The following is a 45,283-nucleotide window of genomic DNA, read 5'->3' on the forward strand; positions in this document are numbered from 1 at the left end:
TCGTTCCGGCCGAGTCGGCCGAGAGCGGTGGCCGGTACCGCGGTGGTGGAGAGGCTGTCGTGGACCGCCTCGTTGCGCCGCAGGTACCGCTGGGCGATGCGCGCCAGGCCCCGTTCCGCGTTCCCCGCGGGGAGCGCGATCAGCGAGGCCACGCCGGGAACGAGGGTGGGCTCGGCGACCGCCGTCGGATCGAACCGGCTCGTGCGGGCCGGCTCGTGCGGGGCCGTGGACGGCTGGATCAACGTCAGTGCGGCACCCGGGACGGGTCCGGGCCCGGCCTCTGCGGGAGCGACCGGAGCAGCGCCCGAATGCAGGGCGGTGGTCATCGGACCGCTCCCGCCGGTGCGCGGGCCGGCCGGACCCCGCCGATCACGGCGGGCAGTGCCAGCAGGCCGTGCACCAGCAGGTTGTCGCGACGGAGGAGACCGGCCGGATCGGCTCCGGCGAGGAGCGGATCGCGGACGCGCTCGGCGAACTGGGCCAGGAGTTCGCCCGCCGCTTGCCGGGCCAGTGCCGCACCGACGCAGTAGTGCGGTCCGTGGCCGAGGCCGAGGTGGCGGGCGGCGTCGGGGCGCCAGGGGTCGAAGGTGTCGGGCTCGGCGAAGACCCGCGGATCCCGGTTCGCCGCCGCGAGGTTGAGCAGGACGACCGTCCCGGGCGCGACGGGGGTGCGTCGGCCGCCACGGCCGATCGCGGTGGGCCCGGCGGCGTAGCGCACCACCACGTGGGCCGACGGGCACCAGCGCAGCGCCTCCTCGACCACCGGCCCGGCGAACTCGCGGTCCCGGCGCAGGCCCCGCAACACGTGCTGCCCGACGAGCACGGCATGCAGGCAGTTGGCCAGGAAGTGGCCGACCGACTCGTAGGCGGCTTCGGCGACCAGGACGGCGGTGGCGACCAGGGTGGCCCGGTCCGGGGACACCTCGCGCAGGGCACGCAGGGCGTGCGTCAGCGCGGTGCCGGGCAGGTGGTCCAGGGCCCCGTCCACCAGGAGGTGGAAGGCCGTCACCCGCTCCCGGAGCGCGGCCGGGAGCGGACCGGGTTCGGTGCGCAGCAGGACGGTGGCGTCCGCCACCCGGTCGAGCAGGGCCATCACCGCCTCGGCTCCGTCCTCGACCCGCGGTGCCGCGGCCAGCGGCAGGCCGAGCATCGCCCGGGCGAGCTCCCGCGCGATCGGCCGGGTCAGTTCGCGCACGAGGTCGACCTGCCGGGCGGTGCTGCCCAGCGCGTCGAGCGCCCCGCTCACGATCCGCGCCACCTCGGGGCGCAGCCCCTCGGCCGCGCCACCGGCGAGCCCCCGGACGATCGCCCGCCGCTCCGGCGGAGCCGCTCGGTGGTCGGCGAACGCGAACGGTACGGCCCGCACCGAGGCGGGGGCATCGGGCCAGTCGAGGAAGGCCGCACCGGAGCGCTCCGCCAGCCGGTCGCAGTGGGCCTGGTCCGTGGACAACGCGTCGTCCAGCAGCGCCCGTTCACAGGATGCGTGGTCGGAGACCAGCACGACGGCGGGGTCTGCCGAAAGCATCGGCGGTCGGGCCGTCAACTGTCGGTAGTAGGGGAACGGGTTCCGCCGGACGGCCGGTTCGAGCAGCCGGTCCAGCGCCTCCATCGCGCAGTTCACGACTCGACTCTGCCGGACGGCTTCGCCGAGTTCACTGCGGAAACCCGAAGCCTCTCCGGTGGAACCGGGCTGGTCAGGCGGTGGGCCGGACCCGGGGCATGTCCGCGGCCACGGTCGCGGCGAGTTCCAGGTAGGCGTCCCGGGTGCGGGCGTTCAGGTCGTCGAGCTCGAACCCGGCACCGGCGGACAGGTGTTCGTCGAAGGGGACGACGACCACGTCCCGGCATCGGGTGCGGAAGTGGGTGACGACGTCCTCGGTCCGGATCAGCCGGCCGGCCTTGCGCAGTTCGGTGACGACGGTGACGCTGCGCCCGACCAGGTCGCCGTACCCCTGAGCGGCCAGCCAGTCCAGGGTGGTGCTGGCGGTGATCGCGCCGTCCACGCTCGGGGTGGTGGCCACGACCACCTGGTCGGCCAGGTCCAGCACGCCGCGCATCACGCTGGCGAGCAGGCCGGTGCCGGTGTCGGTCAGGATCACCGGGTACTCGCGGCCGAGCAGGCGCATCACCTTGCGGTAGTCGACCTCGTGGAAGGCGGCGGTGACGTTGGGATCGCTGTCGTGGGCCAGCAGCTCCAGCCCGTCGGCGGTGCGCGAGACGAACGGGCGCAGGTCCCGCTCACTGGTCATCGCGGGCAGCGCGGCGACCAGTTCGGCCAGCCGGCCCCGGGGCCGTTCACTGCCGTGCCGGTCCGCGGTGCCGCTGCTGGGGCTGGCGTCGACGGTGATCACCCGGTCGCTGCGGTGGGTGGCCAGGGTCGCGCCGAGCGCCAGGGTGGTCGCGGTCTTGCCGACCCCGCCCTTGAGACTGACCACGGCGACCCGGTAGTTCTGGTGCAACTGGGTCCGGATGGCGGCGAGTTGGGCGTCCTGGCGCTGGCCTCGGCCGACCCGCAGGCCGAACGGCAGGCCGAAGCGCGGGAGCGGGCGGCGCCCGGCGAGCAGGTCGGCGGGCCGCAGCGCCTCCGGCGAGGGCCGGGCGGGGGCCGCCTTCGGGGAGTCGGCGGGCCTGGCCGCCGGTACTGGCGGATCGTCGCGGCGAGCGGTCACGGCGGCGCGCGCGGTGGCCGGGATCAGGACGGTTCCGAAGGTGTCGAGCGGCTCGGACCGTTCGGGGCGCCCGGGAACGACGGGGTCGTCGCCCGGGGCGGCGGTGCGGCGGTCGACCGATGGGACTGTCATGGTTCCGCCTCCTGGCGCGGATCGCCGCCGTACGGCGGGCACGAGTGGAGTGGGGGCACGGATGGGTGGGGGCACGGATGAGTGGGGCACGGAGGGCGGCGGGCGGCCGCCGGGCGCTCAACCGGCCAGCAGGGCACCGGCCTTGGCGGCGGCGTCCTGGAAGGGGGTGAGCGGCGTCGTGCCGTCGGTCTCGGCCCCGACGTAGAGCACCGCCACCGCGCCGCCCTGTCGCAGGACCGCGAACTCGCCGACCGTCCGCGCCCCGGCACCGAGCCTGGGGTTGGCGTCCGGGCCGGGTGCGGTGGCGGTCACCGACCACTGCCAGGGCCCGCGCGGGACGACCGTCGTCGAGGGGAGGGAACCGTCGACGGAGCAGCGGGCGATCCAGGAACCCAGCTGGGACACGGCCTGCTCCGCCCGGTCCGGGGTGGGGAAGCGGGCGATCAGCTCGGCCGCGTAGTAGAAGTGGAGCCGGCCCTCCGGATTCATGGCCTGCCGATAGGTCCGGTAGGCCTCCGTGGTCGCTCCCAGGGCGTCCAGCGGGAGGCGCTGGCAGGGAAGGTCGGAGGGCTCGCCGGGGCCGACGGCGGTCGCCGTCTCCTGCCAGGCCGCCGTTCCGGCGACCAGGGACGGCAGCGCGTCGGCCGGCAGCAGACGGGCGGCGAGGCCGGTCGGATCGTTCGGCGCGGGTGCGGCAGCCGACCCGACGGTGCTGGGAGGTGCCGCCGGGATGAGGAGGGAGGCGGACTTCCTGGCCTGGGTGCGGCCGGGGGGATGCCCGGCCCATGCTCCCGCGGCCACCACGGCGACCAGGCCGGCGGCGAGGACCGCGCCGGCGCCGTACAACAGGTGGTTCTTCATCGGCCCTCCGAGGACGACTGCGGACGCGGGGCCCTCCCGCTCACCTGGGGAACGGAACTTAACCAGCGGCCGGTTCAGCGCCGGCGGCGGCTCCGGTCACCAGCCGCCGGCCGTGGCCGGGGCGTCCCCGCCGGTCTCGGTGGAGACCTGCGCGGGAGCCTGCGGCAGCGGCTCGGGGGGTACCGCGACGGCGGGTGGGCGGGGGAAGGCCCGGCCCCGGGTGGTGGGGCGCGGCGCCGTGCGGCGGGCGGGATCGGGCAGTTCGGGCCGGGGGGCGTTGGGCTGCGGCACCGACCGTGGTGCGGAGCGCGGTGCGGAGCGGCGCACGACGGGGGCGGCCGGTGCGGCCGGGGCTACCGAGGGCGCGACCGGTGCGGCCGGGGGCGCGACCGGGCTGCTGTGCGACGCCGAAGGGGCGGATTGCTGCTCGGCCTCGGCGGAAGGCTGCGGGGCCGGCCGCGCCGACGCGCTGCGCAGCGTGCCGGTGGCGGTGCGCGGAGCCCTGGCGCCGAACAACTCGCCGCTCAGAGAGTCCAGTTGGAACTCGATCTCACGCAACCCGGCGGTGGCGTCGGTGGCGTCCACGGGGAAGTGGAGCATGGCCTCCTCGCCCGGTTCGATCGGCGGCACCACCACTGCGCGGCCGTGTGCCTGCTGGCGTCCGATCCGCAGCAGGCCCGGGTCCCAGGTGTACGGCATCCGGATGCCGTGGTCGAGCAGCGCCGCCCGGCCGGCGTCCGAGATGGCCAGCGCGGGCCGGTCCAGCGCGCGGCGGCTGGTGTTGCGGACCGTCACCGCCAGCAGCCTGGGCTCGGGCGTCGCGGTCAGCACCCCGTCCTCGACCACGCGCATCGAGTCCGCGTCGAGCACCGCCAGCGGCCGGGCGATCCGGAACGGCGCGCCCAGGCGCTCAAGGCGCAGCACCAGGTTGAGCGGCTGCTGATCCCAGTCCCAGTCCCGGTCCTTGCTGTAGACCAGCTGGGTCTCCAGGCCGTTCTCCTCCGTCGGTTCCTGCGGCAGCACCCGGCACTGCGGCTGCCAGCCGCCCTCGGGCGGGGTGTGCTCCAGCCGGAGCTCCCAGGCGGGGGCGTCCATCCGGAAGGACGCCCCCGGCGTTCCCGGCAGCACCGTCGTGCCGGCCGGCCCGACGATCAGGGCGCGCTGCGGCCACAGCCCGGCGCGTACGACGGTGATCTGCCAGTCTCCGTGGAGCGGGACCATGAGTGCTTCTCCGATTCGGGGTGTGCAGTCGGCGGGGCGGGTCGGTACCGGGCAGGTCAGTGGCGGACGGGCCAGCCCTTCTCGTCCAGCGCGGCGGCGAGAGCGGCCGCGTTCGGCGCCGGCACCACGAGGTGCACCCAGCCGAGCTGCTGTCCGAGCGAGTGGTCGATCGAGAGGTCCTCCACGTTGACCCCCTGCCGGGCGACGTCGTCGAGCAGCCGGGCCAGTTCGCCGGGCTGGTCGTTGATCAGGACCGCGACGCTCTCGCACGCGGCCGGGGGAGCGCCGTGCTTGCCGGGTATCCGGCCGCGCCCGTGGTTGCCGCGCCGCAGCAGGTCCGTCACCGTCCGCGCGCCCGAACGGCGCCGGTCGGAGTCCGTGGAGCGCAGGTCGCCCACACCCTCGATCAGGCCGTTCAGGTCGGCGGCCAGCTCGCGCAGCACCTCGACCACCGCGCCCGCGTTGGCGCGCAGTTCGTCCAGGTGTGCCTGCGGGTCCCCGCCGGTGGCGCGCGTGGTGTCCCGCAGGTCGCGCCCCGCGATGCGCAGCGCCGTGGGGTCGGAGTGCTCCAGCCGTCCGGCGAGCAGTCCGGCCGTCAGCCGGGGCGTCTGGGTGACCAGGGCGATCGCGCGGTCGTGCGCGGCCGGCTCCATCACCACCGGCACCGCCCCGCACAGCGAGGTCAGCTCCAGCGCCGCGTTCAGGGTCACGGAGTCGGTGTCCGGGGTGGGGCTGAGCACCCACGGCCGCCCCTCGAAGAGGTCGGGCCGGGCCGCCGAGACGCCCGAACGGGGCATCGCCTCGGTGACCGGGTGCCCGCCGACGAAGCGGGCCAGGTTGCAGGCGGCGGCCGCCGCCGAGCGGAGCGGGCCGAGCTTCACGGAGGTGAGGTCGGTGTACGCGGCGCCCAGGTTGCGGCGCTGGCACTCCGCCAGCACCTGGCCCACCGCGGCGGGGCCGACCGACAGGACCACCAGGTCGACCGTTCCCGGCGGCTCCTCCAGCCGGCCGGCGCCGAGCGAGGCCGCGGTGCGGGCCGCGACCGGGTCGTCGTCGGCGAGGTAGACCGTCAGGCCCTGTGCGCTCAGCGCCAGGGCGACCGAGGTGCCGATGACGTCCATTCCGATGACGGCAACCGTGCGCATGGCGGCGAACGCCTCCTGGTTCGATGGTGGTCCGCCCTCGGGCCGGGCGGCTGTACCCGGGTGAACGGCGCGGCCGGAGGGTCCCGTTCATCTCCGGTGCCGCGATCAGGAGGGGAGCCTCTTCCCGGCGGCCTGTCTGAGGACGGGCACCGTGAGGCGCGGATGGTCGCGGCTGGCCTCGGCGATGTCGAGGAGGAACTGGATGTCCCCGGTGCCGGGGACGGCTGTGTGGAGGACCCGGGTGGTGAGAACGCGCAGACTGTTGATGGTGGGGGAGAGCTTGGGGGCCTCGCCGGGGTAGAGCATGTGGGTGAGGGCCTGGAGGGCGCGCAGGTTCTCGACGGTGACACGACTGCCGCCGTCGCCGAGGGTTTCGGCGAGTCCGAAGAGCTGGGCGTCCGTGCCGCGGCCGTCGGCGAAGACGCTGCGGCGCAGACCGGCGAGGGGGTCGTGGGCGTCGGAGCGACTGGCCTGGGCGGCGTTGTACAGGTCTTCGGCGAGGCGGAGGTGCGCCTCGACATCTGGCCCCCCGAGGACGATGCCGGCGCGGTCGATGAGTCGGCGCAGCTGGGGAGTGCCGGGCCGGTCGGTCGCGGGTGCGGTGGGATGGAGCTGCGGGGTCGCGGGGCCTCTCGGGGTGTCCGGGACGTTGGCCGCGGCGGCGCGCGTGGATGCCACGAGGGTGCTGAACTCACGCGGCTGGGCGGTCGGCTGGGCGGTCGGCTGGGTGGGCCGGAGGCTCTTGGACATGGTTTCGGCCGGGGAAGAGGAGTGGTGCTTCGGGCCGGGGCCGGGCAGGGCGACCCCGGGCAGGTGCATGGACCGGTGCGGAGTGGGAGGGATGGCGGCCTGCCGCTGGACGGGCTGGGTGCGGGGGACCGAGTCCCCTGCCTGCGCGGCTCCGGATGGAGGGGAGTCCGGTGTGGCGGGGATGTCGGAGGTCGGGCGGCGGAGCTGGAGCGTGCCTTCGAAGGCGGTGTAGCGGGCGGGGATGTCCGGGGTCGCGGTGAGGCGCTCGAAGCCGGTCGTCCCGCCGAACGGGGCGAACCGGAACTGCAGGGTGTAGTTCGTGATTTGCAGGGAGAACGAATTGCGGGTGGGGACGTAGATGTCGGGCCGGCCCAACTCGACGAACAGGTCCAGCACGTAGCACACGGCCTTGTTCCGCATGTCGGACGCGTACACGGCCGTCCAGAGGAGGTCCTGGCCCCGGTAGCCATTCTTGCGCAGGGTCCGGGCGAGGCGATCCGGACCGATCGGGAAATAGGGGCCGTTCGGTTCGGCCGTGTGGGGATGCCCCGTCACGTTCGAGTAGTCGCTGAGGAGGACTGTGAACAATCCGGGCTGAGGAATGAGCGCGGGCGGGTCGGCCGGCCCGGAGCGAGGTGAGCGGAGGTCGATCCCGTCGGCGTGCTCGCGGTGACCGGGGACGATCCCGAAAGGGAGGGCATGGGTGTCGATCGCGGCCTGGCGGGCGAAGGCAGGGTGGTTCGAAGTGAAGGGGTGGAGCTGGCCGCGGTTGGTGCTGAAGCCCGGGTCGCGCTCGGGGTGGGTGGAGACGCGGATCCAGTGCCCGTTGCCGGTGGTGAAGTCCCTCTCCCCGTCCACGGCATCGGGGTGCTTGTCCGGGGAGAAGCGCAGGCCGGGCATGACCGCGCCGACCGTGTAGATGTCCACGCCGCTGCTGCGGGGGTCGACGTGGAGGTTCTCCTGGTCGAGCTCGTGGGCGGCCTGACGTAGGTAGTCGGTCCAGGCAAGGTGGTCGTAGCCGTCGGTGGCCCCGGGGTGGAGGGCGGCGAAGACGACGCGCAGGTCCCGTCCGGGCTGCCAGCCGGCGGCCTCGGCCAGCCGGGTGAAGTCGTGCAGGGTCAGCGGGCCGGTGCTGCTGAGGGGGGTGCCGTCGGCGCTCAGGTAGGGCACGACGACGGTGCGCAGGTTCTCGCGGACGGGCAGGTTGTCGAGGAGGGGCTTCCAGACGGCGGCGGTGGCGGGGTCGACGGCGGCCGCGCCGGAGCGGAAGGTGACCGGCTCCGGGTGCGGGGTGCCGACGGACGGGTGGAGGGGTGGGACCGGCCCGGGCGGCAGCTCGTAGACGCGGGAGCGTTCGATACGCAGTGGTGGCAGATCGCCGGGGGTGGTCGGAGGGACGGGGTCCTGGAGACGGGAGCGCAAGGGGAAGGTGACGAGCGGGTCCTGGCGGATGCGCGCCGAGAAGGGGTGATCTCGCAGGTGCTGTTCGAGTTGGCGGTCGCTGGTGTGCGGCTGTCGGAGCATGGTGCGCACCGTGCGCAGCGCGCCCCGGTACCGTGCCTCGGCCGCGTGGTCACCCACGAGCCGCAGTCTCGTTTTCCACCTCTTCTCGGGGTGCCTCAGGGAAGAGGATTCCTCTCCTTCGAGGACCGGGCTGTGCTCCTTCGGGAGGCCCCAGTGCGTGCGGGCGGCGGTGAAGACGATCGGGACGTCCTTGGGGTAGCCCAGGGTGCCGAGTCCTCCGCTCGAAACGGGCTTGCCATCGCGCCCGGCGAGGCCGCGCAGGAATCTGTCGGGATCCTTGAGGAAACCCCGCGGGTCGGCCTCGAATCCGTTGATCCGGGCAGGGGAATGCACGCCCATGCTGGCCAGCCACCTCTTCAGTGGCTGGGGCCCGGGGCTGAGCGAGGGATCGATGACGGTTTCGATGTGGCCCCAGGCGCCGTCGTCCACGAGCACCACCGTGGCCACGTGGTAGCCCCAGTGCACCGTGCCGGGAATCCCCGGCATGGCTCCCCAGACGAACTCGGACTCGACCATCAGATTGTCGGTCGGGTGGTTCTTCACCACGAAGACCTTCCGGCTGAAGACTCCGGCCTGGCTGAGCATGGTCGAGACGAGGTGGGCCCGGGCGTAGCACCCGTCTTCTGGAAGCCCGAACGGGACGGGCCGCTGCTCCCCCAGTTCGTCGGTGAACGTGGCACGCGCGGCCATCGCATGCCACTGCTCGGCCTCCATGGGGCCGATGACCTTGCTCTCCAGGCCGTTGTCGTGGCCGAGCAGGTAGGTGAAGTACTTTCCGTGCTCGGGGAAGGAGGATTCCAGCTCGTTCCGCAGCGTGGACGCATATCGCGCCCCGTAGGCGTCCTCCACCTCGAAGACCTGGGGAACGGTGCGTTGCAGCGAGCGCAGGAGCCGGTTGACCTCGCGTTCGTCCCGGGCGGCGATGGCCTGGTGGAGGTCGGTGGCGAAGACGTCGGGGTCGAGACGGTTCAGGTCCCCCGGTGGGAGGGGCTGCGCGGCGTCCATGGCCAGCGCATGGGCCCCGTCGGTGAGCAGGCCCTTCTCGTGGGCGCCGGAGAGGGCGTCGGTGAGGCTCTGGTGGTAGGACTGCTCGAAGTGCTGGGCCACCGGGTGCAGGGGATGCGGTCCGACCGTGGCCTGGTGCAGCAATGCCAACACGGTGGGCGTGGCGACCTCCTCCCGCGACAGCTCCCGGTGGAGCTGGTGCGCCAGCCGGTCGGTCGTCGGTTTCGGCAGGGGGTGCGGGGCGGCGTCGATGGCCGGACGGTGCCACGACGAGACCGTGGCGGTCGGCGCGGGCGGCCTGTCCAGGTCCATGGGTTGGGCTGTGTCCCTCACGACACCGGACGAGCCCGGTGCGCCGTGCCGGGGGTGGGCGGAAGCGGTGATTCGCGGGCCGGGAGCCGGGGTGGGTGGGGAGGCGGTGCCGGAGTCGACCGGGAGGAGACCGTCCAGTTGCATGCTCGTGACTCCGAGCATGAGCCCCGTCATGAAGTGGGAGGTGCCTTTCGCATGCAGGCGCAGTGCGTGCTCGAGCATCAGGGCGTGCGTCTGCTGGTGGGACGTGCCCGATTTGCTCAGGTGGCGCGCCAGGGGACCGTCGGTCCCCCAGTTCCACGCGGGTGCCGAGGCGCCCGCTCCCTCGGCGTGGCTCGGGCCGGAGGTGCCCGGGCGGTCCGCGGGGTCGGGCATGCCGCCGAAGACGCCGCCCGCGCGGCGGTCGGCGGCGACGGCCTGGCGTTCGGCGGCCTCGCGGAAGGTCTTCAGCCGGGCGTCGGTGGCGATCGGGTGTTCGGTGGGGTCGGCGTGCGCGGTGGTGACGACCTGCTGGACGGTGGTGTGCGGGTCGGACAGCCGACGGACGGCGAGTTCGCCGGTGAAGGCGGCGCGGATCCTGACGAGTTCGGCGGGTTCCGGGATCTTCGCGGCCGGTGCGGGGTGACGGGCCGTTGCCACGATCGTGTTCAGCACCGCGTCGAGCCGCTGCCGGTGGGTCTTGGGCAAAGCGTTCCACCAGGTGTGGAGGTCGCCGGGCGTGACGTCCTGGACCTCGCGTACGAGCGGGTGCTTCTGGGCGTTCTCGACTGCTCGGAGCCAGTTCGGTTCGTGGCTGCGCCAGTCCTGGCGGCCGTACTGCACGGCGCCCCGGCGGGCTGAGGCCTCGCCGGCCGGAGCCGTGGACGGCGCCTGCCTGGGTGCGGCGTCCGTGGTGACGGGCGGCGCCGGCGCTTCGACGGCCGTGTGGTGCTGTTCCACGGCCGGCGGGAGCGCGCGCTGTTCCGGGCCGGGGAGCGGTTCCGGTCCGGCGCCCTGGTTCATCCCGTGTTTGATCTGGGTGTAGTGGTGGAGGCCGCCGCCGATCAGGCCGGTGCCGGCACCGGCCGCGGCGGCCAGGCCGAACATCGACGGGTCCCACTGACCCTCCCAGGCCGCGGAGACCACCGCACCCGCCTCACCACCCACCACCCCGCCCAGCGCCCCGCCCGCCAGCTTGCGCAACAGCTCCGGCGCGGCCACCTTGTTACCCAGGCCCCGCCCGACCGGATCCCCCAGACCACCCGCCAGCCCGCTCAGCCCCGCCAGCCACAGCGACGTCAGGTCGAACCTGCGCCGGTACTTGCCCTGCTCGATCGCCTGGATCCCAGCGTCCTGCACGACGGCGAGCCCCGTACTCGCACGCGACTCCGCCAGCAGCTGCGCCACGATGTCCATCACCGACCGCCGCCCCCCGGCCAAAACCCCCGGGATCAGCGACGCCGACGCCCCGGCCGTGGCCGCCGCCGCCCACATCAACTGCGCGACCATCCACAGCGTCATCACCGCCGTGCACCGCATCGACCACTGCGCGTAGTCCACCTGCAGCGCCTGCTCCTCCAGCGCCCCCGCACCCTCGCGCAGACTCCGCGCACCCCCGCGCGCACCCTCGCCCACCCCCTCCGCGGTCGCCGACACCATCTCCCGCGCCCCCGCGGACGTCGCCGACAACCCGAACATCGACCGCTGGAGGGAGGACGTGTGCTCGTCGACGGCCGACGCCGCCGTCCGCAACGCACCCGCACTCGACAACAGCCCCTCCGGATCCACCTTCGGGTACGAGCCACCCGACGCCGCGCCCATCAACGCCGCCCAGCACGACGGCACGTCCTTGCCCGAGGCCCCGAAATCGAACAAGCCGGCGAGCCAGGAAACGGGGGAGACGGGCATGGTGAATCCTCATTCGTCGAACACGGCGCCGGGAACCCGCACACCGGGGACGCACTGCCTGCCCTGAGCCGGGAACTGCTTCGTGGCAGTCAACGGCCCGTCAACGGCAGACGGTTCGAATCGGAAGGCCCGGGAGGCAGGTCGTAGGCTGGTGGCTCTGATCCGGGTTCGGGCGGTTCGAGGAACACCGGGCCGCTCCGGCGGCGAGGGTGAGGGGGGAAGGGCCATGCACGATGAGGGTGGGCCGGCCGGCGTGCGACGGGTGCGGGATCTGGTGCGCGCCTGGTCGATCGAGGGCTGGGACGAGTCGGCCGAGGCCGGCGGGACGGGCTTCGAGGTGCCGCCCGCGACGGCGGCCGAGGTGATCGCGGTCGTGCGCGGACTCGTCGCGCGGCCGGGTGAGGACATCGAGGCGGTCCGCTTCGCCGTGCGGCGGGAGTCCGGGCCGGGCGGCTTCGCGCAGCTGCGTCGGATCGCCGAGGCCCTGGTGGTCGCCGAGCATCCGTCGGCCGAGAGCTGGACGGCCGCGGAGTGGGACCTGGCGGCGGACTGGGTGGCGGTGCTGATCGCCCGCCAGGGGGAGGACGGTGTGGAGCGGCTGACGGAGGCCCTGTCCGGGGCCGGGGCCTGACGGGGTTCAGATGACGGCGGGGCGCCCGGCGCGGCCGAGGGCGGCGTGCAACTGGGCGCGCCGGGTGATGCCGAGCTTGCGGTAGATCCGGGTGAAGTGGAACTCCACGGCCCGGCGGCTGACGGACAGCTTGGTGGCGATGTCGTCGTTGGTCAGCCCGTCCAGCACCATCGCGGTGAGCCGCCGCTCGTGCGGGCTGAGCGAGTCCGGCCCGAACTCCGGACGCTTCTCGTCCTGGTTCCAGTGGGTGGGCGCCATCCGTTCCAGCTGCCCGGCGAGCACGGGGTGGCCGACGCTGCGGACCCGCTCCAGCGCCTGGGTGAGCAGCGCGTTGCGGCCCGGGAAGGCGCGCACGTGGCGCGGGTCGGCGCCCGGCCTGCGCTCCCGCCCCCCGCGCAGGGCGTCCACGGCGCGCGCGACCCCGGCCAGGTCGTCGTCCGAGTTGATGACCGCCTGGGTGAGCAGCGCGACCCCGAACCGGGCCGCGTCGCCCGAGAGCTGGGCGACCGCGACTTCCTCGCGCACCAGCCGCAGCCCCTCGGACCGGTCGCCCAGGGCGGCCGAGGCCACCGCGGCGTAGCTGCGCCAGGCGGTCGCGGCGGAGTCCGTCCGCCCGTTGCCGGCCGGGCTGGCGGGGGAGGGGCGGCCGGGCTGCGTCTGCCCGTTGACCCGCGCTGACCTGGTGTCGACTGCGCTACCCAGCATGGAGGTTCGCCCTTCCTCTTGGCTGCCCTGTGTTCGCTACCGGTGGGCACTAGGGAAAAGTGTGGCAACAGGTACCCCAAGGGCACCCCAGGGAAAAACCCTAGGCTACGGATCGTGTCCATTCGGGTGCGCAGCGTGATTCGGGGGTGGAGTGAACCGTCCTTCGATCCGGATTCGTTTTGACGGGTGCTGAATTACGCACCGTCAGCTTCGGTCGGGGGAATCCTGAAAGAGTCACCGGACTCTTCTCTTTTTTCGGTACGTGCCGAAACCTCGCCCGGATGCTGATTCCGCTGTCCCGTGAGAAGGGTAATGACGTGCAGCATCCCCGTGTTCAAGGATCCGGCGCACTGGTCCGTTCCGCTGTCGCCACCGTGGCCGTCATCGGTCTCACCGCCGCTCTGGCGGGTGGTGGCGATCCGAGGCAGAGTCCGGTGAAACCGTCCCATCATCAGACGGAGGCCGGGAGTTCGGCGGATCCGCTCCTGGCCTCCGTGGCGATGTCCCTGACCGAGGCGGCCAGCCGTTCCGGGCGCCCGTCGCTGGAGGCCGTCGTGCCCGGGGGCGTGGTGGACCGGTTCGCGCGTGACGACGCTCCGGCCGCAGACGTTCCCGCGGCCCTTTCCGTCGCGGTGCCGCAGCCCGTTCCCGTCCAGCCCGTAGCCGCGTCTCCGGCCCCCGTGGAGCCGCCCGCGCCGCCCGCGCCTCCGGCCCCTGCCGAGCAGCCCGCGCCTCCGGCCCCTGCCGAGCAGCCCGCGCCTCCGGCCCCTGCCGAGCAGCCCGCGCCTCCGGCGCCGCCCGAGCCGCCGGCGCCGGTGGAGACCGTCACGCAGAAGGCGATCCGGGTGGCTCTGGCACAGGTCGGCAAGCCCTACGTCTGGGGCGCGGTGGGCCCGGAATCCTTCGACTGCTCGGGCCTGGTGCAGTACTCCTATCGCGCCGCCGGCCGTAGCCTGCCCCGCACCACCTGGGAGCAGATCGCCGCCGCCCACCGCGTGCCGATCGGCCAGCTGCAGCCCGGCGACCTGGTCTTCTACCGCAAGGCCGACCACGTCGCGCTCTACATCGGCAACGGGCAGATCGTCAGCGCACCGCACACGGGCGCCCTGGTGAAGGTCAGCGCCGTCGACTCCATGCCGATCTACGCCGCGGCCCGCCCGTAGCTCCCCCCGCCCCGAGGGTGGGCACCGCTCGAAGCGGTGCCCACCCTCACGCGCGTCCGCCTCCGATCCCGGTGCCGGGACATCCTTTATCTCTGTTCTGCGATGGAAAGCCCGCGGCCGGATGTCCCTTGTTCGCGGGACATCCGGCTGTGCGGGGAATTACCGGTCAGAGGCTCGGGATTCCGGTCGACTGGCCGGTCTTCTGGACGACCTTGACCAATTGGCCGAATTTGATGAGCCGGTAGGTCGAGGAGTATTCCGGGGTACAGGTCGTCAGGGTGAGGTAACGCCCGGGCTTGGTGAATCCGGAGCCGGTCGGGACCGGCTTGATCACGCCGACGTCCTCCGGCGACGTCTGGTCGATGCCGCCGGTGATCCGGTACACGAAGTACTGGGAGGCCGTCTCGACCACCGCCTCGTCGCCGGCCTTGAGCCGGTCCAGGCGCTGGAACGGCTGGCCGTGGGTGAGGCGGTGCGCGGCGAGGGCGAAGTTCCCGGTGGACTCCCAGGGGAACGCCGTCTCCTGGCTGCCGGAGTAGTGGCCGATCAGGCCGCGGTCCAGCACGGTGTCCTTCTCCACGCCTTCGGCGATCGCCGTCAGCACGCCGATGGACGGCAGGTGGAGGACGGCGAAGACCTTGCCGTCGGGGTATCCGGCGGGATAGCCGGGGCTCCCGGCCGGGACGGCCGGCAGGAGGACGGCCGCAGGGGTGGTGCTCGGGGTGGGAGAGGCGGTCGCCACGTCCGTCGGAGCCGGGGTGGCCACGGCCGCGGCCGTGGTCGGGGCAGGTCCGGTCGGTACGGGCGTGACGGCCGTCGTGCTCGGTGGCGCTGCGACGGGTGGAGCCGAGGCCGCCGCCTGCTGCCAGCTCCGCTGTAGCTCGGCCGTGGCCGCGGCGGCCTCGTTCTGGGCCTGGCCGTCCCCGACCGTGAGCTCGTAGAGGAGGGGGGCGGGAACGATGACGCCCACGGCGAGCAGCGCCACACTGCTGGCACGGGACAGCCGGAACCGGCGCTTCTGGACCCGTTGGCGGATGAGCCGCTGTTGCACGCTCCAGGACCACCGGCTCAGCCGGTCGGAGGGGGCGTCGGAGTGCGTGTCACGTGACTGCATGGCGAGTCGCCGATCCTTTCCGTCGTCAGGCGCGGCGGCGGATTCGCCGGGCCACGTAGGCGAAGGCCAGTCCGGCGCCGAGCAGGACGGAGGTGCCGCCGATGGTGAACGCCGGGTTGTCCAGGCCCGTGGACGCGAGGTGCGGGGCGGGCGCCGCGGGCGAGGGCGTCGAGCTGGGGGCCGGTGCGGCCGGCTGGCTGGTGGTGGCCGTCGGAGTGGGGGTCGGCGTCACCGTGGGCGTGGGAGTGGGCGTCGCCGTCGGGGTCGGGGTGGGCGTCGGCGTCGCCGTGGGGGTCGGGGTGGGAGTGGGGGTGGGCGTCGGGGTCGGGGTCGGGGTCGGCTTGGGCAGGCAGCCCTTCTCGTCGCCGAGGGTCACCGAGGCCGAGAGCTCCTCACCCTTGTCGGTGGTGACCTTGACCGTCCACACCGCGCCGGGCCCGGCGTAGTCGACGACCTTGTCCGTCGTGCTCCTGCCCTTCACGTGGCCGCGGATGACCTCGGAGGACTTGGAGCTGGTCAGGGTGAAGTCGGCATCGGCGCTGTACTTGTCGCCGACCGTCAGGGTGATCTTGCCGGGGTCGTTCTTGCAGGCGGCGGTGAGGGTGATGCTGCCGGCCGGCCAGGCGAAGGCGCTGGTCACTCCCGCGGAGCTGATCAGTGCGGTGGCGCCGACGACGACGGCGGCCCTGAGGCGATTCATGCTCTCTCCCGGGTGAGGTGTCGCGGCCCCGTGCGAGCCACGTCACCCGCACACAACGGCGCCCGCCGCATGGGCGGTTCACCCTGGTCAGGGCGGAGAAACCGGCTGGTCGGATCATGAGCGGTCCAGGCGGCGAGGTCCGTAGTACCCGACAGAAGTGATGGAGGACACCAACTGGAGGCCCGGCATGACCACCGCCGACCACGTTTACGCCGACACGCTCAATCTCTTCGGATCGGACCCGGTACCGCCGGAGATCGACGCCATGATCGCCCGGCTGCGGGCCGCGGCCGAACTGTCCCACCGGGTCGAGGAGGGCGATGAACCCGGGCAGCGCCGTGCGTGACACGAAAGCGGCCGCCCGGTGGCTCAGGAAGCCACCGGGCGGCCGGCCCACCCGGCCGATCGCGGAGGTCGGGTGGGAGTGGCGGGACCGTCCGGTCAACCCTGGGCCCTCACAACCGGGTCGGTCCCGCCGGAGGGCCTCCCCCTGGAAGCCCTCCTGCCATGGATACGTGCGCCTCACCGCGACCGGTTCACCGGTGGCGGCGGGACGGCTCACGCGCCGTGCGGATCCGCGAGCTCGCGGGTGTCGGCGTAGCGGAGGCGGTCGAAGTACATCGTCTGGGTGGACGTCAGCCGGTCGCGGTACGGGCCGAAGTAGAGCGACAGCCGGTTGCCGGGGTTGACGTGGTAGGGGCCGTCCGCCGGGTCCACCGGCCGGCCCGGGACGTATCCGAGGTCGCCGGTCCACTGGACGACCTGGACGCCGTCCATCCAGACGTCGACCGAGCCGCTCCCACCGCCGCTGTGGTCGCCGAAGACCGTGCCGACCACGAAGGTGTGCCACACCCCGGGCTGGAGCAGCTCCGGGCCGCCCACCCGGGGCAGGGTGATGCCGTTGTGCGGGAAGTGGTGGTCCTCGTTGTGCGCCACGAAGGCCCAACCCGGGCCGCCGGAGCCGCTGTTCGGCAGCAGTTGCAGGGAGAGTGGGGGCGGCATCGGACTGCCCTGCCACCACTGGGCGATGACGTAGTCGGTGCCGTCGCGCGGGGTCTCCGAGGCGGGGTCGAGCTTGACCGCGAAGCCCAGGTAGCGCTGCTGGCCGGGCTGTGGGGCGAGAGGGTCGCTCCCCGGGACGAAGGTGTAGTTGACCTTGTCCCGGGCCGCGTTGGCGATCGACGACGGCGGGCACTGGGGTGGGGCTACCTGCGCGGTGGGCCCCAGCCGGACGGCGACCGAGGTCGGGTCGCCGTCGAAGCCGTCCTGGGCGATCCACGGAGCCTGTGGGGGTTCGTTCTTGAGCACGCAGGGGTACCTGCGGCCGCCGGCGGTGAGCTCCCAGGTCGTCGGGTCGATCGCCAGGTGGGAGGCGGCGGCTCCGCTGATCTCGCGGTACCTCGTTCCGGTGGTCGGGGGCGGCGATGCGGTGGCGGCCGCGGGGGCGACGCAGCCGCTCAGGACGACGGGCGTCAGTAAGGCCGCCGCGATGTACGCCACGGGGTGGTGGTGTCGGGTCACCTGATCCAGCTCCTCCTGGTCGGGGTGGGCACGCTGGATGGGACGTGGAGGAGCCGGGACCGGTTCAGCCGTCGAGCCGGACGGGAAGCCCCAGCACCCCGTCGAGGATCAGCGAGGGCTTGGGCCGCAGCTCGTCCTCGGCGACGACCGGGGCCAGCCGGGGGAACCGCGTGAACAGCGCGGACAGCGCGATCTCCGCCTCCAGCCGGCCCAGTTGGGCGCCCGGGCAGACGTGCGGCCCGTGGCCGAAGGACAGGTGGCGGGCGGCGGGCGTCCTGGTGAGGTCGAACCGTTCGGCCCCCGGCCCGTGCCGCTCCGGGTCGAGGCCGATGGCGCCGTACGAGACGACGAGCATCTCGCCGGCCCCGATGACCTCCTCGCCCACCCGGACGTCCTCGGTGGCGAAGCGGAACGGGATGTGGCTGACCGGGGCGGCCCAGCGGAGCGTCTCCTCGACCACGTCGGACCAGCCGCGCACACCGTCGAGGACGAGCCGCCGCTGGTCCGGGTGGGTAAGCAGGGCCCGGACGGCGCTGGTGATCAGGTTCACCGCGGTCTCGTGGCCGGCGGCGATCAGGACGTCGAGCGTCCCGACGATCTCGGCGTCGGTGAGCCGCAGGCCGTCCTCGGTGGCCGCGATCAGCGCGCTGGTGAGGTCGTCGCCCGGGGAATCGTGCTTGTCGGCCACCAAGCGGACCAGCATGCCCTGGAGTTCGGCCGCGGCCGCGGGCAGCTGCTCGGGTCTGCCCAGGGTGGTGAACATCAGCTCGTAGAGCTCGCGCAGCGCCCCGTAGCGCTCGGGATCGAACCCGAGCAGCTCGCTGATCACGGTCATCGGCAGCGGGAAGGCGAACGCGGCCTTGAGGTCGACGACCTCCTCGGGCCCCTCGGCCAGCGCGGTGAGCAGCCGGTCGGCGATCTGCTCGATCCGAGGGCGCAGCAGCTCCACCCGGCGCGGGGTGAGGGCCCGGGCGGTCAGCGTGCGCAGCCGGGTGTGTTCGGGGCCGTCGACGGTCGCCATGCTCGGATTGCGCCGCAGGGTGCGGCCGAGCGGCCAGTCCTCGGGCAGCTCGCCCCGCCGGAGGGCGCCCCAGTGCGCCATGTCCTTGACCAGCCGGGGGTCGGTGAGCAGGGCACGCGCTTCCTCGTGCCGGGTGACGGCCCAGCACGGCACGCCGCCGGGCAGCTCCGCCCGGACGAGCGGACCGGCCGTGCCGAGCCGGAGGTTCTCGCGCCGCCGGTCCGTGGCGTGGGCGTCGAGCGGGATCGGCGGGTGCTGCGGGGAATCCATGGGGCGGTCTCTTCCCGGTGATCGTAACGGCGTCGAACGGCGTAACGACGGTGTGGGCGGGAGCGGTTCAATCCGGCCGACGGTTTCTCCGGGGCGGAGGCCGTTCGGCGACGGGGCGCCGGCGCCGGTGAACCCGCCGGGCGGCGGCCTCCGTGTGGACGGGCAGCGCGGCGCTGAGCACGCGTGACCCCGTTCGACCGTGCGAGACAAGGAGCACCCCATGGAGAGCATCGACCCGCAGGCGTTCGAGCTGAGCGAGACCGACCTGGACCAGGTCGCCGGCGGTGAGTACCTCACCGCCTCGGCGCCCGTGGACTACACCACGGACACCCGCCACCAGACCCAGGTGGCCGCCCACCGGCACGTGCTGGCGCGGCGCGCGCACCACCGCCCCTGAGTCCCGTTCCGTCTGCCGGGCCCGGCTTCGGCGCCCGAGGTTCCGGCAGGCGGACGGTCGCCCTTCCAGCGGCCGGTGGATCCGGTGACACCGGATCCACCGGCCGCTGTGTTGTCCACTCCGGCGGGGACCGGGAGCGACGGGCATCGACTCGCCTGGCCCGAACGGATCGTAGGACGGTCCGCCGTGTGCCGGGCTACGGACTTCCGAAGCCGTCGGCGGGGCCGGCGAACGGAACCTTCGCCCGGGGTGAACCGAGGGCCGGGGCGGGTCCGTGTTCAGCGGCAGAAGGTGGCACCCCGCCACCGCAGAGGAAGGGCAGGCACCATGACCCAGAACACCCTCCAGCTGCTGGACGAGAGCGAGCTCGACGGCGTGTCCGGCGGCACCTACGTGCTGGGGACGGCCGCGATCCGCGTCTCCGACGACGACGACGAGGACTACGTGCCCATGTCCCGCAGGCGGCTCGCGGCGATGGCGGCCATCCCGTACCTCACCAGCACCCAGGGCTGATCCCGGCTCCGTCACCGGACCCAGGCATCGCCCACTTCGCCCCGTCGCACCCGCGGCGGGGCGAAGTGCTGTCCGGGCACGGCAACGATCTCTCTGGGACACGGCTGTGACAATCCGGGGACGCAGCGGCGACGGCCGGATCCGTAGTCATGGGTGAGAGAACACCGCACCCCACCGGAGGAACCGATGACCACCGCCGAGATCACCGAGCAGCTGCTCCGCCTGGCCGCCACCGCCGCCGAGTGCACCGAGATCGAGGAGTTCGCCGGCCTGGCCGAGCAGGCGCGCAGACTTCACAACCTGGCCCTGTTCGACGCCACCCGCGAGGTCTACCACGCGCTGACGGAGGGCGACGAGGAGGCCCTCCTGGGGTGGGCGCGGGCCGAGGTGTTCACCCCCGGGGGCGATTCCTTCGACGGCCTCGACCTGCTGGACGTGGTGGTCGACGGCATCCTCCGGGAGACCCCGGCCGGCCTGGCCTACCAGTCCATCGTGGAGCGCCAGGCCGGCGGGCTGAGCAGCTTCCTGTTCTGACTCCCGTTCCGAGCCGACGACGACCTTCCCCCGGGTCGGGCCGTTCCTCCGCCGGACGAACGGGCGAACGGACGAACGGACGAACCGGCGAACGGCGGGCGAACGGTGAACCGGCGTTCTCCCCCCTCCCGTTCCATCGGTGGCGACCCCGTGCGGCGCACGGCATCCGGTCGCCGATCGGCGGATCGAGCGGATGGAAGAGGAGGCGCGCTCATGACCGCGCTCATGACTGAACTGGGCACTTGCCTGCCGGATGGCGGTCCGGAAGTGACGGAGTGGACCGCGGCGGAGGCCGTGACCTACGAACTGGTCTCCTCCTGGCTCCGCGACACGGTGGCCGAGTCCGGGACGCATCTTCCGGACGCCCTGTTGCCGGTCCCCCCGGTAGCGGCCGCCGAGTTCACCGAGGTGGCCCGCGGCCTCGCCACCCAGGGGCTGGAGTCCGGCCCGCTGCCGGAGCCGTCGCCCGGACAGCGGCGGCTCGCCGAGGCGATGGTGCTGGACGAGCACCCCTCGGCCGGCTCCTGGACCCCTGCCGAGCGCCGCGCCGCGCTGGACTGGACCACTCTGATCGTCCACCGCTTCGGCGAGGACGGCGTGCAGCGGCTGATCGCCGCACTCGGCGGGCGGTCCGCCACCCGGTGACCGGCCGACGCGTCGATCCCGTCGCCGGATCCGGCGACCGGTCATCATCTCCTGCTCCGAACCGCAGAACGTCCGATCCTGCCCAGAACGAAGGAGTCCCCGTGTCGAAGACCCCCGGGAAGAACACGATCCGCCGTCGTGCCGGCAGCGCGGCAGCGGTCACCGCGCTGGCGCTGGCGGTGTCCGCACTCGCCGCCCCGTCGGCCTCCGCCGCCGGCACCGCCAACTCGCTGCGCGCCCGCGAGGTCGCCTACGCCGAGAGCCACTGGAACTGGACGGCCTGGAACGACCGCACGCCGGTGGCCTTCGGCAGCAGCCAACCGGACTTCCAGTGCGCGGAGTTCGTCGCCCGGGCCCTCGCGGCAGCGGGGCTGGTCCCCGGCCTGGGCCCGAACGACCCGCAGGACGCCTACTACCACTACACGGCGCCGAACGGCACCACCTACGACCTGCTCCTGATCAGCGACCTCCCGCAGTACCACAATCTGTACGACTACCTGAAGGACAGCGGCCTCGGGAAGGACGTCGGCAACCGGCCCTCCCTGGCCCGCCCGGGGGACGTCGTGGTCACCTACGCGGGCCCCGGCGGAGCGAAGAGCCACGTCGGCCTGGTCGCGACCGCCCAGCGCGGCACCGCGGAGCCCACCGTCGACGCCCACAACAACGCCCGCCTGCACTACGGCTACCACTACTACGCGCCCTCGCACCTGGTCCGCATAGACCCGACCGGGCTCAAGCGATCGTTCCGCCAGCCCGGGCGCACGGCCTCCCGTACGCAGCCCGCCCAGACCGCGCCGGCGGCCGTCGGCCGGAAGGAGCCGCTGGGCGCCCAGTCCTGACCTCCCGTACTCCGTCGGCGCCCCCGCAATGACGCCGGCTTCCCGGCCCCAGGACCGGCCCCGGGGCACACGGCCCGAGCGGTACGGGGCACACGCTCTTCCTGTTTGGTGGTTCTTCGAGAATGCCGGTTTCCTCCTCCTGGACGGATGTCCTCGGGCGGCTGTTCACCTTCGGCCAGTCAGGAAAGGAGGTGCCGGACGCCTGGGCCTGGTTCATGGGAGCGTCGGCGGGCAGCAGCTATCCGCTGGTCGACCCCCCGGGGCTGCTGGGCGGGGCCGCCGCACTGCGCCGGTCGGCGGACGCGGTGGACGGGCAGGCGACGGCGACGTGGAACACGGCCGTGGGGCTGCCGCCGGGGCTGGCGAACACCGGCTCCGGGGCGGCGATGCGTTCGGCGCTCGCCGAGGCCGGCCGGAGCGTCCGGGGCAGCGGGGAACTGCTGCGCCAGGGCGCGGCCGAACTGGAGGCCCAAGCCGCACAGGCGGACTACGCGCAGTGGTCGATCAAGTGCGCGATGGCGATGTCGTTGTCCATGATCGCCCAGTTGCTCTGGGCGGTGGCCGCCTCCGGCGGGCTGTCCGCGCTGCTGGTCCCGGGCGTCGTCGGCGGCACCCGCCGCACCCTCCGGGAGATCGTCCTGGACCTCCTGGCGCAGCTGCGCGGCGGCTTCCTGTTCGGCGGCGTCCAGGACGCCGGGATTCAGGCCCTCGAACAGGGCCGCTACCGCAGGGTTTTCGACGTGACGTCGTTCGCGGTGTCGGCGGTGGCCGGCGCCGCGGGCGGGCTCGGCGACCTGGTGGGCCGGGCTCTGGGTGTCCGGGTGGCCGGACCACAGCTGCTGAAGGACCTGGCCGGTGGGGCGGTCAACGGGGCCGTGGGCGGCGAGTTGGGCGCGGTGGTCTCCACCGCCTGGACGGGCGGCCCCTGGGACGCACGGACCTTCGCGCTGGCGGCGGGGGCGGGCGGCGCCACCGGCGCGCTCGGCGGCGCCGCCCAGAGCGCGGCCCGGGCCCGTCAGGTGCGGGCACCCGAACCGGCCCCGATGAGTCCGGTCGTCGAACGGCTGCCTCCCGGCACCGTACGGACGACGGCCTCCGCCCACGACCTGACGCCGATCGAGCACGCGGTCACCTTCGGCCCGCTCGGCCCGGAGCACCCGGAACCGGCCGGGCCGGTGCACGAAGCCGCGACCGCCCACTCCGGCGAGGCGACCTCCTCCACCCGGGGCGAAGCGTTACCCCTGAACGACCCGACGGACCATCCGGCACCGGAGGCGGAGCGGATCGACGAGATGGTCACCGTGCTGACCACCCGGCACGGACCCGCCGGGGTGCACTGGCTCCTCGACCCGGCCACCGACCCGACCGAACGCACCGGAACCCTGGACGCGATCACGCACTTCCCCCGGGACGACCGCTTCTTCGTCCTGGCGAGCCACGTCCAACGGTCGGACGGCGCGCCGAGCTGGCGCGGCCATCCCGTGGCCGCCGCGGAACTGGCACAGGTCCTGACCAGGCTCCGACACGAAGGCACCTGGGACGCCGCCAAACCGCTGCAACTCGCCGCCTGCAACGCGGGCAGGGGCCTCACGTCCTCCTACGCCGCCGAAGTGCTCAGGGAACTGCGGCGCGCGGAACCCGGGCGCCCGCTGACCGCCTACGCCCCCCGCAGCGCCATCAGCTACCTGCCCAAGGTGGACGGGCCGTTCAGCGTGGACCGGTCCGCCCCCGGGTACACCGCGGCCGCCGTCAAGGTCGGCTGGGACAGCGCCGGAAACGCCCGGGTGGAGCCGGACCACTGGGTGGAGCTCTCGATGGCCGCCGGCGAGGACACCGTACACACCCGGCTGTTGGGGGCCCATCTGCCGTCCGACGGCAGCCTCCCGCCCAACTCGACGGCCGTGCCCGAGGGTTACCTGGTCGCCGAGACGCAGTCCCAGATCGCCACGCTCGGGCCCGAACCGGACGGAGCGCGGGAGTTCGGTGCCGAGGCGGGGCTCGACGCGCTGTACCGGGACGGTCAGTACCTCCCCAACGCGATGGAGTTCGAACAGCGGCTCGGGGCGGCGGCGTTCGCCGACGACGAGGCCGCCGTCGAGGTCGGCACCGCGGTCGACACCCTGATGCGGGTCCTGGTCCGGGCGAACCCGGCGACGGATCTGGACGACATCGCCAAGGTGTTCCTCGGCGACGACCCGACCGTGCCGGGCCAGATCGGCCTCGGCGGGGACCGCCCCGGGCGGTTGTTGCTCGACCTGATCGAGCAGGGCAACGCCCGGGAGCTGCTGACCGCCTTCCACAACGCCGCGTACGGGGACTCCCCGCTCTCCCTGGCACACCTGGTCGACGAGATCGTGCGCACCCAGGACTGGGGAAGGGCCGAACGGCTCGGCCTGGACGTCGCAGCGCTGCGCCGGCAGGCGGCCTTCACCACCGGCGGCCACCGGGACAGGCTGCGCACCGCCCTGCGCGCAGTCGCCGGCCCCGGCGCCGCTGCCTTCGAGGCGGACATCCTCAAGGGGGGCGGCATGATCGCGGCCACCCCGGACTGGGAGCGGCACACCACCGAGTACGTTCGCAGTGTGCTCGCCCGCCGTCAGGCCTCCGCCGCGCAGCGGGACGCCGCCACCGCCCCGCGCACGCCCCGTGACCTCGACGAGCTCGGTGTGCCGCTCAGCCCGCGCGAACTGGGCTTCCTGCGGTCCAAGGGCGAGGCACAGCCCTGGGCCCCGCTGCCCTGGACCCCGAGGTCGGTCAGGTTCCACCTCGATGCCGGCTCGGACTGGGTGCGCGACCGGAAGGCCGCCGGTATCCCGGTGTGCTCCGGCGTCTCGGCCGTGGCGGCCAGGACCATGTCCGCTCACCGGCTCATCGGCGGGGCCGCGCCCGAGCTCATGCTCAAGGGCCTGTTCGGGTGGCTGCTGCCCACCGGGGAGCACTCGGTGTACGAGATCCTCGCCGGGGTCCGGCTCACCGGCGTGTTCGGCTCCCCGCCGGAGCGGCACTACGGCGACGGCGCCGAGCTGTACCGCCACATCCCGGGACTGGGGATCACCGAGCTCCGCGGCTATCTGCCGAACGTCCTCCACTACCAGGAGCTCCCGCACGAGCGGACCTACCTCGACAAGATCGGCGGCAGGCCGGAGGACGGCGCGTTCGCGGAGACCGACGCCATGACGCTCAGGTTCGCGGAGCGCAGGCGAGCGGATTTCCGGCTCGTGGAGCGCGGCTTTCCCGCCCCGGAACCACACGTGGCCCGGTGGCTCGTCGAGCACGCGATGACACCCAGGGACGTGCTCCTGCGGCTCAGCGAAGCCCACTTCACGGCGTTCGCGGTCTACACCGGACCCTCCTACGCACTGATCAACGTCGCTCTGAAGTACGCGGGTCCGGCCCTCGGACTGGTCCTGAGGATCGAGGCCCGCGACCTGGTGGACGCCTACCTGTGGCGGGACAAGCCACTGCCGGCCTCGATCGAGCACGCCCCCGGGATCGCCCCTCTGCTGAGCAGGCCGGATGGGGCGTACGACGCACCCGAGAGCGCCCTGCTGCGGAAGGAGATCTACGCGAAACTGGACGAGCTGCTGCCGTCGATCCGCGCCGAGATGAGCCTGCACGCCCACATGCTGCAGGACGCCCTGCGGCAGCTGCCCCCGGCCTTCGGCAAGGTCTACCGCGGTGACCGGGCGTTCGGAGGCGACCCGCTGAGCCCGGTCGGCCGGCTGTTCTCGACCTGGGGCGGCGACCACTACGTCTTCCACCAGTTCGCGAGCTTCAGCGGCAACAAGGAGATCGCGAAGGGGTTCGCGAAGGACTACGACAGCAACCTGGTCTCCCACCCGGTGCTCTTCGAGCTGACGGCCACCGGCAACAACGGAGTGCGGATCGCGCCGTTCTCCCGGCTGCCGGACGAGGACGAGGTGCTCCTCAAGCCCGGCAGCCGGGTGCGGATCACCGCACGGGAGGTGGAGGACGCGGCGAAGGGCATGGTCCGCATCGTGGCGGAGGAGGAACAGCCCGACCTGCCGTTCCTCACCTCGGGGGACGCCGGGGTGGTGCGGGCACGACACAAAGAACTGCTCGCGGTCCTGCGGCAGTTGGGCGGAACCGGGCCGATCGAGTCGTCCCGGGATCTGCGCCCGCTCGCCGAGCGGATCGGCCTGCCGCTCGACCCGGTGGCTCCGGCCGAGGCCACCGACCGGGCGGGTCTGCGGGTCTGGCACCTGGCCGGGCTCACCGCCGAACTGCACGGCGGGAACCGCCTGGTGAACCTGGACCGCCTGATCACGGTCCGGATGGCCGCGGACATCGCCCGCTCCCACCTCCGGCTCGGCGGGTCCGAGGAGGTGACGCTCGACCACGTCGACCGCCTGGTCGGCTCGCTCTACGGACCGGACCCGGGCAACGGAGCGAGGGAAGCGCAGCGGGCCGAACTGCTCAACTCGATCGACCTGATGCGAGGAGCCGGAAAACCGCCGACCATGCCGGGACTGCACCGGACCCTGTCGGCGTCGAGCACCGCCGGCTACACCGGACCCGGCGGGATCCCGGGCGCACACCGCTTCGGCGACGGCGAGCCGCGCCACGGGGAGCACCCCCACGATCCGGGCAGGGCCAGGGACGAGGCGGCCCGGCTCTTCGACGCGCTGCTGGACGCACGCCCGGACAGCACGGCCGAGGAGATCGCCCGGTCCTTCCTCCCCGGCGGCGGCCCGGCCCCGGCGACGGAGGGGTTCCTGCGGCTGATCGCCGACGGTGACGCGGAGGAGCTGAGGGCGGCGATCTCCGCCGCCCTCGACGCGGAGGAGACCCCGCCGTCGGTGAGGGCGGCGTTCGGGCAGCCGTCGCCGCCGCCCGCGGGCCTGCCCGGGGAGCCGGCAGCTGGCGCTGGAGTCCCGGCCGGGCCTCCAGCCGTTCCCGCGACCACCGCCACGCCGCCCCGCGAGCTGATCGCGACGCTGCCGGGGATGTCCGCCGGTGAGCGGGCGTCGGCCCTCGATGCGCTCGGCGACCAGCAGCGCCGCTGGCTCGCGAAGCAACCGGAGCTCGTGGACGCGCTGTACGCCGCCCTGCCCGCAGCCGAGTTCGCGAGGACGGCGGCGCAGCTGATGGTGCACGTCGACCCGCGGACCGAACAGCCGGTCTCCGCACGCCTGGAGGCCCGGGCACAGGTCGCCCGGATGCTCCAGGACCGCGATGTCGCCGCCCGGCTGCTCAAGGCGGGCGCGGGGGTGACGGTGATCCCCCGGGACGTCCGGATGACCGAGGTGCCGGAGTTCAAGGACGTGGCGGGTATGACTCTCGAATCCGAAGCCGGGCACGGTCGTGGATGGGACGATGCTCGCGGTGCCGGAGGGACTTTGGAGGTCGCCGTCTCCGAGGAGAACCTGCTCGGCGAAGCCCCGCGTGTCGGGGCTGGGGTGTATGAGGACGGGTACTCGACCACCACCCACGAGTTCGCGCACACCGTCCACCGTCAAGGCCTCGCGGAGACAGATCAACAGCTCATAGAAGCGGCGTACCAGTACAAGATCGAGGTCGATGCTGCTGCCCGGGCAGCAGGCATGGAGAGCCCGGTCGCCTGGCCGGACGGCCCACGCCGGTACGACCATTCTGACAACGACAACTACAGCTCCCGGGACGAGTTCGAGTACTTCGCCCAGGTCACCAACGCCTACCTGGGCACCAACCACGGCCACGATCCCTACACCGGCCACCCGCGCAACAACGGCCCCGAGTGGGTGCGGCAGAACGAGCCGGACCTCTTGCCGCTCCTGGAGCGCCTGTACGGACCGGATCCGCAGGCCGTGCACTCCGCCCCCGCCAACCCCGTCCACGCGGTGAGCGCCGAGAACGCGGTGTTCGAGGGCTTCCGGCAGCTGATGGACCCGGAGGCCGAGCGCCCCGGCCCGCCGGTGGACGTGGAACTCGGCGGCATGCGGTTCGAGCTGGTCGGCCCGGCCGGGTTCGGCGACATCGACTGGGACAACGTGTCCGACGCCGACTCGGACACGGAGTCGGCCGCCTCGATGCCCCCGCCGCCTCCCATCCGCATCCCCGGGCGGGTGCCCGCCGCCGAAGGAGAGACGACGCCGCACCCGGGCACGCTCCGCGGCCTCTACGAGGACCCCGACTACCGGGCCGCCGCCGCACGCTTCGAGCGGCTCCTGAGCGGCTACCTGCACAGCCATCCCGAGGCGGTGCGCGCCGCGCGCGGGGCGGCGACCCGGCTGTTCGACGTCCTGAAGGCCGCGTACCCGCAGGCCGGAACGGAGGAGATCGTCAAGGCCTTCCTCAAGGACGATCCCCGGTCCGCGGGCCAGGTCGGTGAGGGGCTGACGGCGGAGGGGTTCTCTCAGATGCTGGAGGAGGGCGGGCTGCGGGAGGTGATGACCGCGTTCTTCAACGCCGCCTACTTCAAGGACTCGCCGTTCAACCTCAAGTCCCTGCTGAACCGGATCATCGAGGAGCAGGACTGGCCGCTGGCCGAGCGCCTCGGCCTGAACGTGGCGAGGCTGCGCGGGCACGCGGCGTTCCTGAACGGATCCGCCCGGTCGATGCTGCACGGCATCCTGCTCAAGCTCCTTCCCTTGGAGGCGCACGAGTTCGGACGGGACATCTTCTCGACCGGCAACGTGCTGGCCAACTCCCGCCACTGGCTGAGCGATTCGTCACGTCATCTCGGCAGCTTCTTCTCCCGCCGCCGGCGCCCGCTCTCCCAGGGCCACATCGGTGTCACGCTGGGCCGCAGGGACTACGAGGTCCTCGGCGCGGGGCTGAGCCCCCGCGAGGTGGAGTTCCTGGTGAAGCACCCGATGGCGATGGGTGTCACCGGTGTGCGGCAGGAACCCGTCCCGATCGAGGGGGTGCAGCGCCGGAACTCCGAAGCCTTCGTGGACGACCTGGTCGGGAGCCCCGGCGTGGTCGGCGTCCTGGTGGCCCGCGGCCCGCAGGGCGACCTCACCGGGGTGACCAAGCTCGTCGAGGCCCCGGAGGGCGCCCAGCCCCGGCTCACGGAGCCGGAACCGGGTGGCCTCGGCCCCGATCTGCCGCTCAGCTGGCTCCCGGGCCGTGCGGTGTACGAGATCAAGCCGGACTCCCTCTACTACCGGTGGGTGCACGACCGGTACGGCATGCCGGTGATCGCCGGGGAGTCCGCCACCGCCGCGAAACTGATGCTCGCCTTCGACCTGATCGCGCCGGGCGGGGTCGAACCGGAACACCTGGGCCTGGCGCTCATCGGCTGGCTCGGCGAGGACCACTCGGTGTACGAGACGCTGCGGGGCATGGACCTGTCGGGCACGATGCCGCCGATGCCCTCGGACCTGTTCCACGACGCCACGCGGATGTACCAGGGGATTCCGGGCCTTGCGGTGTCCGAGCTGCGGACCAAGGCCGAGGGCGGAATGCTGCCGCACGAGGCGGCCTACCTGGCGAAGGCCACGAAGCCGCAGGCCCTGGGGGGCTTCGGCGAGCCCGGGCCCGCGGGCCTCGCCCTGGCCCGCGAGCGCCGGGAGGCCTTCGCCGCCACCCTGACCGAGCCGGACGCCGACCCCTACGTGCAGAGCTGGCTGGAGCGTCACGGCACGACGGCCGAGGAGGTGCTGCGCGACATCACCCCGGCGCACTTCGTCGCGCTCGCGGTCTACAGCGGGCCGGCCCGCCCGCTGGTCGACGTCATGTTGCGGACCCCTGCTCCGCTGCGCTCCTCGGAGCTCCGAGCCGAGGCCGAGAAGTTGCTGGAGTGGGCCGGTACGAGACACCCCGGCCGCGACCTCCTGCCGGAGGTCCTGCGTCCGGCCGCCGTGGGCACCCCGCAGGGGGCGGCCGCGCGGCTGGACGACCTGCTTCCGGCGGTGATGGCCGAACTGTCCGTCCACGCGGCGATGGTGTCCGAAGCGCTGGAGAGGCTGCCGCGGGCCTTCGGTACCGCCTTCCGCGCCGGCCGCCTGTTCGAGGACGTCGCCACGAGCCCCCTCTCCCGGCTGTCGCCCACCTCCGGCGGCTCCCCGCACACGCCCAGGGAGTTCACCAGTGCCACCCGCAGCGCGAGCGTGGCCCGCCGTGCCATGGCCCGAACGGGCACCCCCTCGCTCACCCGTCAGGTCTTCACCACGTACGAGCTGAACGGACGCTGCGGTGTGGAGATCACGCCCTTCTCCGCGCGTCGAGCGGACGAGGAGGTGGTGCTCCTGCCCGGAGCCCGCTTCCGGATCACCTCCCGGTCGCGTGCCGGCGGCTCGGCCCACGACGCCGTGACCGCCGTCGAGGAATCGCCGGAGCGGCCGGCCCCCGTGCCGGCGGCGGAGCGGGACCGTCCCCTGCTCGACGGGGTCTACCACGCCCTGGGCACGCTGGGCGGGGTGGTTCTGCGTCGGAGCTCGGACCTGGGGGTCCTCGGGCGCCGGAGCGGGGCCGATCACACCCGCCCACCGTCCGAGCACCCGCGGGACGCGCCGAGCCCGGCCCGGGCCGAGGGGCAGCAGGTGGCCCCCCGGCAGGTCCAGGAGGCCGCGCGGGCCGACGGTGACCTGGTCCTTCCCCAACCGGACTGGTCGGCCTTCGACGAACCGGACTCCGTCAGGACGCCGTAGCCGCGAGGACCGCCGAGCAGACGCCTGTCACCGTGGGCTCGCGCAGCAGGTCGCGCAGGTGCCGGCGGAAGGCCGTTCGGTGCTCCGGCTCGACGAGGCCGGTGGCCACCTCGTTGAACATCCGCAGGAAGGCCAGGGAGTCCCCGCCGAGCGCGTGGAAGTCCGCCTCCGGAGCGCAGACCGCCTCGTCGACGCGCAGGACGCGGGCCCAGACCCGGGCGACCTCGGCCCCGAGCCCGTCCCCCGGGGCCGGGGACTGCGTCGCCGGGGCGGCGGGCTGTCCGGCGAACGGGTCCGCCAGGGCGCTCATGTCCGTCTTGCCGTTCGCGGTCAGCGGGAAGGAGTCCACGACGACCACGGCTGCCGGTACCAGGTACCTCGGCAACAGGCCCTCCGCATACGCCCGCACCTGCGCCGGTTCGGCGGTGCCGGTGACGTACGCGCACAGCCGCTGCTGACCGGGGAGCCGACCCGGCAGGCCCGTCACCACCGCCTGCCGGACGCCGGGGTGGGATTCCAGCACGGCCGCCACCTCGGCCGGTTCGATCCGGTGCCCCAGGATCGACAGCTGCTCGTCGGCGCGCCCGAGGAACTCCAGCTCGCCCCCTGGGCCGGTGCGGGCGAGGTCGCCGGTGCGGTAGGCCCGCGTGCCGTCCTCCAGGGTGACGAAGCGCTCCTGGTCGAGGTCGGGCCGGCCGAGGTAGCCGGAGGCCAACTGGGCTCCGGTGAGGTGGAGTTCACCGGTCTGCCCCGATGCCACCGGTCGGCGCTCGGAGTCCAGGAGCAGCGCCCGGGTGCCCTCGACCGGCCGGCCGATCGGTACGGCCCCGGCCTGCCCGTCCCGCTCCGGGTCGAAGGTGTGGACGACGCACCCGATGGTGGCCTCGGTCGGCCCGTACTCGTTGACGATCCGGCAGTTCGGACCGAAGAGCCGCTGGGCGCGCGCCGCCGTCGAGCCGCGCAACTGCTCCCCGCCGACGACGACGGTGCGCAGACCGGTGGGGCGGACGCCGAGCCCGGTGATCAGGTCGAGGTGCGCCGGGGTGAGCTTGAGGGCGTTCACTCCGTAACCGGTGAGCAGGTCGGTCAGGGTCTCGAAGGTCGGTTCCCCGGGGAAGAGCGCCAGGCTGCCGCCCGCGAGCAGCGGAAGGAGGAGGGCCGTACCGGCCAGGTCGAAGGCGAGCGAGGTGAACAGGGCGAACCGGGTGCCGGCGTCGACCTGGTAGCGCCGGCCCGCCCAGGCGCGGTAGGCGACCAGGGCCCGGTGCGGCACCTGGACCCCCTTGGGGGCGCCGGTCGAGCCCGAGGTGTAGATCACGTACGCGGTGTCCTCCGGCCCGACCGCCGGAAGAGCGGGCCGGGGTCCGTGTGCGGGCAGCTCCTCCAGGACGAGGACCGGGCACGCCTCCCCGGGCACCGTCGCGTGGACCGCTCCGGCCAGGCAGAGTGCGGCCCCGGCGTCGGTGAGCAGCGCGCGGATCCGCGCGGCGGGGTGCGCGGGTTCGAGGGGGAGGTAGGCCGCCCCTGCTTTGAGGACGCCCCACAGCCCCACCACGGCCGCCACCGAGCGGTCGGCCAGCAGGCCGACGACCGCGCCGCGTCCGATGCCCCGGGCGACGAGCTCCGCCGCGACGACGTCGGAACGCCGGTCCAGCTCCCGGTAGGTGACGCGCTCCTCCCCGGCGAGCAGGGCGGTCTCGTCGGCGCTCCGCTCCGCTTGACGCCGCCACAGCTCCACCAGCGTGTCGGCGCTGTCGGCCGCGGGGCCGTCCGCGTTCCCCGGACACTCGTCGGGCGCCGCCTGCCCGGGCGCCGCCGTGCCGAGCGCCCGGGCGACGGCCGTGGCGAGCGCCTCCGCACCGCGCGCCTGCGCCCGCCCGCCCGCGTAGGAGAGCAGCAGTTCGGTGTGGTCGCGGAAGCTGACGGTGGCGATGGACACCGGGGCGTACGGGACGCGCAGCGGCACCGAGTACACCGTCTCGGGCTCGAACCCGGGAGCGCGCACCGCCTCCGGCTCGACCCGGCCGAGGTGGGACACCACGACGGAGGTCAGGTAGCGGCGGCTGCGCACGGCCGCGCCGTCGAGGGCGTGCGTGGCCGCCCGCAGGACGCCCAGCGGCAGCCGGGCCGCCGCCCGCTCCTCGCCGGCGGCGAGGTGGCGTTCCTCGGCGAGCTGGCGCAGCAACTGCTCGTGCCACTCGTCCCAGGGGCGCCCCGGGCCGCCCTCCAGGAAGACCGGCAGGGTGAGGTTGGCGGTCGCCCGGAGCCCCGGGCGGTGGCGACGCAGGTCGACGGGGACCATCACGCGCACCGGGCCGTCGGCGAAGTCCGCGATGGCCGCCGCGGCGCGGGCCACCAGCGCGGAGGGGGCGTGGGCCACGGTCCGTCGGCTCCAGCGGGTCGAGGTGTCCGGCCGCAGCCGTTCGCCCAGTCCGCGAAGCGGCCCGGTGCTCTCGGGCCAGGGGGCGCGCCAGCGCAGCCGTTGCGCCGCGCGGCCGCGCGTCCGGCCCGCGCAGAGCTGGTCGAGCAGGGCGTCGTCGTCCAGCCCGGACGGCGCGCCGAGCGGCTCCTCCCCGCGCAGGGCGCGGAACACCTCGCCCACCCAGGTCAGCGCACCCCGGCCGTCCATGACGGCGTGGTGGACCCGGAAGACCACGGTGGTCCTGGCGCCCGGCATCAGCACCACCTCGGCGGTGTGCCCGTGTACCGCGCTCAGCGGCTCCCGGAACGGCGGGAGCAGGTCGTGCAGGACCCGGACCTCGGGCGCGCGGCCGCTGTCCACCCAGGTCCGGTGCCGGCGTTCGAGCCGGGAGCCGGGGCAGACGGCCGCCGCCTCGGCAACGGCGCGGCGCAGCCGCTCGGGCTCGATCGTTCCGGTGCCCTCGACGACGATCTGGATGACGAAGGGCTCCGCGAGGTCCTCGCAGGCCAGGTAGAGCCACTCGTTGCTGGAAACCCGTCGGTGTGAGAACGCCGTCTCGCGGTCGGAGGCGTCGGAGGCGTCGGAGGCGTCGGGGACATCGGAGGCGTCGGGGGCGAGGACGCCGGGGCGGCCGGAACCGCCCTCCTGGGGTGCTGTCATGGCGAAGTCCTGTCGGTGTGCGGTGAGGGAGAGGGCCGGGGCGCGGCCGGCGGGCCGGCGCCCCGGCGGCGGTGGTCAGCGGCGGCGCGTGCCCAGCCGGGACCGGACGGCGTCGAGGTAGGCGGACACCCCGCCGAGGGAGTCGGCCCATGCGCGCAGCTCGTGCAGGCCCGAGCCCTGGTCGACCGCCGGGCGGTAGCCGAGATCGCGTTCGGCGGCCGTGATGTCGTACGTGGTGGACTGGGTGAACAGCGTCAACGCGTAGCGGCTGAGCGGTGGTTCGCGCCGGGCGGCGAGTGGCGGAAGCTTCCAGACCAGTTCGACGACCTCGGCGAGGGCGGCGGCCAGCCGCGGATCGACCATCCGGGTCGGGGGCCGCACGCCGAAGAGCATGGCGAGGCCGTCGAGGAACTCGCCGACGTCGGTCTGCTCGCGGTCGGTGACGAAGTAGGCCCGGCCGCCGACCCGTTCGGCCGGTGCCTCGGCGGCGAGCAGACAGGCCCGCACCGCGTTGGCGCAGTGGCACATCGAGGCGAGCGGCCGGTGGTCGCCGAACAGGTCGGGCAGCTTGCCCTCGGCCATCTTCACCAGCAGGCGCGGCAGGAAGCCGGAGTAGTCGCGGGGGCCCCAGATGCCCCGCGGGCGCAGCGACACCGTGGTGAAACCGGGGGCGTTGGAGGCCAGGACGTGCCGCTCCGCCTCCGCCTTGGTCGCGGAGTACAGGTTGTAGTAGCGGGTGGGGTACGGCGTGCTCTCGTCGATGCCGAGGCGGTCGCCCTCACCGCGCTGCATCAGGGCGCTGGGGCTGCTGACGAAGACGAAGCGCGGGACCCCGGCGGCGCGGGCCGCGGAGATCAGGTTCGCGGTGCCGACGACGTTGGCGTCCCGGAACTGCGCTCTGGTCCCGTACTCGACGACCCGGGCGGCGCTGTGGTGCACGGCGTCCACTCCGGCGACGGCCCGCCGCAGCGATGAGGGGTCGAGCAGGTCGCCGTGGACGAAGTCGATGCCGGGCTGCTCCAGCAGGTGGAGCACGTCGTTGCCCCTGCGGACCAGGACCCGTACCTCGTGGCCGTCGCGCAGCGCCTGCTGGGCGAGGTGTCCGCCGAGGAATCCGGACGCGCCGGTGACCAGGACCTTCATCGCCGGCCTCCGTCCCGGTGGGTGGCCGTGGCCGGGGCCGGCGGCTCGGGCAGGGATCGCCACCAGGTCGCCCCGAGGAGCATGGTGAGCCCGGCGGCGGCCGCCCGGCCACGACCCGCGGCGCGGGCGCGGCGCAGGGCCGCGGGGAGCTGGGCGGCGTGCACCACCACGCTGAGGAGGGCGTCGATCCACCACAGGGCCACCAGCACCGGCTGGTCGACGGGGTGGACCGCGCCGGCCAGCAGGTAGGCCCAGCCCGCGAGGGGGACCGCTCGCAGGGAACGCCGGGCCCGGGGCCGGTCGTCGGAGAGCCGCCGGGCGGCCCAGTCCGCGAGCTGTTCGCGGCCGATCTTGGCGTTGTGCCGGATGTCGACCGGGAAGCCGGGGTGCCGCAGGAAGAGCGACAGCCGGCTCGTCGTCTCCGAAGCGGCGGCCAGTTCCCGTAACTCCTCTTCCAGCCGGCGCCACCGGGCGTCGTCCACGCCGGGTTCGGTCTCCACGCACACCACCGGGCGCTGCGCGCCGGGCTCGCCGACGCCCACCAGGGCGGCGCGGCGCACCAGGGGGTGGGTGTTGAAGACGCCCTCGCAGCAGACCGTGTGCAGATCGCCGTTCGCGGTGCGCACCCGCTGGGTGCGGCGGCCGCAGAACCAGAGCCGCCCCCGGTCGTCGACGTAGCCCAAGTCGCCGGTGCGGTGCCAGAGTTCGGCCGAGCGGCCGCCGTGTTCCAGTCGGACCTTGTGCAGGGCGTCGGCGGTGGGGGAGGCGTGGTAGCGCCGGCTGACGGAGTCTCCGGCGACGGCGATCTCGCCGATCTCGCCGGGCGCCACGGCCAGGTCCGTCGAGCGGCCGGACAGCGGCCCGTCCGCCACCGGCAGGATCCGCACCGCGGTGCCGTCCACCGGCCTGCCCACGCAGGTGCCCGCGCCGAGGGCGCTGCGGGCCGCGGTGTCCGCCAGGATCTCGGCGGACTCGATCGAGGTGATCGGCAGGGCCTCGGTGGCGCCGTAGGCCACGTGGAAGGCGGTGTCCCCGCCCAGGACCCGGCGCAGGGCCGCGACCAGTTCGGGCCCGACGGGCGCGCCCCCGGCCACCACCGAGCGCAGGGCCGGCAGCGGGGTTTCCTGCCGGGCGAGGTGGTCGGCGAGGACCCTCAGCAGGGCCGGTGAGGCGGCCAGGGTGGTGACCTCGAACCGGGTGAGGGCCTCGACGAGCGGGCGCGGGTCCGCCTCGGCGACCTTGGCGGGGTTCAGCGGCGCCAGGACGAGCGTGGAGCCGAGCAGCAGGTCGACGATGCCGAAGGTCGGGACCGTCACCAGGGACACCTCGTGTCCGTCCCGGCCCTGGACGGCGTGGATCTGGCGGGCCATGGTGGCGACCATCCGGTGGGTGTACTCCACGCCCTTGGCCGGCCCGGTGCTGCCGGTGGTGAAGCCGACCATCAGCAGGTCGTCACCGCCCGGCCCCACCCCGGCGACCGGCCGCCGGGGTCGGGACCGCAGGCCGTCGAGGGTCTGCCCGCCCCAGAACCAGCGCCGTCCGAGGGTGACGGTGGTCCGGACGCTGCCGAAGGTCCGGCGGCCGGCGGTGCGGACGGCGTGCGCGGCGGGCGGTCCGATGAAGGCCTCGGCGCCCACCGAGCGGTAGCAGTGCAGCATCCGGCGCAGGCCCATGCCCGGGTCCACCACCACGGGGACGGCGCCGATCCGGAACAGTGCGAAGGCCAGGGCGAACAGCTCGGGCCCGAAGGGCGTCATCAGGATCGTCCTGGTGCCCTCGGTGATGCCTTCCTCGCGCAGGCCCTGGGCCAGGTGCTTGACGTCGTCCCAGAGCCGGCCGTACGTCAGGTCGTGGAACGCTCCGGACCGGTCGGCGTGGCGGATCGCCACCCGGTCGGGGAAGTCGTGGGCGTGGCGTTCGAGGTGGTCGGCGAGGCCCAGTGAGGTGTCCGGCTCCGATCTCGTCGGCGCCGTCACGAGGTCACCGCCACCGGCCGGTAGCTCACGCAGCCGGCGCTCAGCCCGGCGCCCGCGCAGACGAACAGCAGGTGGTCGTGGCCGGCCGGCGGCTCCTGCTCGACGGCCCGCAGGTAGTCGAGGACCAGCGCGGCGGTGTGCGGGGCACGGTCGTCCACGGATTCGACGGCCGGGGCCTGCGGGGGCATGCCGAGCCGGGCGGCCACGGCGGCGGCGAACCCGGGCGCGGGCCGGTTGCAGACCAGCCGGGTGCGGGCCGGGTCGAGGCCCTCGGCCCGGAGGTAGTCGGCGGCGGTCTCCGCGGCGAGCTCCACCAGGCGCTGCGCCCAGTCGGCGTCGCGTTCCACGGTGATCCGGCGGCGGCCCTCGGTGCCCATGGTCGCCGTGTCCAGGTAGCCCGCGCCGCCCACCGGGCCGCGGGCGGTGGCGAAGCGGACCGGCCCGAAGCCCGCGTCGGGCTCGCTGGAACGTTCCAGCAGCAGCGCGGCACCGAGGTCGGCGTACGGGTAGGCGGGGTCGTCCGCGGCGCGCCCGCCGGGGTGCGTGTCGGCTGCGGTCACCAGGACCCGGTCGGTGCTGCCGGTGCTCAGCAGCGCCCCGGCGGCCTGGACGGCGTTGAGCAGGCCGCAGGCGCCGTTCATCAGGTCGAAGGAGAAGGCGGGTGCGGCGTCGGGTGCCAGGAGGTGGTCCAGGTTGATGCCGGCCTCCTTCTGCACCAGGGCGGCCATCGCGGGCTCGGTCGTGTTCTGCTCCCGGTACACGCCGACGTTGATCAGCGTGCCGATCGCGTCGGGGGAGAGGCCGGCCCGGGTCAGGCAGTCGCGGGCGGCCGCGCCGGCCAGGCGGACGGAGGCGGTGGTCTCCCCGGGCAGCGGGGTGGCGGAGGCGGCGGCGGTGATGACGGTGCTCATGGTTGGTCAGACCCCCAGGTGCGAGATGGTGGCGGACAGGGCTCCGGTCACCACGCCGGAGGCGGCGGGGACCAGCAGGAACTTGGCGCCCTGACGGGCCGTCCCGGCGCGCAGGTGGCGGGCCAGTGCCAGGAAGTGGGACGTGGTGGCGGTGTTGCCGCACTCCTCCACCACGGAGAGCGAGTGCGGCATGGTGGTGCCGAAGGCGCTCTCGCCGATCTGGTTGTAGACCTCGATGAACCGCTTGCCGACCTGGTGCTGGACGATGTAGTCGAAGCCCTCGTCGGCGAAGGTCCGGCCGTTCTTCTCCAGCAGCTCCCCGTGGAACACCGGCCACAGGCTGAGCCGGTCCTTCTTGTGCATCTGCTTGTTGTCCGTGTACAGCGCCATGCCCTGGGTGCGGTCGCTCGGCATGCCGAGGCACAGGTGGGAGTACTCGGAGCAGGTCATCAGCTCGACGTAGTGGATCCGGTCGGCCTCGTCCACGGACTCGTCCATGACGACGGCGACCGCCGAGTCGCCCACCGAGAGCGAGGCGAACTGCAGGTCGTAGGAGTCGGTGATCTCCGCCGCCGCGGTCTGCGAGATCGGGGTGATCCGCTCGCCGCTCACCACCAGGCCGTTGCGCACCAGCCCGGCGCGGATCATCCGGTCCAGGAGGAGGACTCCGGTCATCATCCCGGCGCAGGCGTTGGACACGTCGAAGTGGATCGCCGAGTGCGCGCCGAGTTCCTCGGCGAGCATCCGGCTGAAGGACGGTTCGAAGTAGAGGCGGTCCCCCCGGTAGCGGCTGATGGAGGTGGAGATCACGACGTCCAGGTCGGCCGGCCGGTGGCGGGAGTTGCCGAGGGCGTCCCGGGCCGCCTTCAGGGCCAGGCCGTAGGAGTCCTCCCCGGCCTCGGGGCGGGGGTCGTACACCCGGCGCTCGGTCACCCCGGTGATCCGTTCGAGGTCGAGTCCGGGCACGCCCGTCACCTGGGCGACCAGCTCCGGGGTGGGCAGCACGGTCGGGGGCAGGTACATCCCGAGTGCCTCGAAACGGCTGCTGCGTTCTGTCGTCATTGGGTTCACTTCCGGTCTTCAAGGATTCATGCCATGCCCATGACAGTGACCCGTCGGCCCTGGGGCGTGCGGGTTCCGCTGAGGAGTGGCGGTCGAGCCGACGAGCGTGACGGACGGGGCGCCCTTGCCTGATATCACCGAGAGTGATCGTCCGAGCCATCATCGTTGGCGACTGCAACGACCGTAGCGCAGCGATGCTTCAAGTGATGAATCGTCAGGACGTGGCGATAGTCACGCAGCCTAACTAAGTCGATCAAGCCCCGGAGGGCGAGCGGACTCGCGCAGGTGTGCTACGTTCCGGTGCCGATCGAGCACGGCAAGTGGCCTTCCGGGCCGCATGTGTGACGCCGCGTCGGTTCGGACTCCGCCGTGCGCGAAAACGGCGGCGTCCCCACACCGATCGGTGTGGGGACGCCGCCTGCGGTCCTGCTCGTCGTGCCGGGGCTCACCCGGTCCGCCGGAGCAGGTGCTCCTCGTCGCAGATGTCGCCGAGGTAGCCCTGCTGGTCGTCCCGGCTGTCGCCGGAGACCGCGTAGCGGGGCGAGTCGCTGCACCACACGTAGGTGGCGGAGATGCTCGCCCGCATGTCGTCGATGCACCCGTACACCGCCGGCCGGTCGGCCAGCGGTACCCCGAGCGAGTCCAGGGTGAACGGGATCGCGGCCTCGGCGCCGAGGAAGACCCTCATGTGGTCGTGCACCATCGTGATGGCCTCCTCCAGCGCCTCCTCGCGGGAGAGGCCGCGATGGTGCTCCAGCACGAACACGATGTTGTGGCCGTCCCCCTGCCGCTCCTCCCGCTCGTGGGAGAGCACGTCCTGCATGTAGTTGATCGCCCACACGGTTGCGAGGACCAGCTGCTGGAACGTGCCGCTCTCCCACACCGCGCGGCTCAGTTCGCAGCGGCGCAACCGCTCGTTGAGGTCCAGCAGGGCGTACATGTACCCGGACACGTCACGCAGCCGCCGGTACTCCTCCTCGTCCGGGACGGCGCCTGCGGCCCGGTTGAGCGTCTCGGTCTCGAAGGCGCGGAAGATGTTCGCCCAGTTGCCCGCGGCCCGGGCCCGGTAGTAGTCCGACATGCCCTCGCACTGCCGCTCCCACAGGTCGGCGAACGAGGCGGCGGCCGGGGAGCGGTGGGCGGGGCGTCCGTCGAGGACGGCGAGGAGGGAGTCCACGGCGGCGCTGGTCCGGGCCGGGTCGAGTCCGCGGTCCCGGTCGAACTGGCCGTCGAGGATCACCATCCAGCCGAGCGCGTCGAAGCCCAGGTCCAGCTCCGGACCGACCGCGCTGGGCCACCACCGGGCCACGCACTCGGGGTAGCGCCAGGTCAGGTACCGCTTCAGCGCGCCGCGCTCCGGCAGCAGGCCGAACCGGTCCAGCCAGGCCAGGTGCCGCGAGGTCGCCCGCGTGATGCCGGGGTTGAAGCGCTCCGCGAACGGGACGTCGATCGGATACCTACGGGCCATCGGGCTGCTCCTGACGAATCGTGGTCTCTGCGGGTGAGGGCTGTGGCCCGGACGTCCGGTCGCCCCGGTACGGGGGCCGGTGCTCCACCACCATCGGCAGGGCGTCGGGCTTCGGTATCGCGGCCGGCACCTCCCGGACCGCCGATCCGGGCAGCGGGCGCAGCCGCCAGGTGGAGACCAGGGTGGCCAGGAAGATGAGCGCCTCCGTCCAGGCGAAGGAGTCGCCGATGCACTTGTGGCTGCCGGCGCTGAAGGGGAGGTAGGCGCTGCGCGGCAGCGACCCGGCGCGCTCCGGGGACCAGCGGTCCGGGTCGAAGCGGGTCGGATCCGGGTACAGCCCCGGGTCCCGGTGCAACCCGTACAGGCTGTATGCGAGTTCGGTGCCCGCGGGGACGACGGTGTCCCGCAGCCGCACCGGGGCGGTGGTCCGCCGCATCAGCAGCAACAGCGAGTGCAGACGCACGACTTCCCGCAGCACCTGGTCGGTGTACGTGAGCTTCGGTACCTCGGCGAGGCCGATCGGGCCGTCGCCCGCCACCGCGTCGACCTCGGCCCGCACCCGCCGCTCGACCTCGGGGTGGCGGGCGAGTTCGTGGAAGGCCCAGGCCAGGGTGGTCGCCGTGGTCTCCGTCCCGGTGAAGAGGATCGTGACGGCCTCGTCGTGGACCTGCGCGTCGGCCATCGGCTCACCGGTCTCGGCGTCGCGCGCCGAGAGCAGCATCGACAGCAGGTCCCCGTAGGTGTCCCCGCTCTCGCGGCGCTCCCTGATGATGCCGTCGATCAGGTGGTGGAGCCGGGCGGCCGCCGCGTCGAACCGGCGGTTCACCGGAATCGGCAGCGACTCCAGCGTCCTCGGCACCACGGCGCGGTAGAAGAGGCTGTTGCTGACCACGGGCACCGCGTCGACGAGTTCGGCCACGGCCGCGCCGCTGAGGCTGGAGGAGAACATCACGTCGGCGACGGTGGTGGTGACCAGCCGGTACATCTCCCGGTCCACCGCGAGGACCTGCCCGGGCTGCCACGAGGCGGCGAGCCGGCGGACGTTCTCGCCCATGATCCGGGCGTACCGTTCGATCCGGCTGTGGTGGAAGGCGGGTTGCATCAGCCGCCGTTGGCGCCGGTGCAGCTCCCCCTCCGAGGTCGCGAGCCCGTTGCCGAGGATCGGCCCGAGCCGCTTGAAGATCCGCCCCCGCTCCACGCTGTGGCTCTGGGCGACCACGAGGTGGTGGATCAGCTCGTGGTCGGTGAGGAAGTACACCGGCCAGCTGCCCACGTCGAGGCGCACCACGGGGCCCAGTGACGGGAGCGAGCCGATGAAGTCCCGGGGCCGGCGCCACAGTTGCCAGCCGTGGCCGACCAGCGGAAGGCGTCCGGGTGCGACCGGGACGTCGAGGGCGGGAGTCGTCATCGGTACTTCCCTGGGGAACGGGGTGCGAGGGTGCGGCATCATCGTCGCTGGTCAGTGGCGGCGTCCGGGATACGGAGATCCGTAGTGACCACGGTCCGCGCGCGGGACAGACTCCTGCCGACCGTCGGCTCCGTCCGTCCCCCCCCGGGCAGGGCCGAACCCCGCCGCGCTCGACCGGGGGTCCCCAGCCGAAGCCCAGGCGTCAGAGAACGGCTCTGCCCCATGCTCATGCGAACCCGACCGACCCCAGCGCCCGCCGCTCCCGGCCGCGAACCGGCGGTGAGCGGGAGATGAGCCTGCTCCTGGTGGGACTCAGTCACCACACCGCGCCCGTGCACGTCCTCGAACGCGCCGCCCTGACCAGCGGGGCGAAGCCTGTGCTGCTCCGGGAGGTGATCACCGACGGCGCAGCCGCGGAGGCCGTCGTCCTGGGCACCTGCAACCGGATCGAGCTGTACACGGACGTGGAGAAGTTCCACGACGGCGTCGCGGCGCTGTCGGGCCTGCTCGCCCGGCACAGTGGCATGGAGGTCGGCGAGCTCACCCCGTACCTCTACGTGCACTACGAGGACCGGGCCGTCGACCATCTGTTCTCGGTCGCCTGCGGCCTGGACTCCCTGGTGGTCGGCGAGGGCCAGATCCTCGGCCAGCTCAAGGACGCCCTCGGCCTCGGCCAGGAACTCGGCACCGCCGGACGTGCCCTCAACGAGCTGTTCCAACGTGCGCTCCGGGTCGGCAAGCGGGCCCACAGTGAGACCGGCATCGACCGGGCCGGCCGCTCCCTGGTCTCCTACGGGCTCGACCGGCTCGCCGAGCGGGTCGGTGCACCGGAGGGCAGGCGGGCCCTGGTGATCGGCGCCGGCTCGATGGCCGCGCTCGCCACCGCGGCCCTGGCCCGGCTCGGCGTCCGCGACCTGGTCGTCGCCAACCGGAGCCGGCAGTCCGGGGAGCGGCTGGCCGCCTCCGCCGGTGGCCGGAGCGTGGACCTCGCCGAGGTGCCGGGCGAACTCGCCACGGCCGACCTCGTCGTCTCCTGCACCGGTGCGACCGGTCTCGTCCTGGACGAGCCGACCGTCGCGGCGGCCCTCGCCGCGCGTGGCGACGGCGCGGTCCTCGGCCTGCTCGACCTGGCGATGCCGCGCGACATCGACGCCGCGGTGGCCGACCTGGACGGCGTCCACCTCGTGGGCATCGAAAGCATGAGCGCGGGCGGTGCCGACGCCCCGGCGGCGGCCGAGGTGAACGCGGTGCGGCGGATCGTGGCAGCCGAGACCGAGGCCTTCCGTGCGGACCGGCAGGCCGCCGGGGTCGCGCCGACGGTGGTGGCCCTGCGGACCCTGGGAGCCGAGGTCATCGGATCCGAACTCGCCCGGCTCGACAGCAGAATCCCGGACATGACGGATCGTCAGCGCACGGAGATCGCCATCGCCGTGCACCGCGTCGTCGACAAGCTGCTGCACCCGCCCACGGCCCGGGTCAAGCAACTCGCCGCCGGGCCCGGCGGTATGGAGTACGCCGATGCGCTCCGGATCCTGTTCGACCTCGACCCGCAGACGGTTGCCGCCGTCGGTCGGGCCCGCACCGATGAATCGAAGTGAGCCGATGGCCGGCACCCGTACCACCACCCGATCGCCCGAGAGCCCGGACGGCGTGCTGCGCCTCGGGACCAGGCGCAGCCGACTGGCACTCGCCCAGTCCGGACAGGTCGCCGAACGGATACGGCAGTTGACCGGCAGGCCGGTCGAACTCGTGGAGATCACCACGGTCGGCGACCTCTCCCGCGAGGCCCTGACCCAGATCGGCGGGACGGGAGTCTTCGTCTCGGCGCTTCGTGATGCGCTGCTCGCCGGACGGATCGACCTCGCCGTCCACTCCCTGAAGGATCTGCCCACCGCCTCCCCGTCCGACCTCGTGCTGGCCGCCGTGCCGGAGCGCGAGGACCCGAGGGACGTCTTGGTCGCCCGCGGCGGCCTGACCTTCGAACGGCTGCCGGACGGTGCCCGGGTCGGCACCGGATCCCCTCGGCGGATGTGTCAACTCGCCGCCTGGGCCAGGGAACTCGGGCACCGGGTCGAGCTCGTGCCGATCCGCGGCAACATCGACACCCGGCTCGGCTACGTCTCCGGCGGAGAGCTCGACGCGGTGGTCCTGGCCGCAGCCGGCCTCACCCGCCTCGGGCGGTCGGACGCCGTCACCGAAGTGCTGCCGACCGACCGGTTGCTCCCGGCCCCGGGCCAGGGTGCCCTGGCCGTCGAATGCTCGGCTGGGAACGAGGAGTTGGCGGCGCAGCTCGCTCGACTCGACGATCCCGCCACCCGGCTCGCGGTGGCCGCCGAACGGGCCCTGCTCGCCGCGCTGGAGGCCGGCTGTTCGGCGCCCGTGGGTGCCATCGCGACCGGAAATCTCGGCCAACCCGGCCACTCCACGGGGCTCTTCAGGATCGAGGCGGCCGTCGGCGCGCCCGACGGCTCCCGCCTGTGCCGGAGGTCCCTCACCGAGGCACCGCCCGCAACTCCCGCCGAGGCGGCGGCGATCGGCCGCCGGCTCGCCGAGCGCATGCTCGTCGAAGGCGTGGCGCAGTGCCTGGAAGGAGTCGCGGCCCGGTGAACCCCGACACTCCCGGGCGCCGCGGCGCCGCGTACGACTCCGCGTTCCTGCGGGCCTGCCGGCACGAGCCCGTGCCGCACACCCCGGTGTGGTTCATGCGGCAGGCCGGCCGCTCGCTGCCCGAGTACCTCAAGGTCCGCGAGGGCATCCCCATGCTGGAGTCCTGCATGCGGCCCGAGCTGGTCAAGGAGATCACCCTCCAGCCGGTGCGCCGGCACAAGGTGGACGCGGCGATCTTCTTCAGCGACATCGTGGTGCCGCTCAAGGCCGTCGGCATCGACGTCGACATCAAGGCCGGCATCGGCCCGGTCATCGCCGACCCGATCCGCACCGTCGAGGACCTGAAGCGGCTGCGCCCGCTGGAGCCCGACGACATCCCCTACATCACCGAGGCCGTCGGCCTGCTGGTCGACGAGCTCGGCGGGACCCCGCTGATCGGCTTCGCCGGGGCGCCGTACACGCTGGCCAGCTACCTGGTCGAGGGCGGGCCGTCCAAGAACCACGAGAACACCAAGGCCATGATGTACGGGCAGCCCGAGCTGTGGGCCGCCCTGGTGGACCGGCTCGCGGACATCACCTCGGCCTTCCTCAGGGTGCAGATCGAGGCCGGCGCCTCGGCGGTCCAGCTGTTCGACTCCTGGGTCGGCGCGCTCGCGCCGGACGACTACCGCCGCTCGGTGATGCCGGCCAGCACCAAGGTCTTCGACGCCGTCGCCGGGTACGGCGTGCCGCGGATCCACTTCGGCGTCGGCACCGGCGAGCTGCTCGGCCTGATGGGCCAGGCAGGCGCGGACGTCGTCGGGGTCGACTGGCGGGTGCCGCTGAACGTCGCCGCCGAGCGGGTCGGCCCGGGCAAGGGGCTGCAGGGCAACCTCGACCCGGCGGTGCTGTTCGCGCCCACCAGGGTCGTGGAGACCAAGGCCCGCGAGGTGCTGCACGCGGCCCAGGCACTCGGCACCAGCGGCCACATCTTCAACCTCGGCCACGGCGTGCTGCCGTCCATGGACCCGGACGCGCTCAGCCGCCTCGTCGCCTTCGTCCACGAGGCCGGCGCCCGCTGACCCCGGACCGTTTCGAGAAAGGCCCACCGTTGACCGACGATTCCGCGAAGTCCCCGCACGCGGGCAAGAAGGCGCGCGACCTGAACCAGGTCATCCGCTACACCATGTGGTCGGTGTTCAAGCTCAAGGGCGCCCTGCCCGAGGACCGCACCGCCCTGGCCGCCGAGGTGGACGAGCTGTTCGCCCAGCCGGCCGCCAAGGACGTGACCGTGCGCGGCACGTACGACGTCTCCGGTCTGCGCGCCGACGCCGACATCCTGGTCTGGTGGCACGCGGCCGACTCCGACGACCTCCAGGAGGCGTACAACCGCTTCCGCCGCACCGGCCTCGGCCGGCTGCTGGAGCCGGTCTGGTCGAACATGGCGCTGCACCGCCCGGCCGAGTTCAACAAGTCGCACATCCCGGCCTTCCT

At 73.5% G+C, this 45,283-nt stretch carries 32 protein-coding genes (1 of these 32 running past the window's edge); 13 read left to right on the forward strand and 19 right to left on the reverse strand.

The window, feature by feature from the left end; all coding sequences use genetic code 11:
• The 7 genes from AB0O11_RS26740 to AB0O11_RS26770 form a co-directional block, all read right to left on the reverse strand.
• Positions 1–326, reverse strand: the beginning of a protein-coding gene (locus AB0O11_RS26740; protein WP_363391876.1) for a hypothetical protein. The gene continues 1,006 nt to the left of window position 1, outside the view; the window shows 326 of its 1,332 coding nt (coding positions 1–326); its start codon is at positions 324–326; its stop codon lies off the left edge, out of view.
• The gene (locus tag AB0O11_RS26745) at positions 323–1,621 is read right to left on the reverse strand and encodes a cytochrome P450 (protein WP_363391878.1); all 1,299 of its coding nucleotides are present in this window, start codon (positions 1,619–1,621) and stop codon (positions 323–325) included. Before AB0O11_RS26745 ends, AB0O11_RS26740 begins: the two co-directional genes overlap by 4 nt.
• 73 nt (positions 1,622–1,694) lie before the next feature.
• Positions 1,695–2,801, reverse strand: a complete 1,107-nt coding sequence (locus AB0O11_RS26750) for a MinD/ParA family protein (protein ID WP_363391880.1) — start codon at positions 2,799–2,801, stop codon at positions 1,695–1,697.
• 117 nt (positions 2,802–2,918) lie between these two features.
• On the reverse strand, positions 2,919–3,662 hold the full coding sequence (locus tag AB0O11_RS26755) for a hypothetical protein (protein ID WP_363391881.1): 744 nt from the start codon (positions 3,660–3,662) through the stop codon (positions 2,919–2,921).
• A gap of 96 nt (positions 3,663–3,758) precedes the next feature.
• Positions 3,759–4,883 carry a hypothetical protein gene (locus tag AB0O11_RS26760; protein ID WP_363391883.1) on the reverse strand — a complete coding sequence of 375 codons (1,125 nt, stop codon included), beginning with the start codon at positions 4,881–4,883 and terminating at the stop codon, positions 3,759–3,761.
• Between the two features lie 56 nt (positions 4,884–4,939).
• Complete coding sequence (locus tag AB0O11_RS26765; RefSeq protein WP_363391885.1) at positions 4,940–6,028, reverse strand: prephenate dehydrogenase; 1,089 nt, start codon at positions 6,026–6,028, stop codon at positions 4,940–4,942.
• 105 nt (positions 6,029–6,133) lie between these two features.
• Complete coding sequence (locus AB0O11_RS26770; protein WP_363391887.1) at positions 6,134–11,506, reverse strand: protein-glutamine glutaminase family protein; 5,373 nt, start codon at positions 11,504–11,506, stop codon at positions 6,134–6,136.
• Between the two features lie 226 nt (positions 11,507–11,732).
• On the opposite strand from AB0O11_RS26770, the gene AB0O11_RS26775 reads away from it, so the two are divergent.
• Positions 11,733–12,137, forward strand: coding sequence for a hypothetical protein (locus tag AB0O11_RS26775; protein ID WP_363391888.1), 405 nt, complete (start codon positions 11,733–11,735; stop codon positions 12,135–12,137).
• Positions 12,138–12,143: 6 nt separating this feature from the next.
• On the opposite strand, the gene AB0O11_RS26780 is transcribed toward AB0O11_RS26775, so the two are convergent.
• Complete coding sequence (locus tag AB0O11_RS26780) at positions 12,144–12,842, reverse strand: LuxR C-terminal-related transcriptional regulator (protein WP_363391890.1); 699 nt, start codon at positions 12,840–12,842, stop codon at positions 12,144–12,146.
• 845 nt (positions 12,843–13,687) lie between these two features.
• Between AB0O11_RS26780 and AB0O11_RS26785 the strand changes: the two genes are divergently transcribed.
• The gene (locus tag AB0O11_RS26785; RefSeq protein WP_363391892.1) at positions 13,688–14,005 is read left to right on the forward strand and encodes a C40 family peptidase; all 318 of its coding nucleotides are present in this window, start codon (positions 13,688–13,690) and stop codon (positions 14,003–14,005) included.
• A 166-nt stretch (positions 14,006–14,171) separates the two neighbouring features.
• Here AB0O11_RS26785 and AB0O11_RS26790 read toward each other — a convergent pair whose 3' ends face one another.
• Positions 14,172–15,119: a class E sortase gene (locus AB0O11_RS26790; protein WP_363391894.1), complete on the reverse strand. Its 948-nt coding sequence runs from the start codon at positions 15,117–15,119 to the stop codon at positions 14,172–14,174.
• Between the two features lie 25 nt (positions 15,120–15,144).
• On the reverse strand, positions 15,145–15,819 hold the full coding sequence (locus AB0O11_RS26795) for a hypothetical protein (RefSeq protein ID WP_363391895.1): 675 nt from the start codon (positions 15,817–15,819) through the stop codon (positions 15,145–15,147).
• A 187-nt stretch (positions 15,820–16,006) separates the two neighbouring features.
• Here AB0O11_RS26795 and AB0O11_RS26800 point away from each other — a divergent pair, with 187 nt between their 5' ends.
• Positions 16,007–16,165 carry a hypothetical protein gene (locus AB0O11_RS26800; RefSeq protein WP_363391896.1) on the forward strand — a complete coding sequence of 53 codons (159 nt, stop codon included), beginning with the start codon at positions 16,007–16,009 and terminating at the stop codon, positions 16,163–16,165.
• Between the two features lie 212 nt (positions 16,166–16,377).
• Here the strand turns inward: AB0O11_RS26800 and AB0O11_RS26805 are convergent, their stop codons facing one another.
• Together AB0O11_RS26805 and AB0O11_RS26810 are read right to left on the reverse strand one after the other, a co-directional pair.
• A complete protein-coding gene (locus tag AB0O11_RS26805; protein ID WP_363391897.1) occupies positions 16,378–17,340 on the reverse strand; it encodes a heparin lyase I family protein in 963 nt (320 codons plus the stop codon).
• 64 nt (positions 17,341–17,404) lie between these two features.
• Positions 17,405–18,631, reverse strand: coding sequence for a cytochrome P450 (locus AB0O11_RS26810; protein WP_363391899.1), 1,227 nt, complete (start codon positions 18,629–18,631; stop codon positions 17,405–17,407).
• Positions 18,632–18,851: 220 nt separating this feature from the next.
• On the opposite strand from AB0O11_RS26810, the gene AB0O11_RS26815 reads away from it, so the two are divergent.
• The 6 genes from AB0O11_RS26815 to AB0O11_RS26840 all read left to right on the forward strand — a co-directional run bounded on the left by AB0O11_RS26815 (position 18,852) and on the right by AB0O11_RS26840 (position 30,153).
• Entirely contained in the window at positions 18,852–19,028 is a 177-nt protein-coding gene (locus AB0O11_RS26815; protein WP_363391901.1) for a hypothetical protein, read from the forward strand.
• Positions 19,029–19,355: 327 nt separating this feature from the next.
• The gene (locus AB0O11_RS26820; protein ID WP_363391903.1) at positions 19,356–19,541 is read left to right on the forward strand and encodes a hypothetical protein; all 186 of its coding nucleotides are present in this window, start codon (positions 19,356–19,358) and stop codon (positions 19,539–19,541) included.
• A 186-nt stretch (positions 19,542–19,727) separates the two neighbouring features.
• A complete protein-coding gene (locus tag AB0O11_RS26825) occupies positions 19,728–20,075 on the forward strand; it encodes a hypothetical protein (RefSeq protein WP_363391905.1) in 348 nt (115 codons plus the stop codon).
• Positions 20,076–20,288: 213 nt separating this feature from the next.
• A complete protein-coding gene (locus tag AB0O11_RS26830; protein ID WP_363391907.1) occupies positions 20,289–20,720 on the forward strand; it encodes a hypothetical protein in 432 nt (143 codons plus the stop codon).
• A 101-nt stretch (positions 20,721–20,821) separates the two neighbouring features.
• Complete coding sequence (locus AB0O11_RS26835; RefSeq protein ID WP_363391909.1) at positions 20,822–21,559, forward strand: hypothetical protein; 738 nt, start codon at positions 20,822–20,824, stop codon at positions 21,557–21,559.
• Positions 21,560–21,681: 122 nt separating this feature from the next.
• Positions 21,682–30,153, forward strand: a complete 8,472-nt coding sequence (locus tag AB0O11_RS26840; RefSeq protein ID WP_363391911.1) for a hypothetical protein — start codon at positions 21,682–21,684, stop codon at positions 30,151–30,153.
• Here AB0O11_RS26840 and AB0O11_RS26845 read toward each other — a convergent pair.
• The 7 genes from AB0O11_RS26845 to AB0O11_RS26875 all read right to left on the reverse strand — a co-directional run bounded on the left by AB0O11_RS26845 (position 30,140) and on the right by AB0O11_RS26875 (position 41,203).
• A complete protein-coding gene (locus tag AB0O11_RS26845; RefSeq protein ID WP_363391913.1) occupies positions 30,140–33,235 on the reverse strand; it encodes a non-ribosomal peptide synthetase in 3,096 nt (1,031 codons plus the stop codon). The two genes, AB0O11_RS26840 and AB0O11_RS26845, sit on opposite strands and share 14 nt — an antisense overlap.
• 75 nt (positions 33,236–33,310) lie before the next feature.
• Positions 33,311–34,378: an NAD-dependent epimerase/dehydratase family protein gene (locus AB0O11_RS26850; RefSeq protein WP_363391915.1), complete on the reverse strand. Its 1,068-nt coding sequence runs from the start codon at positions 34,376–34,378 to the stop codon at positions 33,311–33,313.
• A complete protein-coding gene (locus AB0O11_RS26855; RefSeq protein WP_363391917.1) occupies positions 34,375–36,354 on the reverse strand; it encodes a fatty acid CoA ligase family protein in 1,980 nt (659 codons plus the stop codon). Before AB0O11_RS26855 ends, AB0O11_RS26850 begins: the two co-directional genes overlap by 4 nt.
• The gene (locus AB0O11_RS26860) at positions 36,351–37,265 is read right to left on the reverse strand and encodes a hypothetical protein (RefSeq protein WP_363391919.1); all 915 of its coding nucleotides are present in this window, start codon (positions 37,263–37,265) and stop codon (positions 36,351–36,353) included. Before AB0O11_RS26860 ends, AB0O11_RS26855 begins: the two co-directional genes overlap by 4 nt.
• A gap of 6 nt (positions 37,266–37,271) precedes the next feature.
• Entirely contained in the window at positions 37,272–38,327 is a 1,056-nt protein-coding gene (locus AB0O11_RS26865; protein ID WP_363391921.1) for a 3-oxoacyl-[acyl-carrier-protein] synthase III C-terminal domain-containing protein, read from the reverse strand.
• A gap of 445 nt (positions 38,328–38,772) precedes the next feature.
• Positions 38,773–39,795: a hypothetical protein gene (locus tag AB0O11_RS26870; RefSeq protein ID WP_363391923.1), complete on the reverse strand. Its 1,023-nt coding sequence runs from the start codon at positions 39,793–39,795 to the stop codon at positions 38,773–38,775.
• Positions 39,785–41,203, reverse strand: a complete 1,419-nt coding sequence (locus tag AB0O11_RS26875; protein ID WP_363391925.1) for a cytochrome P450 — start codon at positions 41,201–41,203, stop codon at positions 39,785–39,787. Before AB0O11_RS26875 ends, AB0O11_RS26870 begins: the two co-directional genes overlap by 11 nt.
• A 290-nt stretch (positions 41,204–41,493) precedes the next feature.
• Here AB0O11_RS26875 and AB0O11_RS26880 point away from each other — a divergent pair, with 290 nt between their 5' ends.
• From AB0O11_RS26880 to AB0O11_RS26895, 4 genes are all read left to right on the forward strand, one after another.
• The gene (locus AB0O11_RS26880; RefSeq protein ID WP_363391926.1) at positions 41,494–42,801 is read left to right on the forward strand and encodes a glutamyl-tRNA reductase; all 1,308 of its coding nucleotides are present in this window, start codon (positions 41,494–41,496) and stop codon (positions 42,799–42,801) included.
• 4 nt (positions 42,802–42,805) lie between these two features.
• The gene (gene hemC, locus AB0O11_RS26885; RefSeq protein ID WP_363391927.1) at positions 42,806–43,810 is read left to right on the forward strand and encodes a hydroxymethylbilane synthase; all 1,005 of its coding nucleotides are present in this window, start codon (positions 42,806–42,808) and stop codon (positions 43,808–43,810) included.
• On the forward strand, positions 43,807–44,871 hold the full coding sequence (hemE, locus tag AB0O11_RS26890; protein ID WP_363391928.1) for a uroporphyrinogen decarboxylase: 1,065 nt from the start codon (positions 43,807–43,809) through the stop codon (positions 44,869–44,871). The genes hemC and hemE overlap by 4 nt, the downstream gene beginning before the upstream one ends.
• Positions 44,872–44,900: 29 nt before the next feature.
• Positions 44,901–45,283, forward strand: a 383-nt coding sequence (locus AB0O11_RS26895) for a chlorite dismutase family protein (protein ID WP_363391929.1), incomplete at its 3' end; no start/stop codon positions are given.

Origin of the sequence: Kitasatospora sp. NPDC093102, assembly GCF_040683915.1 — a bacterium.
Classification (GTDB): Bacteria; Actinomycetota; Actinomycetes; order Streptomycetales; family Streptomycetaceae; genus Kitasatospora.

What these genes read in the sequence shown, in the direction of transcription:
- AB0O11_RS26750 (WP_363391880.1), bottom strand. Translation starts at nt 2,801, where the DNA reads ATGACAGTCCCATCGGTCGACCGCCGCACCGCCGCCCCGGGCGACGAC.
- AB0O11_RS26755 (WP_363391881.1), bottom strand. Translation starts at nt 3,662, where the DNA reads ATGAAGAACCACCTGTTGTACGGCGCCGGCGCGGTCCTCGCCGCCGGC.
- AB0O11_RS26760 (WP_363391883.1), bottom strand. Translation starts at nt 4,883, where the DNA reads ATGGTCCCGCTCCACGGAGACTGGCAGATCACCGTCGTACGCGCCGGG.
- AB0O11_RS26765 (WP_363391885.1), bottom strand. Translation starts at nt 6,028, where the DNA reads ATGCGCACGGTTGCCGTCATCGGAATGGACGTCATCGGCACCTCGGTC.
- AB0O11_RS26770 (WP_363391887.1), bottom strand. Translation starts at nt 11,506, where the DNA reads ATGCCCGTCTCCCCCGTTTCCTGGCTCGCCGGCTTGTTCGATTTCGGG.
- AB0O11_RS26775 (WP_363391888.1), top strand. Translation starts at nt 11,733, where the DNA reads ATGCACGATGAGGGTGGGCCGGCCGGCGTGCGACGGGTGCGGGATCTG.
- AB0O11_RS26780 (WP_363391890.1), bottom strand. Translation starts at nt 12,842, where the DNA reads ATGCTGGGTAGCGCAGTCGACACCAGGTCAGCGCGGGTCAACGGGCAG.
- AB0O11_RS26790 (WP_363391894.1), bottom strand. Translation starts at nt 15,119, where the DNA reads ATGCAGTCACGTGACACGCACTCCGACGCCCCCTCCGACCGGCTGAGC.
- AB0O11_RS26795 (WP_363391895.1), bottom strand. Translation starts at nt 15,819, where the DNA reads ATGAATCGCCTCAGGGCCGCCGTCGTCGTCGGCGCCACCGCACTGATC.
- AB0O11_RS26800 (WP_363391896.1), top strand. Translation starts at nt 16,007, where the DNA reads ATGACCACCGCCGACCACGTTTACGCCGACACGCTCAATCTCTTCGGA.
- AB0O11_RS26810 (WP_363391899.1), bottom strand. Translation starts at nt 18,631, where the DNA reads ATGGATTCCCCGCAGCACCCGCCGATCCCGCTCGACGCCCACGCCACG.
- AB0O11_RS26815 (WP_363391901.1), top strand. Translation starts at nt 18,852, where the DNA reads ATGGAGAGCATCGACCCGCAGGCGTTCGAGCTGAGCGAGACCGACCTG.
- AB0O11_RS26820 (WP_363391903.1), top strand. Translation starts at nt 19,356, where the DNA reads ATGACCCAGAACACCCTCCAGCTGCTGGACGAGAGCGAGCTCGACGGC.
- AB0O11_RS26825 (WP_363391905.1), top strand. Translation starts at nt 19,728, where the DNA reads ATGACCACCGCCGAGATCACCGAGCAGCTGCTCCGCCTGGCCGCCACC.
- AB0O11_RS26830 (WP_363391907.1), top strand. Translation starts at nt 20,289, where the DNA reads ATGACCGCGCTCATGACTGAACTGGGCACTTGCCTGCCGGATGGCGGT.
- AB0O11_RS26840 (WP_363391911.1), top strand. Translation starts at nt 21,682, where the DNA reads ATGCCGGTTTCCTCCTCCTGGACGGATGTCCTCGGGCGGCTGTTCACC.
- AB0O11_RS26845 (WP_363391913.1), bottom strand. Translation starts at nt 33,235, where the DNA reads ATGACAGCACCCCAGGAGGGCGGTTCCGGCCGCCCCGGCGTCCTCGCC.
- AB0O11_RS26850 (WP_363391915.1), bottom strand. Translation starts at nt 34,378, where the DNA reads ATGAAGGTCCTGGTCACCGGCGCGTCCGGATTCCTCGGCGGACACCTC.
- AB0O11_RS26860 (WP_363391919.1), bottom strand. Translation starts at nt 37,265, where the DNA reads ATGAGCACCGTCATCACCGCCGCCGCCTCCGCCACCCCGCTGCCCGGG.
- AB0O11_RS26865 (WP_363391921.1), bottom strand. Translation starts at nt 38,327, where the DNA reads ATGACGACAGAACGCAGCAGCCGTTTCGAGGCACTCGGGATGTACCTG.
- AB0O11_RS26870 (WP_363391923.1), bottom strand. Translation starts at nt 39,795, where the DNA reads ATGGCCCGTAGGTATCCGATCGACGTCCCGTTCGCGGAGCGCTTCAAC.
- AB0O11_RS26875 (WP_363391925.1), bottom strand. Translation starts at nt 41,203, where the DNA reads ATGACGACTCCCGCCCTCGACGTCCCGGTCGCACCCGGACGCCTTCCG.
- AB0O11_RS26880 (WP_363391926.1), top strand. Translation starts at nt 41,494, where the DNA reads ATGAGCCTGCTCCTGGTGGGACTCAGTCACCACACCGCGCCCGTGCAC.
- hemC (WP_363391927.1), top strand. Translation starts at nt 42,806, where the DNA reads ATGGCCGGCACCCGTACCACCACCCGATCGCCCGAGAGCCCGGACGGC.